This is a genomic window from Pseudomonas sp. AC229 (genome assembly GCF_979254655.1).
In genome coordinates, this window is the sequence record NZ_CEEDHK010000016.1 from 108995 (window position 1) to 164840 (window position 55846).

Below are 55846 nucleotides of genomic sequence, written 5' to 3' on the forward strand. Positions count from 1 at the left end.
GCGGTTTTCCAAATGCACCAGGCCGAGCAAGGGAAACGGAAAACTGCTGTCGGTCAGCAGCTGCATTTGCAAGGGAAACGCCAGAATGTGTGGATAAACGGGCGGCAAATGGCCGTCGTCGTTGAGGCCGCAGAGCTGGCGATACCGCCCAAGTTTCTTCGCCTCCACGTTTACGGCGCAGCGCAAACCCAGGTCCGGCAAGGTCTGCCCACGCACGCCCCGGCGCACGGCGGCACGCGCGAACAAGCCCGGCAGGGCAGGGGTGGCGGGTAGGTCGAGCCACGTGGTGGTCATAAGCATCCTCCTGATTTTCACAAAAACCGCGAATGCCAGCAGCTTAGACTGCCAACGCCGTGCCACATTGGCCGCTCGGCCCGAGCTGCCGGCAGGCCAGCCAATCGGCAAATGTGCGGCCTTGAGCCTGCGGGGCAAAACTGCCTAAGATGGCCGCGCCTCACGAACCTATAAGAATCCTAAAATGACGCGTGATCTGACCGACGATGTGGCGCTGATGCGCCCGGTGATCGACGCCCTGCGGGCCAGCGGAACCGATCCTGATCGGGTGCTGGCGCGGGTCGGGTTGCCGCCTGGTGGCTTGCCTGCCGGGCGCTTTCCCCATTCGGCGCAGGCGTTGTTCTGGAAAGCCGCCAGCGAAGAGTGTGGCGAAGAGGATGTCGGCCTGTACCTGGCCCAGCACCTGCCTGCCTTCCACGGTCTGCTGCTGGAGTACCTGTTTCTCTCCAGCGAAACCTTCGGCGACGGCCTACGCCATGCTTTGCGCTACGTGCGCTTACTCTCCGACACCCTGAACGCACGCCTGGATGTTGACGGCGACCTCGCGACGCTGGAGCTGGGTATGCCGGCCGGCGTGCCCCGGCACTTCCCCGAAATGCTTGCCGGCGCGGTGATTCGCTTATTTGCCGCGCTGACCGAAGACAAATTCAAGCCGCGTCTGGTGCAACTTATCCACAGCGAAGGCGCCGCGCCCACTCGTTACCTCGAGGTGTACGGTTGCCCGGCGCAATTGGGCGCCGACCGCTACGCGCTCCAATTCGACGCCGATGTGCTTGATCACGCTTCGCGCCACGCCGCGCCTGAGCTGCTGCGCATGCACGAGTCGCTGGCGCGCCGGCAGTTGGCCGAAGTGGAACGGCTGGACCTGGTCCGCCAGGTGCGCGAATTGATCGGCGAGTTGCTGGTCGACAGCGGCGCCACGCTCGAACAAGTGGCGGGCCGCCTGAATATGCCGCCCCGGCGCCTGCGCGAGCGCCTGGCCATGGCCGGCGTGCGCTTCAACGACCTGGTGACCGACTACCGCTGCCGGCTGGCGAAAGAGCTGCTGCTCAAGACTGACGAGCGCATCGAAGTGATCGTCGAACGCACCGGTTTTTCCGAACCCAGCACCTTCTACCGCGCCTTCAAACGCTGGGTTGGCGAAACCCCCGTTGAGTTCAGAAAGCGCGGCAAGTCCTGATCCTGCCAGGTTACGCGCCGAGCAAACTCTGCCCGCACACGCGCAGCACCTGGCCACTCACGCCGCCGCTGGTGGGCTGGGCAAACCAGGCCACGGCCTCGGCGACATCCTGCGGCAAGCCGCCTTGGCCCATCGAGTTCATACGCCGCCCGGCTTCACGAATGGTCAGCGGAATGGCGGCGGTCATTTGCGTTTCGATAAAGCCCGGCGCCACGGCGTTGATGCTGATGCCGCGCTTGGCCAGGGCCGGCGCCCAGGCCGCCGCCAGGCCGATCAAGCCCGCCTTGCTCACTGCATAGTTACTCTGGCCCATGTTGCCGGCGATGCCGCTGATGGAGGCGAGCAGCACGACGCGGCCGTTGTCGTTGAGCTTGCCGCCGTCGAGCAAGGCTTTGGTGAGAATTTCCGGGGCGCGCAAGTTGACGTCGATGACCGAATCCCAGAACGCTTCGCTCATTTTTGCCAAGGTTTTATCGCGGGTAATGCCGGCGTTGTGCACCACGATATCGACGCCATCTGGCAAGGCGGCGAGCAATTGTTCGGCGGCGTCCGGCGCGCAGATATCCAGCGCCACGCTGCGTCCGCCCAGGCGGGCGGCGAGGGCGTCGAGCGCTTCTTTCATGGCGGGAACATCCAGCAGCACCACGCTGGCGCCGTCGCGGGCCAGGGTTTCGGCGATGGAGGCGCCAATGCCACGGCTGGCGCCGGTCACCAGTGCCGTTTTGCCGCCGAGCGGGCGGCTCCAGTCGTTCACCTGAGCGCTGTTGGCATTCAAACGCACCACTTGCCCGGAGACGTACGCGCTTTTAGGCGACAGGAAAAACCGCAGCGCGCCTTCCAATTGGTCTTCGGCGCCCTTGCTTACGTACAGCAACTGCACGCTGCCGCCACGGCGGATTTCCTTGCCGAGGGAGCGGGTGAACCCCTCCAGTGAGCGCTGGGCGCTGGCGGCGAACGGATCTTTCAGCGACTCCGGTGCACGGCCCAACACCACCACGCGCGGACACAGATCAAGCCCTTTGAGCGCCGGCTGGAAAAACGCACGCAGCTGTTTCAGTTCATCGGCCGAGGTGATGGCGCTGGCGTCGAAAACCAGCGCTTTGAGCTTGGGGCCGTGTTCGGCAGTCCAGCGGCTAAGGCCGAACAGGCTGTCTTCGCTGGCAAAAGCCTGATCGGTGAGGCGGTTGAGAAACGTGCTGGCGGCTTCTGCCAACACGCCGCCATTGATCAGCAGCGCCCCGTCGACTGGCCGCATGCGCCCGGCCGTCCAGCGCTCCAGGCGCACCGGCGAGGGCAGGCCGAGTGCGCCGACCAGGCGGCGACCGGTGGGGGAGTTGGCGAAGTTCAGGTAACGATCAGACATGGCAGAAGGCTCCAGCAGGAGAATCAAATGTAGGCTCACTCTACGCAGACCGACAGCGCGCGCAATTGACCGCGCCGCTTGCGGCACTGGCAAGGCGGCCAATGCGACAACGTCCGGGCAAGCTAGTCTTGGCGTAGCTTGTGACCAGGTTTTTCTCAAGGAGTCTCACATGACCCAGCTGCGCCGGGTCGCCATTGTCGGCGGCAACCGTATTCCCTTCGCCCGTTCCAATACCGTGTACGCCACCACCAGCAACCAGGAAATGCTCACCGCTGCCCTGGAAGGTTTGATCGAGCGTTACAAACTGCACGGCGAGATCATCGGTGAGGTGGTGGCTGGCGCGGTGCTCAAGCATTCGCGCGACTTCAACCTGACCCGCGAGTGCGTGCTGGGCTCGCGCCTGGCGCCTGAAACCCCGGCCTATGACATTCAGCAGGCCTGCGGCACCGGACTGGAAGCGGCGATTCTGGTGGCCAACAAAATCGCCTTGGGACAAATCGACAGCGCCATTGCCGGCGGCGTGGACACCACCTCCGATGCGCCGATCGGCGTGAACGAAGGCCTGCGCAAAATTCTGCTGCAAGCCAACCGCGCCAAGAGCACGGGCGACAAAGTCAAAGCGCTGCTGCAGATTCGCCCGCATCACCTGGCGCCGCATATTCCGCGCAATGGTGAGCCGCGCACGGGGCTGTCGATGGGCGAACATTGCGAACTGATGGCGCAAACCTGGTCGATCCCGCGCGACGAACAAGACCAGCTCGCCGTCGCCAGTCACCAAAAATTGGCCGCCGCCTACGCAGAGGGCTGGCAAGACGATTTGCTTACGCCGTACCTGGGCCTGACCCGCGACCAGAACCTGCGCGCCGACATCAGTCTGGAAAAACTCTCGACCCTGAAACCGGTATTCGAGAAAGGCCCGCGCGGCACCCTGACCGCCGCCAACTCGACACCACTCACCGACGGCGCCTCGGTTGTGCTGCTGGCCAGCGAGGAGTGGGCCAAGGCGCGCGGGTTGCCGATTCTTGCCTACTTCCGTGACGGCGAAGCGGCGGCGGTGGATTTCGTCGACGGCAAAGAAGGGCTGCTGATGGCGCCGGTGTACGCCGTGCCACGCCTGCTCAAACGCAACGGCCTGACCTTGCAGGACTTCGATTACTACGAAATTCACGAAGCGTTCGCCGCGCAGGTGCTGTGCACGCTCAAAGCCTGGGAAGACGCCGACTACTGCAAAACCCGCCTCGGCCTGGACGCGCCGTTGGGCTCGATTGATCGCAGCAAAATGAATGTGAAGGGCAGCTCGTTGGCGGCCGGCCATCCGTTCGCGGCCACGGGTGGGCGCATCGTCGCGAACTTGGCGAAGCTGCTTTCGGTGGCTGAAAGCGGGCGCGGCTTGATTTCCATTTGTGCCGCTGGCGGGCAGGGTGTGACTGCAATCATCGAGAAGTGATCTAACCCCTGCTCGCGCAATTCAGCGCGCGGGCAGGATGTAGCAACTCCGTGATTCTCTTCCCCGTAAGAGCAGCGGCATCGCCTTGGCGGTGCCGCTTTTTTTTTGCCCGCCGCTAAACGGCGGACATGAAAAAGGCGCCTGTCGAGGCGCCTTTTTTCGTGTTGCGGTGGTCAGAACTTGTAGCCGAGACCCACCATGTAAACCCATGGATCGACGTCTACATCAACCTTCACTTTGTCGCCAGCCAGGTAGGTGGTGCCTGTGGTGTCGATGTCGATGTAGCGAACCTGGGCGTTGAGCATGATCTTGTCGGTCAGCATGTAGTCCATACCGACTTGGCCTGCCAGGCCCCACGAATCTTTCATGTCCAGACTACTGAAGCCTTTGCTTTCGGCTTCGCTGCTGAGTTTGTCGTCGAAGAACCAGGTGTAGTTGATGCCGGCGCCAACGTAGGGTTGGAATGCCGATTTGCTCTCCATCGGGTAGTACACAAGGCTCAGGGTCGGCGGCAGGTGCTTCAGACTACCGAGCTTGCCGTTCAGACCTGCGAAGGCGCCGGGCATGCCTTTCACGCCGACGTCGTGGCTGAACGGAGTGGCGGCGAGCAATTCGATGCCGAGCTGAGGGGTAACCATGTACGCAAAGTTCAGGCCCAGCTGCGTGTTGCTATCGAGGGTGGCCTTGCTGCCGTCGACCTTGCCGAGCACTGAGTGATCGATACGGCCGCTGTTTTCGTGCGGGTCAACGGTAATGGCGCCAGCGCGCAGAATGATGTCGCCGGCCTCGTAGGCATGAGCTACCGGGGAGATCAGCGCCACCGCCAGCAGAGAGGCGGCGAACAGGGCCTTGGACATGGGGAGTACTCCTTCGTGACTAACGTTTGAATGGCGTCAGTATCGAAGGATGCGTAGCTGGCTATCTTGATTTGGGACAATGAATTGATGCACGCCTTGTCGGGTGCGTTTTGAGACGAGGCCTACTCAGCTATCGGGTGTTTCATACGGATAGATTTTGCTCGCGTCCATCTGGTAACCCGCGTCGGCCAGCTCGCTGGTGCTGTTCTTCACTTGCAAGGGGCCTTCGACCCAAAACGGCTGATACAGCGCGTCCATCAGCACGCCCAGCTCGCTGGTCACGTGCACGATCTGGTTGGAAGGCGGTGGCGGCACATGGATGCAGGCGCCGAAATAGGGCACCAACAGAAACTCGGTCACGCGGCCTTCTTCGCTGACTTCCAGAGGCACGATATAGCCCGGCAATTTCACCTGCTGACCATCCAGCGCTGGCACCACCGGCGCGTCGGGCGATTGCTGTTTGGCCGCCGGTGCCTGCTCAGCGGCCAGCGCATCGGCGAGCTGAGACAAGTCGTGCATGGGCGCGGCCGGCTGGGTGGCAACCGGGGCGTCGGGCGGCACCATTTCCGACCAGGTGAGTTCGCGCACATCGGCGGCCCAGGCGCTGAGCGTCAGCAGCGGCGCCAACAGCAGGGCGGTGAAGAACGGGCGCAACATGGTCGGAATCCTTAAACGGTTACAAGGGTTGAGCTACACGCGGATGGACAGGCCATCTGCCAGCGATTGTCGGTACGCACGCCAGGCCGGAATCGCGCCCATCAGCAGCGCGGCGCCGAGAATGCCACCCAGCAGCGTCCATTCATACGCACTCGGCAGGGCCAGTGGCAGGAAGATGCCGTAGTTGGCCTGCACGTAGCCTTGCGCGGCGCCGATGCCAACGTACAGCAACAGCGTGCCGAGCACGACGCCGGAGCATGCCAGAGCGAAGGCTTCGAGCACCAGCAAACTGGCGATATGCCAAGGCCGCGCGCCGACTGAACGGAGAATCGCCATCTCCCGACGGCGCTCGTTCAGACTGGTAAGAATGGCCGTGAGCATGCCGATCAGGCCGGTAATCACCACGAACAGCGACACCACAAATAACGCTTTTTCAGCCGTACCCATCAAGCTCCACAACTCTTGCAGCGCCACGCCCGGCAGGATCGCCAGCAGCGGCTCGCCACGAAATTCATTGATTTCACGCTGCATGCTGAACGTAGCAATCTTGTTGTTCAGGCCGAGCATAAAGGCGGTGATCGCTTGCGGTGTGAGGTCCATGTTGCGCGCCTGGTCGGCGCTGATGCGCCCGGCACCGCGCGCGGGCACGCCGTTTTTCCAGTCGATGTGCAGCGCTTCCATGCCGCCGAGGCTGATGTGCAAGGTGCGGTCTACCGGCGTGCCGGTGCGCTGCAAAATGCCGACGACGGTGAACGGTTTGTCGTCGTGTTTGACCAGGCTGATGCTGGCCACGCCGTGGGCCAGCACGATTTTTTCACCGAGTTTGTACTTCAGCGCATCTGCCACTTCGGCACCGAGTACCACCTCGAACGGGTCGGTGTCGAACGCGCGGCCGCTGCCCAGCTGCAGCGCCTGGCCGCGGCCATAGTGGTAATGCTCAAAGTACGCGCCGGTGGTGCCCATCACGCGGTAGCCACGGTGCGAGTCGCCAAGCGACATGGGGATGGCCCACTTCACCTGTTTGCTGTTGGCGAAGTGTTCGAAGCTGTCCCAGCGAATATTGTTGGTGGCGTTGCCGATGCGAAACACCGAATACAGCAGCAAGTTGATCGAGCCGGAGCGCGCGCCCACGACCAGGTCGGTGCCGCTGATGGTGCTGGCGAAACTGGCGCGCGCTTCGGTGCGCACGCGCTCAACGGCCAGCAGCAAGCACACCGACAGGGCGATGGCGAATACGGTGAGCAGGGCGGTAAAGCGGCGGTTGGCCAGGCTGGCCATGGCGAGGCGGAACAAATACATCTCAAACCTCCGCAGCGGACGAAACCGCGCGATTGAGTTCGGCCAAAGACAGGTGGCGGTCAAACAGCGGCGCCAGGCTTTGGTCGTGGCTAACAAAAAGCAGGCTGGAACCGGCTGCGCGGCATTCGGCGAACAGCAACTGCAAGAACCCCTCGCGGGCGTCGGCATCCAGTGCCGAAGTCGGTTCGTCGGCAATTACCAGTTCCGGTTGGCCGATCAAGGCACGCGCTGCCGCCACCCGTTGTTGCTGCCCGATGGACAGCGAATCGGCGCGCCGCTCAAGCAGTTCATCCTTCAACCCCAAATGCGCCAAGAGCGCGCCGGCGGCCTGGTGCACGCTGCCGTGGCGCTGCTTGGCGCGCTGAGTGCGCAGTTTGGAAAAGTGGCACGGCAATTCAACGTTTTCGCGTACCGACAGAAACGGCAGCAGGTTGAATTGCTGAAAGATGTAGCCGGTGTGGTCGACGCGGAAATGATCGCGGGCACCGGCCGACAGTTCGGCCAGCTCCTGCCCCAATAACGTGATGCTGCCGCGACTGGGTTTCTGCACACCGCCGAGCAAACCCAGCAGCGTGGTTTTGCCGCTGCCGCTGGGGCCTTTGAGGAACAAAGTTTCACCGGGGGCGAGGTGAAAGGCCGGAATATCGAGTAATTCTGCTTGGCCAGGCCAGGCGAAACCAAGGTCACGGAGGAGCAGAAGGGGCGCTGTCATGGGCGGGCATCTTTAAGGACGTGGGGCGAAATCGAAGCCGCCCGCCCTCATGTGCATGGGGGCGGGCGGCTGCCGCTGGCTGTTAGAGCGCGGCCGAATCAGAAGTTCAGGCGTGGGCTTTTTTCGCTGAGTTCCGCGCCTTGCTGGCCGTTCGGGCCGATCAATTGTGCTTGAACCTGATGCAGCGAGGGGAAGCGTTTGAACAGCGGCGCAAGGTCGAGGCTGGTCAGGGCTTGCGGGGCGGCGCAGTTCAGTTGATAGCTGGCGTGGATCTCGCTGTGGTGATGTTCGTGCTCATGTTCATCGCCATCACCGGCGGCATGCTCGTCGTGGTCGTGGTCGTGGTCGTGGTCGTGGTCTTCGTCATCGGCGTCTGGCTTGTCGCCGAATAACGGGCTGTGCAGCTTCACGGAGGTCACGCTGCACTTTGCCGCAGCCGGCAGGCCGAACAGGCTCAGGGGTTTTTCCAGATCCGCCCGCGCGGCGGCGACGGTGGCTTGGTCCACGGCCACTTTGGCAACGTGCTCGAACCCCACAAGGTTCATCGACGGGTTTTCCAGCTCCAACTCCAGCGTGTTGCCATCCAGCGCCGCGTTCAAGCGGCCGACACCGTGTTCGTGGGTGCCGAGGCTGGCGTGCTCTTCAACATGGTCATCGTGACTGTCAGCGGCTTGAGCAATAGCCAGCGGCAACAGGGCAAACGGCAGAGCGAGCAGCAAACGGCGCATGAAGGGAAACTCCGGCAAAACGGCTGAATTGAGATGTTATGTTATAACTCAAATTGCCGCTTGCCTAGCCTGCTTGGAGAACGACTGCACCCGTGGGAGCATGGCCGCACTTTTGTCGGAGGGCGTGGAATGGTGCGTATCAAAGGAACAATCGGCGCGTGGCCGGTCGATCTGACCCTGGAGCTGGATCCGCAAGACTGGGCGCAACTCGCCGCCCATTTGCCCGTTCAGCCGGTGGCCGAGCAAGCCAAACCCGCCGCGACGGCAGCGGCCCACTCGCCAGACGACAAACAATGGTTGGTGGTGCAGGAGTTGGTGCGCAGCGCCGGCAGTATCGATGGGCCCACGTTGCTGGGCGAGTTGCAGGCGCTAACCGGCAATGCCAGCGCCGCCAAGCGTTTGCTGGTGCGCTTGCGGCATTCGGCGCTGGTAGACGTGGAAGCCGGCGCAGATGCGCCGGTGTATCGCTGGCTCGGTTAAGGCGCGACGGTTAATACAGCGCTTGATACAGCTTGCGGCGGAACAGCGTAACCAACGGGTTGTCGTTGCCCAGCAAGTCGAACACCTGCAACAAGGTTTTGTGCGGCACGCCATCGCCATAGGTGCGATTACGCACGAACAGCTTCATCAGCGCGTCGAGCGCCGGCTCGTATTGCTGACGGGCCAGTTGCTGAATCGCCAGTTGATAAATCGCCTCATCATCTTCGGCGTTCTGGGCCAAGCGCGCTTTTAGCGCGGCGGCGTCTGGCAGGTCGGCAGCCTGACGCAAGAACGTCAGCTGCGCACGGGCGCTGGCCAGGTCTTGCTTGTGGCTGTCGCCCTTCACCGCATCCAGCACGGTTTGCGCTTCGCTCAATTCGCCACGCTCCGCCAGGCAGCGGGCATACAGAATCAGCGCGGCTGGCTTTTCGCTGTCAGCGGCAAGAATTTCGCGCAGCAGATTTTCCGCATCGCCAATGCGCCCTTCGGCGAACAGCGCTTGTGCGGTTTCAAACGGGTCAGCGGCCAGCGGCGCCGGTTCCGCCACGTGGGGCTGGAGAATGGCGCGAATCGCCGATTCCGGCTGCGCACCCTGAAAGCCATCAACCGGCTGACCATTCTTGAACAGCACCACCGTCGGCAGGCTGCGGATGCCGAAGCGGGCGACCACGTCGGGCTCCAGGTCGCAGTTCACCTTGGCCAGCAGCAGCTCGCCGCGATAGCCCTCGGCAATTTGCGCCAGCATTGGCATCAAGGCTTTGCACGGCGCGCACCACTCGGCCCAGAAGTCCACCAACACCGGCTTGTGGAACGAATTCTGGATCACCAGCTGGTCGAAGTTGGCCGTGCTGACGTCGAAAATATAGGGCGTGTCCTGGCTCATGCTTAGTCTCGAAACGCGAAAATGGGTAATGCTGGAATCGCTTCCCGCATCGGGCGTCAACTATAGGTGGGGACGCCCCTCGCTGAAAACCAGGGGCGCTCAGGTTGATTCGTTGCAATCAACGCATCAGGCGTTCACCGCCTCACGGCCAAGCCCGCGCGGCGTCAGGCTGGCGGCCAGTTGAGCGGCCGTCACGCCGTTGGCTACGCGCAGAATGTCGGCCATGACAGCCAGGGCGATTTCCGCCGGCGTCTTGCTGCCCAGATGCAGACCAATAGGCGCATGCACCCGTTGCAGGGCCGGGTCGGTCAATCCGCCGACGCGCGCCAGCCGCTCGCGACGCTTGCCGCTGGTGCGCTGTGAGCCCATGGCGCCGATATAAAACGCCTCGGTGCGCACCGCTTCCATGAGCGTAAGGTCGTCCAGGCGCGGGTCGTGAGTGAGGGCCACCACGGCGGTGGCGCGATGGCAGCCACCCTCGGCGATATACAGCGCGGGCAGCATCTCGACTACCTCAACGCCCGGCAGCGACACGCCTACCAGCACCTCGGCGCGCGGCTCGCACAGCACCACTTCGAAGCCCAGCGCCAGGGCAAAACTGGCGCAGTACTCCGCCACCGGCGACCAACCCGCCAGCAGCAAACGCTGCACCGCGCCCACTCGGATATGCACCTGAACCCCGAGTTGTTGCACCCGAGGCTGGCCCATGTTGCCCGAGGCCAAATAACGCTGCTGGCCGCCCAGCGTGACCACCCGTGTGAGCAGTTCGCCGCCCTCCAGCGCGCCTTCCAGCGCCGCCAGGTGTTCATCGGCCTGGGCATCGGCGGGCAGGTGTTCGAGCAGAATATCCAGCACGCCGCCGCAGGGCAGGGCGCGTGTCGGCGCCAGGCCGCCGTCGCCATAGCGCACCACTTGGTTCCGCGCATCGAAGCCGCCCGCGCACAATCGGGCGAGAAAGTCTTCTTCCACGCAGCCGCCAGAAAGCGAGCCTTTCAGCTCGCCGGAACTCAGCGCGACCAACATTGCGCCCGGCCCACGTGGCGCCGAGCCAAAGGTATTTAGCACCGTGCATAACCAAACGCCTCGCCCTTGGGCTAACCACGCGCGCGCCTGGCGGCATACCTGAATGTCCAGCGATTGCATGCTCGTGCCCTTGAAAGTGCTCTCGAAGTTATGAGCAGTTTGGGTCGGATCGGTTCGATCTAAACGCTCGCCGCCAGCGGCCATCCGCAGCGCGCTGCGATATGCTCGGTGCCATCGCAACCGTGGTGTGCCTCGAATGAAACCGTCGAACGTTGTCGGGCTGATGCTCGCCGCCGGCCAGTCAAAACGCTTCGGCGCCGATAAGCGCCAGGCCGTGTTGCCCTGCGGCCAGACGCTATTGGCCGCGAGCGTCAACGCCGCTGCCGAACAACTGACGGAGCTGTGGCTGGTCCTGCGCGCAGATGACGACGCGTCGCGGCTGCAACTGCCACCCGACATCAAGACAGTTTTCAGCGCAGCATCGATTGGCGGCATGGGCCACAGCTTGGCCGACGGCGTCACGGCCCTGATGCAAACCAGCGATGCCGACGCCGTCGCTATTCTGCTGGGCGACATGCCATGGATTCATCCCAGCACGTTCCGTCACCTGCTGGCGCAGGCCGATCCGCAACGGATCATCGTGCCGACGTTTAACGGGGAGCCCGGCCACCCGGTTATTTTCGGCCGCGCGTTCTGGCCGCAGCTGGTGCAGTTGAGCGGCGACAGCGGTGCGAAAGCGGTGCTGCAAGCCAATGCCAAGGTGCTTCGTCGGGTTGCCGTGGAAGATGCCGGCATCCTGCGTGACGTCGATACGCCTCAAGCCTTGATGACGCCTTAACACGTTCTTCACATTCGTCTTCTTAGACTGCGAGTCATCTGCGCAGACGCTCGGTTTTTCCGGCATCCAGGCGCCTTGTTTTGGACCTCCCGGCATGCTTGCCACGACACGTCGCGTTTTCAATTTTGTTGGCCTGGGAAAGGCTGCGGTGCTACTGGCGGCGGGTGTCGTCGTGGCAGGCGCGCTTTACGCCGATGCCGCCGGGCTGTTTTGGCGCAACTCCGCCATTGGTGATGGCGGGCTCGCTGGCGTGCTGGCGGCGGTGCTGGGCCTTGCCGCCTGGCGGGCATGGCGAGGGTCTGCGGCGCTGGCCATGGCGGTCGGGCTAGCGCTCGCGCTGGATGCGCTGGCGCTGCTGGGTTTTTTCGCGTTGTTCGAAGTGAATGCGGGCCCGTCCGCGTATGCCGTCGCGCTCGCCGTGGTCGGCGGTTCCTGGTTCGCCAAGCAACGCCTGTTCGCGCTGATCGTAGCGGCGTTGAACGGCCGCCAGCCCGACAGCCCGCTGTCGTTGTCGCGCCTGGCTAATTGCAGCGCTGTCGAGCTGCTGCAGCGCTGGCGCTACGGCGCGTTGGCGGCGCTACTGATCGCCGGCACGCTGGGAGCGGGGCCGCTTTCTGCTACCGAAGCCGGCGCCTTAGTTGCGGGCTTGCTCACCGCTACGGTTTCCACCTTGTGTATCGCCCCCGCCATCTGGCTCACGCTGCAACAACGGCACATGCCCACCGTGGTGCCAACCCGTTACCGCGCCGCGCTCAACAGCACGCCGTTTCTCGCGGCGCTGCTGGTGCTGCTGATGCTCGGCGTGAGTGGTTGGTTGTGGCTGCCGGCGCACGGGGCCGACAGCCTGGCGCCGCAGTTTGCCAGCCACGCCCGCTAACGGGCGGCGTGGTACAGGCTCACATAGCGAAATTCTTCCGGCTCGGCCAGATCCGGCCAGGTGCAGGCCTCGAGAATATCCAGGCGCCGGTACAGCGGGTGGTTGAAATCGCGCACCCGTGAGTCCGCGACCAAGGCTTCGCGGCCGCGACTGAGAAAGTGATCAAGCAAGGGCAGGTTGGCGCGGTCGTAAAGCACGTCGGCGACGATGATCAAATCGAAGCGGTCCGGTTCGGCAAAGAAGTCTGCCGAATACGTCAGCGACACGCCGTTGAGTTCAGCATTGGCGCGGCACGCGGCCAGCGCCACCGGATCGAGATCGCACGCCACCACCTCCACCGCGCCGGCCTTGGCCGCCGCGATGGCGGCAACGCCCGAACCGGCTCCGAAATCCAATACCCGTTTACCGGCGACCCACTCGGGGTGGTCGGCGAAAAAGCGCGCCAGGACCAATCCGCTGGCCCAGCAAAAGCACCAGTAGGGCGGGTCTTCGAGAATGCGGCGGGTTTCTTCTGGGCTGAAGGCGCGGTCCATGTTGTTGGCGTCAATCAGCCATAAACGCAGGTCGGTGCCGGGCAAGGTTTCGGCCACCAACTGCGCATCGCCAAGCAGTTCGCTCAGCGTTGCTTGCAGGTCAAACGGTGGCGTCATGGCGCGGTTTCGAAGCGCAGATTGCCGACCTGTTGGGTGCTGGGCGAGGTGATGCGCAACGGGTTTAGACGCAGGATCAACTGCGCCGACTGGGTCACGCGGCCATGCAGTTCAACGCGGGCATCGGCGGGGAAAGAGTCGGGGTTGAAGGGCAGGTGAAACGGCAACAAACGCCCGGTGCCCTGCACGCTGATGTTGCCCAGCAGTTGCTGCGGGCGGTCGCGTTCGTCGATTACCAGCAAGGCCAGTTCAACGTTGGCGCCGGCGGGCACGTCCAGCAAATTGCCGGTCAGTTCGCGCAGGTTGGCAGGCAGCGGCGCCGGCTCGGGCGCCGGTGCGGCGGTGGGTTTGCTGGCGGCGGGCGCAACGACGGGCGTCGGGGCTTCGCTGGCGCAGGCGGCGAGCAGCGAGAAGGCACAAAGCAGAACGAATGGGCGAAACATAGAGAATTCCATCAGCCGTGGCGCGAATGTGAGGCGGGCGCTTGTATACCGCAAAGTAGCTGGGTTGTCTTGCCAGTGGGATGCGCTACCATGGCCCCTCCTTCATTTTGTTGCCATTTATTTTATGCACTGTCCCTTCTGCGGCGCCAACGACACCAAGGTTATCGATTCGCGATTGGTCGCCGAGGGCGAACAGGTTCGCCGCCGCCGGGAATGCCTGGCCTGCGAAGAGCGTTTCACCACCTTTGAAACCGCCGAACTGGTGATGCCGCGCCTGATCAAGCAGGACGGCAGCCGGCAACCATTCGATGAAGAAAAGCTACGCGCCGGCATGCAACGCGCGCTGGAAAAACGCCCGGTCAGCATCGAGCGACTCGAAGCCGCCATCGCCCATATCAAACACAAGATGCGCGCCACGGGCGAGCGCGAAATCAAGTCGCGGGTGCTGGGGGAATTGGTCATGACCGAGCTGCAAAAGCTCGATGAAGTTGCCTATATCCGCTTCGCTTCCGTGTACCGCCGCTTCCAGGATCTCAACGAATTCCGCGAGGAAATTGACCGCCTGTCCCGCGAACCGGCGCAAGACTGAATGCCGACTTCCGAACAGGCCGTAGCCGACCCGCAATTCATGGCCCGCGCGCTGGAACTGGCGCGCAAAGGCATCTACTCCACCCATCCCAACCCGCGTGTCGGCTGCGTCATCGTCGCCAACGGCAAAATTGTCGGCGAAGGCTGGCACGCCCGCGCCGGTGAGCCCCACGCCGAAGTGCACGCCTTGCGCCAGGCCGGCGCCAAGGCGCAGGGCGCTACGGCTTACGTGACCCTTGAACCGTGCAGCCACCATGGCCGCACGCCGCCGTGTGCCGATGCGTTGGTGAATGCCGGCGTCGGCCGCGTGGTGGCGGCCATGCAAGACCCCAATCCCGAGGTGTCCGGGCGCGGTTTGCTGCGGTTGATGCAAGCTGGCATCACCGTGCACAGCGGCGTGATGGAAGCCGAAGCCCGTGCCTTGAACGCCGGCTTTATCAAGCGCATGGAAAAGGGCCTGCCGTTCGTGCGGGTGAAATTGGCCATGAGTCTGGACGGGCGCACGGCCATGGCCAGCGGCGAAAGCCAGTGGATTACCGGCCCGGCAGCGCGCGCCGCCGTGCAGCGCTTGCGCGCCCAGGCCAGCGTGGTGCTGACCGGCGCCGACACGGTGTTAGCCGATGGCGCGCGGCTGACCGTGCGCCCGGATGAACTGGGCCTGAACGCTGAACTCACCGCGCTGGCCATGACCCGTCCGCCATTGCGTGTGTTGGTCGACGGCCGCTTGCGCGTTCCGCTGAGCGCGCCGTTCTACCAGGCCGGCGCCGCGCTGGTCGCCACCTGCGCGGCGGCGTCTGCCCGCGACCGTTTCCTGGAAGAAGGCCACACGCTGCTGGCCATCCCCGGCAGCAATGGGCATGTCGACTTGCGCAAGCTGCTCGCCGAGCTGGCAGGCCAGGGCGTTAACGAAGTGTTGGTGGAGGCAGGTCCGCGCCTGGCGGGCGCCTTCGCGCGCTTGGGCCTGGTGGATGAATTCCAGCTGTTTGTGGCCGCCAAATTCCTCGGCTCCAGTGCTCGCCCCTTGCTGGACATGCCGCTGGCACGCATGGCCGAAGCCGCGCCGTTGAAGATTATCGAGATGCGCGCCGTGGGCGACGACTGGCGAATCATCGCCGTGCCGGATAAACCCAGCTGATCGGCTACGCAGCCATCTGAATGCCCCTACATAGATGCAATCAAACGGCGAGTTGTGGTAAAAACGCAGCCCAGCCATGCAGATGGCTGAACGTTCTCAGGGCGGGGTGCGATTCCCCACCGGCGGTAATGGCGCGCAATGCGCTTAGCCCGCGAGCGCTTGCGGCAGCCGACAACGGCAGCGGCAAGGTCAGCAGACTCGGTGTGATTCCGAGGCCGACGGTCATAGTCCGGATAAAGAGAGAACGGGATTGCCTGCCAGGGCCCACGCGTGCGTGCGCCCGTTTGAGACATCCCTTTCGATCCAACACGCCCTGTTTTTTATTAAACAGGAGTTCGATCCATGCTTAATCGTGCTGTTTTTCCGGCACCTCTTACTGAGGAGGCCGCATGTTCACCGGAATAATCGAAGCCCTCGGCACCATTCGCGCCCTGACCCCCAAAGGCGGCGACGTACGCGTGTACGTGGAAACCGGCAAGCTCGATCTGGCCGACGTCAAGCTCGGCGACAGCATTGCCGTGAACGGCGTGTGCCTGACCGCCGTGCAGTTGCCGGGCGATGGGTTCTGGGCTGACGTCAGCCGCGAAACCCTGGCCTGCAGCGCCTTCAACGACTTGAAAGCCGGCAGCAAGGTCAACCTGGAAAAGGCCCTGACGCCCAGCAGCCGCCTGGGTGGCCACTTGGTTAGCGGCCACGTCGACGGCGTCGGCGAAGTGATCGCCCGCGAAGACAACGCCCGCGCTGTGCAATTTCGCATCCGCGCCCCACGCGAGCTGGCCAAGTACATCGCCTTGAAAGGCTCGATCACCGTCGATGGCACCAGCCTCACGGTCAACGGCGTCAATGGCGCTGAATTCGAGCTGACCATCGTGCCGCACACCCTCGGCGAAACCATCATGGCCGACTACCGGCCGGGCCGCCGCGTGAACCTTGAGGTCGACCTGCTGGCGCGTTACCTGGAGCGCTTGCTGCTCGGTGACAAAGCCGCCGAGGCCACTGCGGCTGCGCACGGTTCGTCCGGCCTGACCGAAACTTTCCTGGCCGAACACGGCTACCGCTAATTACGACGTAAGGCATGCCCCATGGCTCTTAACAGCATCGAAGAATTGGTTGCCGATATTCGCGCCGGCAAAATGGTCATCCTCATGGATGACGAAGACCGCGAGAACGAAGGCGACCTCATCATCGCCTCCGAATGCGTCACCGCTGAACACATCAACTTCATGGCCAAGCACGCCCGCGGGCTGATCTGCATGCCCATGAGCCGCGAGCGTTGCGAAACCCTCAAGCTGCCGTTGATGGCCCCGCGCAATGGCTCGGGCTTTGGCACCAAGTTCACCGTTTCCATCGAAGCGGCCACCGGCGTGACCACCGGCATTTCTGCCGCCGACCGCGCCCGCACCGTGCAAGCCGCTGCCGCGAAAGATGCCAAGGCGGACGACATCGTCAGCCCCGGCCACATCTTTCCGCTGATGGCCCAACCGGGCGGCGTGCTAGCCCGTGCAGGCCACACTGAAGCCGCGTGCGACCTGGCGCGCCTGGGCGGTTTCGAGCCGAGCGGGGTGATCTGCGAAATCATGAACGACGACGGCACCATGTCGCGCCGCGCCGAGCTGGAAGCGTTTGCCGAGCTGCATGACATCAAGATCGGCACCATTGCCGACCTGATTCACTACCGCCTGATTCACGAACACACGGTAGAGCGCATCTCCGAGCAATCGCTGGACAGCGAACTGGGCCACTTCAACCTGGTGACTTACCGCGACTCGGTCGAAGGCGACATTCACATGGCGTTGACCCTCGGCAAAATCTGTCCGGAAGAACCCACGCTGGTGCGCGTGCACAGCATGGAACCGCTGCGTGATTTGCTCATGGTCAAACAACCGGGCCGTTGGAGCCTACGCGCGGCCATGACCAAAGTGGCCGAGGCCGGCAGCGGCGTGGTGCTGTTGTTGGGCAACCAGTTGACCGGCTCCGACTTGCTCGCGCACCTGGAGCAACAGTTGGGCGGCGAGCAGAAAGCCAGCGCCACCACCTACAGCACCGTGGGCGCCGGCTCGCAGATTCTGCGTGACTTGGGCGTGCGCAAAATGCGCCTGCTGAGTTCACCGGTGAAGTTCAACGCGATATCGGGCTTTGATCTGGAAGTTGTAGAATACCTGCCCTCCGAATAACCCGAGGTACCTGCTGCGCTCGGTCATGCGGCGTTAAAAACGTGTTCGATACCCGTTTTTGCCTTGCCTGACCTGCGCTCGCGACGGTCCTGAATTTTTAAATAGCCGGGGGATTGGGCAAACGCCCGCCCAGGCTCTTAACTCTAAATTGCTCTTTCAAGACGAGAACGCCATGACCCTGAAGACCATCGAAGGTACTTTCATCGCCCCCAAAGGCAGCTATGCGCTGGTGGTAGGCCGCTTCAACAGCTTCGTGGTCGAAAGCCTGGTGAGCGGTGCCGTAGACGCCCTGGTGCGTCACGGCGTGAGCGAAAGCGACATCACCATCATCCGCGCGCCGGGTGCGTTTGAAATTCCGTTGGTTGCCCAGAAAGTTGCTCAGCGCAGCGAGTACTCGGCCATCATCGCCCTGGGCGCGGTGATTCGTGGCGGCACCCCGCACTTCGAATACGTAGCCGGCGAATGCACCAAGGGCCTGGCCCAGGTGTCCATGGAGTTCGGCGTGCCGGTTGCTTTCGGCGTGCTGACCGTCGATTCCATCGAGCAAGCCATCGAACGTTCCGGCACCAAAGCCGGCAACAAAGGCGCTGAAGCGGCCCTTTCCGCCCTGGAAATGGTCAGCCTGCTGGCGCAGTTGGAGGCCAAGTGATTAACGACGAAGACGACAGCTTCAACCCCCCGGCAGAGAAAAGCCCGAACGCGCCCACCGGCAAGATCGCGGCCCGCCGTCAGGCGCGCAGCCTGGCCATGCAGGCGTTGTATCAGTGGCACCTGGCAGGCCAGTCGGTGAATGAAATCGAAGCGCAGTTTCGCGTCGACAACGATTTCACCAGCGTAGACGGCGCCTACTTCCGTGAAATTCTGCACGGCGTACCGGCGCACAAAACTGAAATCGACGAGGCGTTCGCGCCTTGCCTGGACCGCGCTCAGGACGAGCTCGACCCGGTTGAGCTGGCCATCCTGCGCTTGTCCACGTTTGAAATGCTCAAGCGTATCGACGTGCCGTATCGCGTGGTTATCAACGAAGGTATCGAGCTGGCCAAAGTGTTCGGCGCCACCGACGGGCACAAGTTCGTCAACGGTGTGTTGGACAAATTGGCACCGCGTTTACGCGCTGCTGAAGTCAACGCCAACAAGCGTTGACCGGAGCCGTGGGTGAGTTCGAGCTGATCCGTCGCTACTTCGCCGCTGCGCCCTGTGCGCAGTCCGGCGAGGCCGTGGTGCAGGGCATTGGCGACGATTGCGCGCTGCTGGCCCTGGACGCTGGCGAACAGCTGGCGGTTTCCACCGACACGCTCGTGGTCGGCGTGCATTTTCCTGAATTTTGCGATCCATTCCTGCTTGGCCAGCGCGCGCTGGCGGTGTCTACCAGTGATCTGGCGGCCATGGGTGCTGCGCCCATTGGTTTTACCCTCGCCCTAACCCTGCCGCAGGCCGATGCCGATTGGCTGCAAGGCTTCGCGGCCGGGCTCAACGAAATGGCGCAGGCCTGTTCGATGCGCCTGATTGGTGGCGACACCACGCGCGGGCCGCTGACCCTGACCCTCACCGTATTTGGCCGCCTGCCGGCCGGCCAGGCGCTGACCCGTGCGGGCGCCGAGGTGGGCGATTTGCTCTGTGTGGGCGGTGCGTTGGGCGATGCGGCGGCGGCGTTGCCGTTGGTGCTCGGGCAGCGCACGGCAGCGGCTGAAATAGCCGAGCCGCTGCTGGCGCGCTATTGGTCACCGCAGCCGCAATTGGCGCTGGGTCAGGCGCTGCGCGGCAAGGCCACGGCAGCGCTGGATATTTCCGATGGCTTGCTTGCCGATTGCGGCCATATCGCCTTGGCCTCGGGCGTGGCCTTGCACATCGAGCGTGAGCGGTTGCCGTTGTCGCCGGCAGTGTCGGCCTGGCTGGACCGCGACGCCGCCTGGCAGTGCGCTGCCAGCGGTGGCGATGATTACGTGCTGGCCTTTACCTTACCGCCCAGGCACCTCGCCTCGCTTCAGCAAAACGGCTGGCCCGTGACGGTCATCGGTCGAGTGGAGAGCGGAAAAGGGGTGCACTTCCTGGATTCATCCGGTCATAGCCTTGCGCCTTCTTCGCGCGGCTTTTTACATTTTGGGGGCTCGGGTGACGCAACCTAGCAAGAAAACGGTTCCTGACGCTCCGCCTTCGGTGTGGCGCAATCCGTGGCATTTCCTGGCCTTCGGGTTTGGCTCGGGCACGTTGCCCAAAGCACCGGGCACCTGGGGTTCGTTGGTGGCGCTGCCCTTTATTCCGCTGTGGCAAATGCTGCCCGACTGGGGCTACTGGCTGATGCTCGGCGTGACCATGCTGTTCGGCTTCTGGCTGTGCGGCAAAGTGGCCGATGATTTGCGTGTGCATGACCACGAAGGCATCGTCTGGGACGAAATGGTCGGCATGTGGATCACCCTCTGGCTGGTGCCGGAAGGCTGGGGCTGGTTGCTGCTAGGCTTTGTGATGTTCCGCATTTTCGACATCCTCAAGCCGTGGCCGATCCGCTGGATCGACCGGCATGTGCACGGCGGCGTCGGCATCATGCTCGACGACCTGCTGGCCGGGGTGTTCGCCTGGCTGGCCATGCAACTGGTGGTGTGGGGCTGGGCCCAATACTGGGTGCACTCAGTGGCAAGCTAAGTGGCACGGCGGCGTTTAAGGGAACGAGCTATGCGTGGCAGGTGGTTATCAGGCAAGTGGTTCGCTCGGCTCATGGCGGTGGCGCTGCTTGTGGCGGCTGGCGGACCGATGGCGCTAGCCGCCACGCCCACGCAAATCCGCCTGGCCAGTGAGGTGTGGGTTGACCACACCAACGCCGACGGCAGCGGCATGGCCTGGGATATTCTTCGCGCCGTGTTCGAACCCGCCGGCATTCGCCTGAACATTCACAGCGTTCCTTACACCCGCTCGGTCGGCCTGGTGCAGCGCGGCGGCGCCGACGCGTTCGTGGGCTCGTATATGAACGAGATCCAGGACGGCGTGTTTTACCCCCGCTGGCACTACGACGCCGACCGCATCAGCGCCCTGGGCTTGGCCGATGCGCCGGCCATCAACCTGCAAAACGTCGGCACCTTTCGCCTGGCCTGGGTGCGCGGTTATGCCTACGAAAAATATCTGCCGCATTTGAACCACTACCAAGAAGTTTATCGGCGCGACGGTATCCTCTCGATGCTCGAACTCAAGCACGTCGATTTCTACCTCGACGCCCGCACCGAAGTGCAAGAAGTGCTCGAGGAGGCCGACGACGCCACGCGCTTTCGCGCCACCGAGCTGACTGACTTGCCGCTGTACCTGGGTTTTGCCGATACCGCTGATGGTCACGCGCTGGCCCAGGTATACGACGCGCGCATGGAGCTGCTGGTGAGAGACGGCAGCCTGCGGCCCATTTTCGAGCGCTGGCAGCAACCCTATCCCTTTTGAATAACCACCACGCAACAGGCATCGACGCTATGACAAAGCACAGGAAGTACGCGCTGGCTGCCGGGCTGATGAGCCTGCTTTCATTCGGCGTGGCCATGGCGGCCGAACAGGTCATGGTGGTCGGCCTGTTTCCAGGCGCGGCGGTGATCAACGTCGATGGCGAGCGCAAGCTGGTGAAGGTCGGCAAAACCGGCCCCGGCGGCGTGGTGGTGGTCAGCGCGGACGGCAGAGGCGCGGTGCTGCGCGTGGATGGCGTGGAACGTCTGTATCCGCTGGAACGCGAATACAGCCAGGGCTTTGCCATTCCCACCAAAACCCAGGTGAGCATCGCCAAAGGCTTGGGCGGGCATTACTGGATTGCCGGTTCGGCCAACGGCCAGCCGGTGCAATTTCTGGTCGACACCGGCGCCACCACCGTCGCCATGAACGACTCGCAAGCCCGGCAGTTGGGCATCGATTACCGCGCCGTGGGCAAACCCACTGTCGTCAGCACAGCCAGCGGCACCGCCAACGCCTGGCGCGTTTCGCTGGACCGAGTGAAAGTCGGCGCCCTGGAATTGCTCGGCGTGGAAGCCACCGTACTCGACGGCCCGGCGCCCACCGAAGCGCTGCTCGGTATGAGCTTTCTCAACCGCGTGCGCTGGCGCGAAGAGCAGGGCGTGTTGATTTTGGAATCGAAAAACTAGGCCTATGACGCTTCTCTTAAAACGCCGCACCTTTCTCTTCGCCGCCGCTGCATTGCCGCTGTTGCCCGCCTGGGCCGTTGAGTCGAGCGATGCGGTGCAACGCCTCAAACAACTGGAAACCACCTTCGCCGGCCGCCTTGGCGTGGTGGCGCTGAACACCGGCAATGGCGAGGTGCTCAGTTACCGGGGCGACGAACCTTTCCCCTTGTGCAGCACCTTCAAGGCCATGCTCGCCGGCGCCATTTTGCAGCGCAGCGTGTTAACGCCTGGGCTGTTGGACGAGCGAATCACCTTCCGCAAAAGTGACTTGGTCTCGTACTCGCCGGTCAGCGAAAAGCACGTGCAAGACGGCATGACTGTCGCCGAGCTGTGCGCCGCCACCGTGCAGTACAGCGACAACAGCGCCGCCAACCTGCTGATGAAATTGCTCGACGGCCCGGAAGGGCTGACCACCTTCGCTCGCTCCATCGGCGATCACCACTTCCGCCTGGAACGTTGGGAAACCGAATTGAACAGCGCCATTCCTGGCGACCTGCGCGACACCACCACACCGCTGGCCATGGCCCATAGTCTGCAACGTCTTGTTGTCGGTGACGCCTTGCCGGATTCGCAGCGCCAGCAACTGCAAACCTGGCTGCGGGGCAACACCACGGGGGCCACGCGTATCCGCGCTGGCGTACCGGCGAATTGGCAGGTTGGCGATAAAACCGGCACTGGCGATTACGGCACCACCAACGATGTGGCTGTGCTCTGGCCGCCGGGCAAAGCGCCGGTTGTGTTGACGCTGTACCTGACGCAAACCACCAAGGACGCAAGCCCGCGTAACGAAACGCTGGCGGCGGCCACGCGCGTGGTGGTCGATTGGTTGCAATGAGGCTATATCGATCAACCACTTTGATCTTTATAGCCAGCAATTCAGGCTGACCGACGCGCAAAGCCTGCTGCTACAATGCCGCCCCCGTGCGAAATTTCCGCCATTTCCTTATTAGGAGCTTACGGTGTCTGTCGTCTTCGTCGCCGCCTCCCAACTGCCCACTCCCTTTGCCGTCTTCACCATGCATGGCTTTCTTGAAGAAGGCACCGGCCGTGAACACGTCGCGCTGACTCTCGGCGATGTGGCCGACGGCGCGCCCGTGCTGGGCCGTTTGCACTCCGAATGCCTCACCGGTGATGCCCTGTTCAGCCTGCGCTGCGACTGCGGTTTTCAACTGGAAGCGGCGTTGGCTGCCATCGCCAAAGAAGGCCGCGGCGTGCTGCTGTACCTGCGTCAGGAAGGCCGTGGCATTGGGTTGATGAACAAAATTCGCGCCTATGAACTGCAAGACGGCGGCGCCGATACCGTCGAAGCCAACGAGCGTCTGGGCTTCGGCGCTGACCAGCGCGACTACTCGATTTGCCTGCCGATGCTCAATCACTTAGGCATCACCTCGCTGAAACTGATGACCAACAACCCGCGCAAACTCAAAGCGCTGGCCGACATGGGCATTCCGGTGGCCGAGCGCAAGCCGCTGCAAATCGAACACAACCCGCACAACAAGTACTACCTCGCGACCAAGGCCGGCAAACTCGGCCACCTGTTGGGCAACCAACACCAGGGCGAGGCCGAGGAAAGCCTGTGACCCGCAACGAGGTGCGCAAGCGGCTCGACCTGCTGTGGTGGCGGCAACTGGCGCTCACCTTGGCACCGGTGTTTATCGTCAACCTGCTGTTCGGCGCCGGTAAAACCGTGTCGGTGCTGGCCATGCCGCTGTTCATCGGTGGCCTGGCTTCCTTGTTCGTCAGCCTGCCGTTATTCAGCGCCTACAAGCGCGGCCTGATCGCCACCGAACAAGCCCTCGACACCCCGGAAGAGCCCGCCGCCTGGCTGGACCTCGCCGCTCGCCGTCGTCTGGCCTTCCTCGGCGCAGGCCTGCCCGCCTGGATCGCCGCCATCGCCGTGTTTACCGGCCTGGAAGCCATTCCGCTGATTCTCCTCGCGCTGGCCAGCGTTGTGCTGCTGGCGCTCTACCGTATCCCTCGCCAACTCGGCTGATGCGCCTGTTACTCGTCTGCCTGCTGTGGGCGCTGGCCTGGCCGGCAGCGGCGCAATTGCGGGTGGTGAGCCTGGCGCCATCGCTTAGCGAAATCATGCTCGAACTGGATGCCGCCGACTTGCTGGTTGGCGTACTCGACGGTGGTGAACGCCCGGCTGCCCTGGCCGCGTTGCCTTCGGTGGGCCGCTACGGCCAGCTGGAAATGGAAAGCCTGCTGGCCCTGAAACCCGACGTGCTGCTGCTTTGGCCCGACAGCATTAGCGCGGCGCAACGCCACCAATTGCTCGGGTTTGGTATTCCGCTGTTCGAGGCTCAGCCGCGCACCTTGCTGGAGCTGGCCGAGCAGTTTCAGGCGATTGGCGAGCGGGTGGGGCGCGCTGAAAACGGCCGCGAGCGCGCCGAGGCATTTCGCCAGCGCCTGGCATCGCTGCAACAGCGCTACCGGCGTGAGGTGCCGCTGCCGGTGTTTTATCAGGTATGGAATTCGCCGCTGTACACCGTGGGCGGGGAGCAAATCATCAGCGATGCGCTGAGCGTATGCGGGGCGAAAAACGTATTTGCCGACGTTGCCCTGCCAGCGCCGCAGGTGAGCGTGGAAGCGGTGCTGCAGCGCGATCCTCATGTGATTGTTGGTGGCGATCAGGCGCAATTGGACAGCTGGGCGCGCTGGCCGCAGCTTAAAGCGGTGCAGCGTGGGCAATTGCTGGTGCTGCCGGATAAAGGCATTGAGCGGCCGAGCTTGCAGATGCTTGGGGCGACTGAGCGGCTTTGTGAGGCGTTGGCGGGGATGCGTTGAGCGTTGTGGCTGAGCGGAAATGCTGCCCAGCCGCTCTTACAGCAACCGGATTTTATAGCGCGCCCGGCTCGAAATTCTGGATCCCCGCGTGCGCGAGGATGACGGAGGTTTATGTCATTTCCCCCGTCATCCTCGCGCATGCGGGGATCCAGAATTGTGGTCTTTACGCAACTCTTTGGCCGTTTATGCAAAAAAGCATCGCGGCTAAAGCCGCTCCCACAGGGGACGCGCGCGCGGTTTATAAAACTGTAGCAGCGGCTTCAGCCGCGATTCCTGCAACCGCCTAAATCGCCGGCGTCCACACAAACCCAACTGTCGCCGTGCGCCCATCCTCCCGATACCCGTGGTACTCGCCATCATGGTTGTACAGCGCCCGGCTGTAGTCTTTATCCAGCACGTTATCGACACTGAAATTCAGCGCCAGCTCGCCGGTCGCCTGCCAACTGCTGCGCAGTCCCAGCAGTCCATATCCGGCCAATTCCCGCGTATTACCCACGTCGTCGTAGCTGCCGCTCACGGCTTGCCAATTGGCGCCGACGCTCAGTGCGCCAAAGCGGCGATCAAGGTCCAGGTTCAAGGTGCGCTTGGCCCGGCGCGGCAAGGCGTGGCCGGTTTCGCGGTCGCGGGCGTCGAGCCAGGTGGCGTTGGCGGAGGCTTGCCAGCCGAGCACGTCACGCTCCAGCGTCAGCTCCACGCCTTGTAAGCGCGCGGTGTTGAGGTTCACCGCGCAGTACAAAAACGTCGTTGGGTCGCAGAGCACGGTGCTGATCAGGTCGCGCACGTCGTTGCGGTACGCGGCCAGGCTCCAGCGCGTGGCCAGGTGCTCGCCGCGCACTTGCAGCTCGTAGGTTTTCGAGTGCTCGGGCGACAAACCGGGGTTGCCGATATAGCCGTTGCCGTCATCCGGCCAGTACAGCTCGTTGTAAGTCGGTGCGCGGAAGCCTTCGCTGTAGGAGGCGATCACCGAAGTGCTGTCGCCCACCGGCACGGTCAGCGCGCCGTTCCAGGTGTTCTCGCTGCCGAACTGTTCGTTCTTGTCGTGGCGCACGCCCAGCTCGGTGGCGAACCAGTCGCCTTGAAAACGGTGCTGCGCAAACGCCGCCTGGTTCCAGCGCGTTTGCTGGTCGTATTGGGTGCTGCTGTGCAACTCGTCTTGGTAAAAATCTACCCCGGCGAGCACGGTGTTTTGCTCGTCCAGTTGCAGGGTGTTCAGCCACGAAGCCGAGTCGCGGTAGGTGTTGAACACGCTGACTTCGTCGCTGAGTTTGTCTTGGCTTTTCTGCCGGCTTTCGCTGTGGCCGACTTCCCAGCGGCTGCTCCAGAGGTCGTTGAACTGCGCGTCGAGAAAAGCGCTGGCGCTGCTCAGGCTGAAGTCGGTGTAAGGCTGCTGCGGATAGCTGAGAAAGGTGCTCATGTCGAAGCGACCGAACGGGTTGTCGTATTCGTTGCGCCCGCGTTGGTCGAGCACGCTGACGCCACCTTCGACGCGCTCGTTGAATGCGTGGCTCAGGTTGAAGCTCAGGGCCTTGTTGCGGTACGCGTCGTGGTCGCTGTCGGCGGCATAGGACGGCCCCGTGCGGTCGCTGCCGGCGGTTTCGTCGAGGCTGCCGTTGAGGCTGAAGCGCGTGTATTCATCGCCGCCGCTCAAGCCCAGGCTGCGCTGCCAACTTTGATGGCTACCTGCGCTGACAGCCAGACGCGGTTGCAAGCCGCTGTCGCCTCGGCGAGTGAAAATTTGCACCACGCCGCCAATCGCATCGCTGCCGTACAAGGCTGAGCGCGAGCCGCGTACCACCTCAATGCGTTCGATTTGTTCGAGGCTCAGAAACTGCAAACTGGCGCCGCCATCGGAAGCCGAGCCGACGCGTTGACCGTCCACCAGAATCAGGCTCTGGGTGTTGCTGCTGCCACGAATGAATAGCGAGGTGTTGCTGCCGCGCCCGCCGTTCTGCACCAGTTGCACGCCGGGCACGCGGGTGAGCAGATCGGTGATAGAGCGCGGCTGTAGGCGTTCGATGTCAGCGCGGGTGAACACCGTGGCAGCAGCGGTGGCCTGCGCTAACGGCTCGGCGTTGCGGCCGGAGGTGATGACCATTTCTTGCAGCTTCAGCGCGTGGTCAGTGCTTTGCGCCTGCACCACAACGGGCAGCAGCAGCGCGGGCAGGGCGAGATGTCGGTACTTCATGGAGTATTCCTCAAAAGATTTTTGAGGAGGGCATGGGCAAGCGTGGCGCGTGAACGCGCCTGCGCTTGATGGTGCTGCCCTCCGCAACACCAGTCGATTCCATGCAGGCCGGTCTCCGGGCTCTCGACTGAAAGGGCATCCTTTCCTGCCGCGATCACCTTCCCAGGTACAACCCAGTGGTGTGTCGATCGGGCATGCAGCGTGGCTGCGGTCGATTACCGTTGCGGGGGCAGCGCCGGGATGGCTCCTATGGAGCGCACCGGCTTCCCGTTTAACGCCGGGCTCGTGTGAGCCGGACGCACCTGCGTGGATAAACGCCGCGCACCGTAGCGGTGGCGGCGGGGTGGGTCAAGAGGGGGCAGCGTTGCAGCAAACGCGGTTTACGCGCTTGGCTCTGCCTGCCCAAGCCGGCTGGCGGCTTTGTGCAGGTCGAGCACCAACCGCTCCAGGGCGCGGGCGGCGAGCTGGGTCTGGTTCGCGGCCTCGGCGCTTTGGCCCGCGCCTGAACTGATGGTTTGCGCTTGCAGATTGGCGGCTTGAGCCTGGTCGCGCTGCGATTGCATGGCGCGGCTGATTTCGCCGATCTGCATTTGCATACCGGCCACTTCCTCGTGAATGCGCTGCAGGGCCTGGTTCGCCTGGGTGGCTTGCTCGACGCTGGTGCCGACGCTGGTTTGGCATTGCTGCATTGAGCCAACCGCCTGCACGGCTTGCTGGCGCATGCTGTCCAGGCTCTGCGCGATGGCTTGCGTCGCCTCGGCCGTGCGCTGTGCCAGGTTGCGCACTTCCTCGGCAACCACCGCGAAACCACGTCCCGACTCGCCGGCGCGCGCCGCTTCGATGGCGGCATTGAGCGCCAGCAGGTTGGTCTGCTCGGCGATGCCGCGAATGGTTTCGCTGATGCTCTGCACCGCCACCGTGTGTTGGCTCAGGCCTTCGATGGTGCGGGTGGCATCGCTGACCAGGCTGGCCAGGCGGCTGATTTGTTCGGTGGTTTGCTGGACCACGCAGGCACCTTCCTTGGCCAGTAGCAGCGCTTGTTGCGAGGCATGTTCGCTGCCCAGGATGTGCTCAGTCATGGCGCTGATGCTGTGACTGACCCCTTGGGTGGCTTCGGCGGTCGCTTGGGCGGCGCTGTTCTGTTGGTTCGCACACAGGCTGACGGTGCTGGAGGTCTGGTTGAGTGCAGCGCTGGTGTGGTGCAGCGCACTGCCGGCAGAGACGATGCTCTGCATGGTGTCGTCCATTTTGTCGACGAAACTGTTCACCCAGCCCGCCAGCGAACCGGTTTCATCGGCTTGCAAATGGTTGGCGCTGAAGCGATTGCTCAGCGGCGCGCCGCACTCGGCGGTGTCCAGAAAGAAGTCGCACAGCGCCTGCAATTTCTGGCTGCGCGGACGCAGGCTGAAGTACCAGAAGCTGAACAACGCCAGCGCGCTTACGCCCGCCAACGTCCAGGACAAGTGTTCACCGTGCCAACCCAGGCCCGCCTGCGCGCCATAGAGCAGCGCGGCAGCGGCGCCGACATTCAGCAGCAGCGCTTTGAGCAAGGTGTAACTGAGGCTGCGCGGGCGATACACCTCTTCCAGATCGCCCTCGCACATCATCCCCCAGGTATCGGGCGAGCCGGGCAGGTTGAGGGTCAGACCGGCGCCCACTACCGGCACGCGGCGGTAGTCCGGGTAGCCGGGATAGAGCACAAACAGGTTGCTGCCGCAGCGCATGGTTTCGCGCACGCCGGGGTGTAACTCCTGGGTGGCGGGGTCGGTAAAGCGCAGTTCGAATTCGGTGTGCTGGGTGACGCGCACGGTGCCGAACGGGGTGTGCACGCCATCCTTGAGGTTCTCGCCGGCGCTGAAGGTGCTGTCTTCAAAGCGTGAGCGCGACAGCGCGGTGCCGGGCGCGATGGCCGGGTCATACACCGACTTGATCATGAATAAGTAGTTGTCGCCGGAGTCGCGGTACACATGGCCGGCTTCGCGCTGGATCAGGTCGCTCATTACGTCGTTGGGAACGCGCGCGCACAGGCAGGCAACGGTTTTGCCTGCGACGATCAGCGGCTGGTGAAACATCAGCGTCACGGCGTCATGGAAGCGCGAGGTGGTGGCGCCGAGCGTGGCGGTGACTTCATCTTTATAAGGCCCGAGCAGAAACGGCGCGCGCAGACCGGCGGCCAGCGCCTTGGCGTCGTGGCGTTGCCCCACTCGCGGCGCGTGGCTGGAGGCGAGCACCGCGCCCTCAGCGCTGACCACAAACAGCTCCGACACCTCGCGCATCGGCTCGGCAATGCGCTGCAACTGGGCGGCATCCACGCGCGGCCATTGCTCGCTCAGCGTTGCCGCTACCTGATGCAGTTGCTGCCAATGTTGCTGCGTCCAGCCGAGCAACAACTGCGCGCGCGTGTTGGCCATGCCGGTAAAGGTTTTTTCCAGTCGCGCCGCCTGGTTGCGGTTGATCAGGCTGGCCCAGCGCAAGGCCCATTTGTTGTGCGTGCCCCACCAGGGCAGCCAACGCTTCTCGCGGCCGCTGAGGGCCATCTCGTGACTTTTAAGGTGCATGTCGGTGCTCGCAAATGACAAAGGGCAGTGCTTTGTCTAGCGTGCGCTTATTGCAATAACAGGACCGAAAGGCGCCGCTACTGGCCGATTGATGGCGCAATGACGCATTTCGCCAGATGAATGTCGCTTTTCCAGATGGGACGTACGTACTTTCCTCTGAATGACGTTGCCTCGAACCGGCCGTAGCGCTGTGCATGCGCTGAATTGGTGCATGTCACGCGTCGGCTCTCCTGTAGGGATTTTCCGTCGGGTTGCGTCAAGTCAAGATCCGCTTTGTCGCAGCTTCCTAGACTGGCCGCCCACGCACTGCACCGGACCGCCGCCATGCTCGACGCCATTCATTGGGATGCTGACCTGATTCGCCGTTACGACCGCCCCGGTCCTCGCTACACCTCATACCCCACCGCGTTGCAATTCAACGAAAACGTCGCCGGCAGCGCCTTGGTGCATGCCCTGAGCGAAAGCCGCGCGGCGTTGCGGCCGTTGTCGGTGTATGTGCACGTGCCGTTCTGCGCCAACATTTGCTACTACTGCGGCTGTAACAAAGTGATCACCAAAGACCGTGGCCGCGCGGTGCCGTATTTGCAGCGCCTGCATGAAGAAATCAGCCGCGTCGCCAGTCAGCTCGACCGTCGCCAGGTAGTCGAGCAACTGCATTTTGGCGGCGGCACGCCGACCTTTCTTGGCCACACCGAGCTGCGCGAATTGATGCAGCACCTGCGTGAAAACTTCACCCTGCTCGACGGTGACAGCGGCGACTACGGCATTGAGATCGACCCGCGCGAAGCCGACTGGTCGACCATGGGCTTGCTCCGCGAACTGGGCTTCAACCGCGTCAGCCTGGGCGTTCAAGACCTCGACCCGCAGGTGCAACAAGCCGTCAACCGCCTGCAAAGCTTCGAGCAGACCCGCGCTATTGTTGAAGCGGCCTGGACCCTGCAATTTCGCTCGGTGAATATCGACCTGATCTACGGCCTGCCCAAGCAAACGCCCGATCGTTTTGCCCGCACGGTGGACAAGGTGATCGAGCTGCAGCCCGATCGTTTGTCGCTGTTTAACTACGCCCACTTGCCCGAGCGTTTTATGCCGCAACGGCGTATCAGCGCGGATGACCTGCCAAGCCCGGCGGCCAAGCTGGAAATGCTCCAGCGCAGCATCGAACAGCTGACAGCGGCGGGCTATGTGTACATCGGCATGGACCATTTCGCCCTGCCGGACGACGAGCTGGCGGTGGCGCAGGAAGATGGCATGTTGCGGCGCAACTTCCAGGGCTACACCACCCATGGGCATTGCGACCTGGTGGGGCTGGGCGTGTCGGCCATCAGCCAGCTGGGCGATGTGTACTGCCAGAACAGCAGCGACCTGCCGCGTTATATGGCCGCCATCGACGAAGGCCATTCAGCCGTGGTGCGTGGGCTGTTGTGCAACGATGACGACCGCATTCGCCGTGCCGTCATCCAGCAACTGATCTGCGCTTTTAAACTCGATTTCAGCCTGATCGAAAGTGCGTTCAACATCGAGTTTCGCGGTTACTTCAGCGAGGTGTGGCCACAGCTGCAGCAGTTTGCGCGGGACGGGCTGATCACCTTGAGCGACACCGCCATTCAGGTGCTGCCCGCCGGGCGTCTGTTGGTGCGCTCGGTGTGCATGTTGTTTGACCACTATTTAAGCGAGCAGAACAGCGAGCGATTCTCGCGGGTGATTTAAACAAAAAGGCCGGTCAATAGACCGGCCTTTTCCATGGCGAAGCGTTTACGCCGTGAGGGTGGGCGGCAAGCCCGCCGGTTCGAGCAACGCCAAGCGCTCGCGAACCGCCGCCTCGATGCCAGCAGCGTCCAGCCCACATTCAGCCAGCATGGTTTGCGGCTTGGCATGTTCCACGTAGATGTCGGGCAAGCCCAGATGCAGCACGGGCTTGAGCAGATTCTCGCGCGCCAGGAACTCACTGACCGCAGCGCCGGCGCCGCCCATAACGGCGTTTTCTTCCACCGTCACCAGCAAGTTGTGCTCAGCTGCCAGTTGGCGAACCAAGGCTTCGTCCAGCGGTTTGACGAAGCGCATGTCCACCACCGTGGCATCCAGCTTATCGCCCACCAGCAGCGCATCGGCCAGTTGCACGCCGAACACCAACAGCGCAACGCCCTGACCCTTGCGGCGGACCACGCCTTTGCCGATTTCCAATGGCACCAACGCGGGGTCGATCGCCGCATTGGGACCCGAGCCGCGCGGGTAACGCACCGCCGCCGGGCCGTTGAACAGGTAACCGGTGGTCAGCATACGGCGCAGCTCGTTTTCGTCGCTTGGCGTCATCACCAGAATGCCGGGGATGCAGCGCAGGTAAGACAAATCGAAACTGCCGGCGTGGGTCGGGCCGTCTTCGCCCACCAGGCCCGCGCGGTCAATGGCGAACAGCACATCCAGGTGCTGCACCGCCACGTCGTGAATCAACTGGTCGTAACCGCGCTGCAAGAATGTCGAATAAATCGCCACCACCGGCTTCGCGCCTTCGCAGGCCATGCCGGCGGCGAGGGTGACGGCGTGCTGCTCGGCAATCGCCACGTCGAAATAACGCTGCGGAAAACGCTCGCTGAAGGCGACCAGATCCGAACCTTCTTTCATCGCCGGGGTGATGCCCGTCAGGCGCGCATCGGCCTCGGCCATGTCGCACAGCCACTGGCCAAACACCGCTGAATACTTCGGCCCGCTGGGCTTTTTCGGCACGGCTGGGGCGTTGACCGGCTCCAGCTTGGTGATGGCGTGGTAACCAATCGGGTCCAGCTCGGCCGGGGCGAAGCCTTTGCCTTTTTTGGTGATCACATGCAGGAACTGCGGGCCTTCCAGCTCGCGCATATTGCGCAAGGTGGTAATCAGCGTCGGCAGGTCGTGACCGTCGATAGGGCCGATATAGTTCCAGCCCAGCTCTTCGAACAAGGTGCCCGACACCAGCATGCCCTTGGCGTGCTCTTCGGTTTTACGCGCGATTTCCCAGGCCCCCGGCAGGCGTGACAGCACTTTTTTGCTGCCCTCGCGCATGTTGGCGTAGGTGCGGCTGGAGAGAATTTTCGCCAGGTGATTGGACAGACCGCCGACGTTTTTCGAAATCGACATGTCGTTGTCGTTGAGCACCACGAGCATATTGGCCTTCACGTCGGACGCATGGTTCAACGCCTCGAACGCCATGCCCGCCGTCAGCGCGCCATCACCAATGACCGCCACCGACTTGCGCTTGCTGCCCTGCAACTGAGCGGCGATCGCCATGCCCAGCGCGGCGCTGATGGAGGTGCTGGAATGGCCGACGCCAAAGGTGTCGTACTCGCTTTCACTGCGACGCGGGAAGGCGGCGATGCCGTCTTTCTGCCGCAGCGTGTGCATCAGCTCGCGGCGCCCGGTGAGGATTTTATGCGGATACGCCTGATGGCCTACGTCCCACACCAGCCGGTCGTCCGGGGTGTCGAACACATAGTGCAGCGCGATGGTGAGCTCGATGACACCCAGGCCGGCACCGAAGTGTCCGCCGGTTTTGCCAACGGTATACAGCAGCTCCTGGCGCAGCTCATCAGCGAGGATTTCCAGCTCGGCTTCGCCCAGACGACGCAGACCAACAGGCGTCTCTGCACGGTCAAGCAGCGGCGTAGCGGGGCGTTCGCGGGGGAACTCGTGAAACGTCGTCGGCATCAGGCAAATCGTTATAGGTATAAAAGATGGCGCAGTTTACCTGATGCGGTAGGGCTTTTCGTAGGGTGGGTGTGAAGGGCGGAAGGAAATACCGATGTCCGGGGAGTTCCGGGGATGTCCCTGGCCGTTGGCAACCCACCGTCATCCCCGCGCAGGCGGTGGTCCAGTTCGTAGGTTGGGTTGAGCCATGGCGAAGCCCAACGTTGCACGGTCTGACTGAAAACCTCGGTCATCCTCGCGCACGCGGGGATCCAGAGTCTCGGGTCGAGCGAGGTACATGTCGTGGAGGTATTCATTACCGCGTGAGCTGAACGTTTTGGTTTCGCGCCTTACGCGCGAGTCACTTTTAGCATTGCCCTAAAAGTAACCAAAAGGTCTAGCCCCTACCTTGGGTCTGCGCTGCGCTCCGACTACCCTCGTTCCGCCGCCGCTCCGGGGGCACGTCACAACGGGCCATCCATGGCCCGATGTTCCTTTCGCGGCTCCCGGCCGCTCAACCCCCTCCACGTCGACTCCACTCGGCCTGCGATGAACGGGGCGGGTAGATCACAAGCGAGATCACAAGCGGTAGATCACAAGCCAGATCACAAGCGGTCGATCAAAACCCGCGGCTGAAGCCGCTCCCACAGGTTGATGAGCTTTCTGTAGGAGCGGTTGGGCGGCATTCCGATTAGCCGCGAGCTTTTGATTTTTTGCCCAATGGCCATCACGCCGCATAATGCCGCCCCAAAAACTCCAGCAAAATCCCGTTCACCCGCTCTGCCTGTTCGTTCTGTATCCAGTGCCCGCAGTCTTTGAGTATGTGCTGTTCCAGTCGCGGCACCAGCTCGCCCATTTTCTTGATGGTGTACGCCTCCAACTTGCCGACGGGGTCGTCTTCGCCCAGCAAAAACACGGTCGGTTGCAGCACCTGCCGTCCGGCGAGGAATTCGGTGCTTTCCCAGTTGGTGCGGAAGTTGCGGTACCAGTTCAGCGGGCCATGGAAGCCGTGTTTGCTCAGGGTGTCGCGGTACACGGCGAAGTCGGTTTCGTTGCACCAGTCGGGAAAGGTGGTCGGCGTGGGTACGCCTTCCAGTAAGCGGGCGTCGGCGGGTTTGGGTTGCAGGAACACCTCGCCGGTGCCGCCGATCAGCAGGCGCATGCTGCGTTCGATGTCGGCGTTCAGTTCGGCTTCGGCAACGCCCGGTTCCTGGAAGTAGACGATGTAGTTGAATCGCCCGGCGTTGGCCTCGCGCATGATGTCGATGGCGGGGCGTTTCGGGCGGCCGCCGAAGGGCACGGACATGGCGCCCAGCACGCTGACTCGCTGTGGTTCCAGCAGGCCCAGGTGCCAGGCCACCGGCGCGCCCCAGTCGTGGCCGATGACGCAGGCGTCGGTGTGGCCAAGCAGGTCCATGGCGCCCTGGATGTCGGCGCACAGGGTCAGAATCTGATACGCCTCGATTTCCTCAGGCGCGCTGCTGTCACCGTAGCCGCGCATTTCCGGGGCATACACGCGGTAGCCGGCATCGGCCAACGCGGTGATCTGGCTGCGCCAGGAGTACCAGCATTCCGGAAAACCGTGCAGCAGCCACACCGGCCGCCCACTTTCCGGGCCGGCGCTGTACACGCTAAGGGTGATGCCGTTTACGTCGAGGCATTGCTGTTCGAACTGATTCATAGCGGTCACCAGGTGTCCACGAAGGAGCGTTTTTTGCCGTCACGTTTGGCCGGGCGCGGGGCGGCGTTGAGGCCACGTACCAGCCAGCTGCGGGTTTCCACGGGGTCGATGACGGCGTCGATTTCCAGGTAGCTGGCCATGTTGATGCCTTTGCCGGCCTGGTAGGCCTTGGCCACTAATTTGTCGAACAGTTTTTGCCGTTGCGCCGGATCTTCCAGCGCTGCCAGCTCTTTGGAGAAGCCAAGCCGCACGGCGCCCTCAAGCCCCATGGCGCCAAACTCAGCGCTGGGCCAGGCGATGGTGAACAGCGGCGAGTGGAAACTGCCAGCGGCCATCGCCTGCGCGCCAAGGCCGTAGCCTTTGCGCAAGACCACGGTGAAGAACGGCACGCTGAGGCTGGCGGCGGTGACGAACATGCGCGACACATGGCGCACGGTGGCCTGCTTTTCGGCATCCGGGCCGACCATAAAACCAGGCGTGTCGCACAGCGATACCAGTGGAATATCAAAGGCGTCGCACAGCTGCATAAAGCGTGCGGCTTTATCGCCGGCCACCGCGTCGATGGCGCCGCCCAGGTGCGCAGGGTTGTTGGCGATCAGGCCGAACGGCCGGCCCTCGATACGAATAAACGCGGTGATCAAACCGGGCGCGAACTGGCGGCGCAGCTCCAGCACCGAGTCATGGTCGGCGAGCGTCGCGATGACTTGGCGAATGTCGTACACCCGCAGCCGATTTTCCGGAATTGCTTGGCGCAGCTCGCGCTGGTCGGCGCACTGCCAGTCACTGAGCGGGCCCTGGAAATACGACAAGTATTGCTTGGCGGCGCGCACCGCCTCGGCTTCGTCGGCGACGGCGATGTCGACTACTCCGTTCGGCCCCTGCACGCTCACCGGCCCAACCTGCTCGGGGGTAAACGTGCCCAACCCGCCGCCTTCGATCATTGCCGGACCGGCCATGCCGATGCTGGCGTTAGCGGTGGCGATGATGACGTCGCAGCAGCCGAGCAGTGCCGCGTTACCGGCGAAGCAACGCCCTGACACCACGCCCACCAGCGGCACCAAGCCGGACAGTTTGGCCATGCCGATAAAGGTGTGGCAGTCCAGGCCCGCCACGCCGACGAAATCGGTGTCGCCGGGCCGTCCGCCGCCCCCTTCGGCAAACAGCACCACGGGCAATTGCCACTGCTCGGCGAGCTGCAACATGCGGTCGGTTTTCTTGTGGTTCATCACGCCCTGGGTGCCGGCGAACACGGTGTAGTCGTAGGCGATGGCCATGCAGCGGCTGTGCTCGGCGCCGAACTGCGCGGCGTTGACGGTGCCGATGCCGCTGACCAAGCCGTCGGCCGGGCTTTGTGCGATCAGGTCGTCCACCGAGTTGCGGCGCCGCCGTGCGGCCAGGGCGAGGGCGCCGTATTCGATAAAGCTGTCGGCATCGAGCAAATCATCGAGGTTTTCGCGGGTGGTGCGCTGCCCGGTTTTACGGCGCTTGGCCACGGCCTGCGGACGGCGCTCGTCGCGGGTCAAAGCGTTGCGTTCAAGCACTTCGGCGAGGTCGGCGCGGATGTGGTCGAGGTCGATGCTTTCTTCGGTGTGGTGCTGTTGCTGCGCGACGTCGGCCGGCTGAATGAACACCAGCGGCTGGTTGGCGAACAGGTTGTCGCCAGGCGCGACGGCCAGGCTGTGGACGATGCCGCTGTGGGCGGCTTTGACCACGAACTCCATCTTCATCGCCTCCAGCACGGCGATGCTCTGGCCCACCGCCACTTCATCGCCGACCTGCACATCCAGGCTGACCACCACACCAGCGCTTGGCGCGTCGAGTGCGATGCAGCCAATGGGCGTATCGGCGGTTTGCAGTGGCTGAGCGGCGCCCGAGGCTTGGGGGAAAAACAGGTGACGGTGCGCCTGTTCCTGCGGCGCCAGCAAGTCGCTGATCTGCGTTTCCACGAAGCGGGTCGTCACTTCATTGTTCTGCACCTGGGGATGGCGCAGCAGGTTTTGCAAAAAGTGGATATTGCTCGCCACACCTTCCAGACGGAACTCGCACAACGCCCGGTAGGCGCGGCGCAGCACGGCGGGGTAGGCGTCGTTGGCGTGCACGATGAGTTTGGCCAGCAGTGAGTCATAGCTGCTGCTGGTGGCATAGCCGCTGTAGCCGCAGCCGTCGACACGAACCCCGGCGCCGCTTGGCGGCTCGTAGGCGCTCAACAGGCCGGCGGCGGGTTGCACGCTGCCGTCGGCGTTCATGCTTTCCAGGTTGACCCGCACCTGCACGGCAAACCCGCGTGGCGCCGGAATGTGCGCTTGTTGCAAGCCCAGTTCAGCCAGGCTCGCGCCACCGGCCACGCGCAGTTGCGCTTGCACCAGGTCGATGCCGGTGACCGCTTCGGTGACGGTGTGCTCCACCTGCAAGCGCGGGTTGGCTTCCATAAACACGAAGTCGCCGTTGTCGGCGTCGAGCAGAAATTCAAAGGTGCCGAGGGTTTTGTAATTCACGGCGCGGGCGAGTTTAAGCGCGGCTTCGAGCATCGCCTCGCGCACGGCGGTGTCGAGGGTTGGGCTGGGGGCGATTTCCACCAGCTTCTGATTGCGCCGCTGCAACGTGCAGTCGCGCTCCCACAGATGCACCACCTCTTCACCGTCGCCCAGCACTTGCACTTCGATATGCCGCGCATTGCGAATCAGCCGCTCGACATACAGGTCACCATTGCCAAACGCCGCCTTGGCTTCCGATTGGCAGCGGGCGTAGGCCTCGGCCACCTCATCACTGCTGTGCACCGCACGCATACCGCGCCCGCCGCCGCCGGCCAGGGCTTTGATCATCATCGCGCCGCCGTTCAGTTCGGCCATAAACGACTGGGCGCGGGCCAGGCTGGTGGGCTGATTGGTGCCGCTGGCCAATGGCACGCCGCAGCGAATGGCCAAGGTGCGGGCTTGGGTTTTGTCGCCGAATTGCTCCAGTACCGCAGCCTCCGGGCCGACGAAAATAAGCCCGGCCGCTTTGCACAGCCGCGCGAACTCGGCGTTCTCAGCGAGAAAGCCATAACCGGGGTGCACCGCATCGCAGCCTTGGGCCTGAGCGATGGCGATGATCTGCTGCATGTCCAGATACGCACTCACGCCCCGACCACTGAGGCCCACCGCCACATCGGCCTTGCGCGTATGCAGCGCCGCCGCTTCGTCCTCGGCATAAATCGCCACGCTGCGGATATCCAGCTCGGCGGCGGCACGGGCAATGCGAATGGCGATCTCGCCACGGTTGGCGATCAGCAGATTACGAATGGGCATGGCTGCTCCCTGGTTTTTATTGGCAGTCGTTCAGGGCGTAGAGCTTAGGCGCCGGCCAGCCTGCAGCGAAAGCTTGCTGGCTGGGGCGAATGGCGGGGCAGTGGCGGGGGTGATAGTGGACCGGTTCAGCTTGGCGCGAAGGTGCCGGCCATTCCCCTCTCCCGATGCGCGAGAAGGTGCCCGAAAGGGCGAGTGAGGGGCGCTTTTAGCTGCGTCGCTCAACGATATACCGCGCCAGATCGCGCAACGGCTCAGCCGCTTCACCAAACGGGCGCAGGGCGTGCAAAGCGAGGTCGCGCAGTTCCAGCGCGTACGATTTGGCCGCGTCCAAGCCGAGCAAGGCCGGGTAGGTGGGTTTGTGGTTGGCTTCGTCTTTGCCCTGGGTTTTGCCCAGGGTGGCGGTGTCGCTTTCGACGTCGAGAATGTCGTCCTGCACCTGAAAGGCCAGGCCCACGGCTTGCGCATACTCTTGCAGTGCGCGTAGCGACAGGGCGTCGGCTTCACCGCTGGCCAGGGCGCCGAGGCGCACGCTGGCTTCTATAAGCGCGCCGGTTTTGTGCCGGTGCATCACTTCCAATGCGTGCTGGTCGAGCCATTGGCCAACAGAGCCAAGGTCGATGGCCTGGCCGCCGACCATGCCGGCCGGGCCCGCCGCTTTGCTCAGGCTGCTGATCATGTCCAGGCGCACCTCGGCGTCCAGGGGGTTGCGCTGGGCGTCGGCAAGTACATCGAAGGCCAGCGTCTGCAAACCGTCGCCAGCCAGGATCGCGCTGGCTTCATCGAAGGCTTTGTGGGTGGTGGGCTGGCCGCGACGTAGGTCGTCGTCGTCCATGGCGGGCAAGTCGTCGTGCACCAGGGAATAAGCGTGAATCAACTCGACCGCGCAGGCCGCCGCATCGGCCCGTTCGGGCTTACCGCCCAGCGCTTCGCATGCGGCATACACCAACAGCGGACGCACGCGCTTGCCGCCGTTGATGACGCTGTAGCGCATGGCTTGGTAAATGGTCGAGAGCTCGGGGCGGGGTGCGTGGAACAGCTCATCGAGCTTGGCATCCACACGGGTCTGACAGGTTTTCTGGTATGCCGCGATCATGCTTGCTCGTCCGCGTCGAAGGGAGCTTCCTCCAGCTCGCCGTCGCGCTCCAAGAGGATTTGCACCTTCTGTTCCGCCTGCGCCAACGCGCCTTGGCATTCACGCGTCAGGCGGATGCCTTGTTCAAACGCGGTGAGCGAATCCTCGAGCGACAACTCGCCGTTTTCCAAGCGCTCGACCAGGGTCTGCAACTCGGCAAGGGATTGTTCGAAATCGACGGCGGCTTTTTTGCGGGCCATGGGCAGGGGTCTCGGCAGGCTGGAACGGGCGGGAGGCTAGCAGAGCAGGGCAGGTGGGGCAAACCGCATGCAGTTGTCTCGGGCTGCCTTCCCTTGCAGACTGGTTGCCCGCGCGAGGGCTGAAGCCTATGAACATCGATACCCGCATCAAATTCCGCCATCTGGTGTGTTTCCTCGAAGTTGCCCGTCAGGGCACCTTGGCGCGCGCGGCAGATAAGCTGGCGGTGAGCCAGCCGGCCATTTCCAAAACGCTGAAAGAACTGGAAGAACTGCTCGGCGCCACGCTGTTTGAGCGCAGCAAGGCCGGCGTGGCGCTCACCGAGGCGGGCGTGGCGTTTATGCGCTATGCCGGCCCGTGCGTGCAGGCGCTGCGCGATGGGGTGAACAGTTTGCGCAGCGGTGAGTACGAGTCCGGCACGGTGCGCCTCGGTGTGCTGTCGACGGTGGAAAGCCTGCTGATTCCCGAGGTGGTGCGCCGACTTCACGAGCGGCACCCGGCGCTGGTGGCCAGCGTCGTCACCGGGCCGAGCGCGTATTTGTTGTCGCAGTTGCATGTGGGTGAGTTGGATTTGGTGGTCGGGCGCATGACCGATAGCCCACAAATTCAGGGCCTGACGTTTGAGCATCTGTACAGCGAGTCGATGACCCTGGTGGTGCGCGCCGGCCACCCATTGTTAGGCGAGGCCCAGGCCCAGCAGCTTTTGCACGATTACCCGCTGGTGCTGCCGCTGGCCGGCACCACCATTCGCAAATACGCCGACGCGCTGTTTGTGCAGTGCGGCATCGCCCCGCCGCGCCAACGGCTGGAGACCTTGTCGTTGAGTTTGAGTCGCCGTTATGTGCAAAGCAGCGATGCGGTGTGGATTGCGCCCTACGACGCGGTGCAGCTGGATCTGGCCAATGGCGATCTGGCCGAGTTGCAGCTAGGCATCAAGGAGCCGGGCGGTTCGGTGGGCATTTGCAGCAATGCGGCGTTGCCGTTGTCGTTGGCGGCGCACTGGAGCGTGGAGGTGCTGCGCGAGGTGGGGCAGGCGTATCGGGAAAAGCGGTTTCCATAACCATTTGGTTATGGATGGCCGTTTAACTTTCATTTTCCCGCGTCGCTTTGTCGCAGCAGACTAGCCATCTTGTTTGTCCGATAAATCTAACAAAGGAGAAGGACATGTCTGATGCAGACAGCAGTCGCTTCGTCATCCGTGACCGCAATTGGCACCCCAAAGCCCTGACGCCTGACTACAAAACCTCCGTGCCCCGTTCGCCGCGCCAAGCGTTGGTGAGCATTCCGCAATCTGTTTCCGAAACCACCGGCCCTGACTTTTCCCATTTGAAGATGGGCGAGCACGATAACGATCTGCTCCTCAACTTCAACAACGGCGGTTTGCCGGTGGGCGAGCGCATCATCGTGGCCGGTCGGGTGTGCGACCAATACGGCAAGCCAATTCCCCATACGTTGGTGGAGATGTGGCAGGCCAATGCCGGTGGCCGCTATCGCCATAAGAACGACCGTTACCTGGCGCCGCTGGACCCGAACTTCGGTGGCGTGGGCCGTGCCCTCACCGACCGCGACGGCTATTACAGCTTCCGCACCATCAAGCCCGGCCCGTACCCGTGGCGCAACGGCCCGAACGACTGGCGCCCGGCGCATATTCACTTCTCCATCAGCGGCCCGTCGATCGCCACGCGCTTGATTACGCAGCTGTATTTCGAAGGCGATCCGCTGATTCCGATGTGCCCGATTGTGAAGTCGATTGCCAACCCCGAGGCGGTACAAAGCCTGATCGCCAAGCTCGATATGAGCGCGGCCAATCCCATGGATTGCCTGGCGTATCGCTTCGATATCGTGTTGCGCGGACAGCGCAAGACCCACTTCGAAAACATTTAAGGAGGGTGAGTCCATGCCTATTCAATTGCTCAACGAAACCCCCTCGCAAACCGCCGGCCCGTATGTGCATATCGGCCTGGCTCTGAGCGCGGCCGGCAACCCGCCGCGTGAGCAGGAAATCTGGAACGAGATGGCCAAGCCCGATGCGCCCGGCGAGCACATTGTGTTGCTGGGCAACGTGTACGACGGCAACGGTCACCTGGTGCGCGACTCGTTTCTGGAGTTCTGGCAAGCCAACCACGAAGGCCAGTACGACGCCGATTACAACCTGGAAAAACCGTTCAATAGCTTCGGCCGTACCGCCACCACCTTCGATGCCGGTGAGTGGACGCTGCATACCATCAAACCCGGCGTGGTGAAAAACGCGGCGGGTGTGCCGATGGCGCCGCATATCAACGTGTCGCTGTTTGCCCGGGGCATCAATATTCACCTGCACACGCGCTTGTATTTCGATGACGAGGCTCAAGCCAATGCGCAGTGCCCGGTGCTCAATCTGATCGAGCAGCCGCAGCGCCGCGAAACCCTGATCGCCACGCGCTGCGAGGTTGACGGCAAGCTGGCTTACCGCTTCGATATCCGTATTCAGGGCGAAGGTGAGACGGTTTTCTTTGATTTCTAAGGGTGGGTTTTGACGTCCGATAACACCGAGCCCGTTGGCCTGCGCATTCAGCGGCGTTTCAGCGATGCGCTGGAAGCCCGGGGTTACCGGGCCGACAGCGCGCAACAGGCGGCCATCGACACCCTCGCCAGCTGGCTAGACGCCTGGCTGGCGGGGCGTCGTGGTTGGTTGCGCAAGCCCGTTGCCGGCATTTATCTGTGGGGCGGCGTGGGGCGCGGCAAGAGTTTTGTGATGGACACCTTCTTCGCCGCCGCGCCCGTGCAAGCCAAGCGCCGCGTGCATTTCCATGCGTTTTTGCAGGAGGTGCAGCAGCGCATGGGCGCCTTTACCGGGCAGAGCGAGCCGCTGGTGCGCGTCGCCCGTGAGGTGGCGCAGGAGGCGCGTTTACTGTGCTTCGACGAATTCCATGTGCATGACATCGCCGATGCCATGCTGCTGGGGCGCCTGCTCAAGGTGCTGGTGGATGAAGGCGTGGGGCTGGTCTGCACCTCGAATTACGCGCCGATCAACCTGTGCCCGAATCCGCTGTACCGCGACCGTTTCAAACCTGCCATCGACCTGCTGGAGTCGCGTTTCACCGTGCTTAATCTGGATGCCGGCGAAGACTACCGCGAACGTGCCGGGGCCCAGGAAGCGTGGGGGCATTACGCGTGGCCGTTGTGCCCGGCACTGAGCGATTGGTTGGAGCAGCAGTTGGAGTTCAGCGCGGCGGTTGAGCGCGACGCGGTGCTGGCGGTCAATCACCATCCGCTGCGTGTGCAGGCTTACGAGGGCAACCGCGCGTTGCTGGATTTCGATGAGCTGTGCCGCCATCCTCATTCAAGTTCGGACTTTCTTTGGCTGTGCCAACGCTTCCGGCGTATCGCCATTTACGGCGTGCCGCCGCTGGATGGTGAAGGCATCGACGTGCAGCAACGCATCCTCAACTTCGTCGACATCGCCTACGACAGCGGCGTGAATTTGCTGCTTGGCTGTGAAGCCGAATTGGACGAGGTGTGCCGGCCCGGCTCGCACCTGGACTTTGTGCGCACTCGCAGCCGCTTGCGTCAGCTCACCGCGCAGACCTTCTAAACCGTTGCAGGGAAATTGAGCCGGCCTGCCGACGCGCGGGTAGCGCGGCGGTGGCAGGGCTCGGACAGAGAAGGGAAACACCGAGGTATTTCCAAGGCCCGCGCCTTGTGAGCCGAGCCTGTGCCGCCACCGATGTGGGCGCAGCGGCGTCACGGTAGGCGCCGTGCCCGAGCGGGTCAATTGCGATAATCGAACTTCGGTTCGATAATCGGCCACACTTCATCCAGAGCGTTTCTGGCCAGGCTACGAGATCAATAACAACATGACTGACGAAGCCCGCATCACCCTGCCACCCTTGGCGCCGCCGATTATTGCCTCGCCGGCCAAACGCATCGAAGCCTTCACCGGCGACCCCAATTTCATGACCTCGCTGGCGCGCGGGTTGGCGGTGATTCATGCCTTCCAAGAGCGCAAACGCCACCTGACCATCGCGCAGATCAGCCACCGCACGGAAATTCCCCGTGCCGCCGTGCGCCGTTGCCTGCACACGTTGATGAGCCTGGGTTACGTGACCACCGACGGGCGCACGTACTCGCTGCTGCCCAAAGTGCTGACCTTAGGCCACGCCTATTTGTCGTCGACACCGCTGGCCGTTACGGCCCAGCCGATTCTCGACCGCCTCAGCGAACAGCTGCACGAGGCCTGCTCCATGGCCACGCTGGAAGGTGACGAAATTCTCTACATCGCCCGCTCGGCGACACCGCAGCGTTTGATCTCGGTGGACCTCAGCGTCGGCAGTCGTTTACCGGCGTACTGCACCTCGATGGGCCGCATTTTGCTCGCCGCGCTGGATGACGCCGCGCTGGACGATTACATCGACCATGCCGAGATGCAGATCAAAACCAGCCGCACCGTGCACACGCCGGATGCTCTGCGCGCCAGTGTGGCCGAGATCCGTCAGCAGGGCTGGGTCATCATCGACCAAGAGCTGGAAGTGGGGCTGCGCTCGATTGCCGTACCGCTGAAAGATTCAGCCGGCCAGGTGCTGGCGGCTCTGAATGTGGGCACCCATGCGGGGCGGGTGTCGCGGCAGGAATTGGAGACGCGGTTTTTGCCGGTGTTGTTGGAGGCGAGTAAGGAGTTGAGTACGCGGTTGTTTCATTAAGGCGTGTTTGGCGCGGCCCTCTCCCCCCGCCCTCTCCCGCAAACGGGCGAGGGGGCCTGACCGAGCTCGGCGGGCGATCGCCGTACCGTTCCCCTCGCCCGCTTGCGGGAGAGGGGCTAGGGGAGAGGGCAGCAGGCGCCGCAACCCTCCACAAGTGTTCGATAAACGCCCAATTAGTCGATTATCGGATTGAATCGCCCCCATCCCGCTGCGTACTGTTGGCCCTCGGTCGTTCTGTGCGACCACGCTTTGCTTCCAATAAAAACAAATGAGAGCCAGCCATGGATTTGCGTTCACCGCAGCGCACCCGCGCTTCGCTGATGTTCGCTGCGCAGCGCCTGTCCAGCCCGTCCCTCATTCCTGTTCCATTCGCCTGCAGTGCCATGGCGAAGAAAAACTCACAGGAATTGCTCGCATGACCAGCCCTGCTCACGTGCCCACTACCGGCACGCTCGATGTTCAAACCTTTATCAACGCCCAGCCGCTTTCCCGTTATCAGTGGAAGATCGTGCTGCTGTGTTTCCTCATCGTTTTCCTCGATGGCCTCGACACCGCTGCCATGGGCTTTATCGCCCCCGCGCTCACGCAGGACTGGGGCGTGGATCGCGCCAGTCTCGGTCCGGTGATGAGCGCCGCGCTGATCGGCATGGTCTTCGGCGCCCTCGGCTCCGGGCCGCTGGCTGACCGCTTCGGGCGTAAGGTCGTGCTGGTCGTGGCGGTCGGCTTGTTTGGTTTCTTCAGCCTGATTTCCGCGTTCAGCACCAGCCTCGATCAATTGCTGGTGCTGCGTCTGCTCACCGGCTTGGGCCTGGGCGCGGCGATGCCGAATGCCACCACGTTGCTGTCCGAGTACACCCCGGAGCGTTTGAAGTCGCTGCTGGTGACCAGCATGTTTTGCGGCTTCAACCTGGGCATGGCCGGCGGCGGGTTTATCTCGGCGAAGATGATTCCAGCGTTCGGCTGGCACAGCTTGCTGCTGCTCGGCGGCATTCTGCCGTTGATTTTGGCGGTGGTATTGCTGGTGTGGCTGCCGGAGTCGGCGCGTTTTCTGGTTGTGCGCAATCGCGGCGCCGACAAGGTGCGCAAGGTGCTGGCGCCCATTGCGCCGGCTGAAGTGGGCCTGGCTAATGACTTCAGCGTGCCGGAGCAGAAAACCGTGCAGAGCCGCAACGTGCTGAAGGTGGTGTTTTCCGGCACTTACAGCGCCGGCACGTTGTTGCTGTGGCTGACCTATTTCATGGGCTTGGTCATCGTTTACCTGCTCACCAGTTGGTTGCCGACCTTGATGCGCGACAGCGGCGCGAGCATGGAGCAGGCGGCGTTTATCGGTGCGTTGTTCCAGTTCGGTGGCGTGCTCAGCGCGGTCGGCGTGGGCTGGGCGATGGATAAATTCAACCCGCACAAAGTCATCGGCGTGTTTTACCTGCTGGCCGGCGTGTTCGCCTATTTCGTCGGGCAGAGCCTGGGCAAGGTCACGTTGTTGGCGACGTTGGTGCTGCTGGCCGGTATGTGCATCAACGGTGCGCAGTCGGCGATGCCGTCGCTAGCGGCCCGTTTCTACCCAACCCAGGGCCGCGCCACTGGCGTGTCATGGATGCTCGGCATTGGTCGCTTCGGCGCCATTCTCGGCGCGTGGATCGGCGCCACACTGCTGGGCCTGGGCTGGAATTTCGAGCAGGTGCTTACTGCGCTGGTGCTGCCGGCTGCCGTGGCCAGCGTTGCCGTGGTGATCAAAGGCCTGGTCAGCCACGCCGACGCCACCTAAGCGGCTAAAAGCCGCTCTCGCGCATCAACACCGCCGCCACATGGGTCGCGCCGTCGGCCAACAGGCTGCGCCGCTGGCCCTCGATCTTCACGTGCCCACGGGTTTCGTGCAGCGAGGGCGGCGGTAGGTCCAGCTGAATCAACACCTGAAACAACGCATCGGTTGGCACCAGCGCGCCCCCGTGTGTGGTGGTCGGCACCGGGCCGCCGAAGCGCGAGGCGAGCATGCGGTGGTTGAGCTGGTTGGTGCGCGTGCTGCCAATGTTCAGCACGTGACCGGGTACGGCAATCGGGTGGCCGTCAGGGTAGAACCGCACGGCATCGCCGATGCGCAAGCGGTGCACCTGGTCTTGCTCGATATAGGCGTCGACTTGCCAACTGCTGGGGTCGACCAGTATTCCCAACGCTTCCTGCACCCCCAGCCATTGGCCGGGCTGGCGTCGTGGGTCGAAATTGGCCGCAGACGTCGTAAGCGTTCCGCGTATCGAACAGCGGACACGCTCAAAATCTAGGGCGAACTTGGTCTGCGCTAAAGAAGATATTTTTCAAACCAAGATGTGGCGATAACTATCGCCGCGCCATTAGCTGTTTCCTGCGAACTGAACGGGCCGTATGCCTCGCCTGCCACGATGTCGAATCCAGCGCCCTGCTCACGCTCGACAAGTGCTTGCACCTTCACGATGACTGGATGAGGAACATAGCCCCAGGTGTATCTAACTAGGGCTTTTCGGTTCGACGAGGTAACCACAAAGCTTTCGTTAAAATCGGAAGCATTTCTTGCTGGACGCTTATCGACATTGCGGAGCGAGTATTGATTGTTAGAGAGGGGCGGTTTACTAAAAGGAAAGAGTAGCGAGTAGATTATTCGCTTCACTGGGTGCGGGCGGGGCGCGTCTGTGAAATCTCTGAAGACCTTCAAAACCGCATCAGCTCCCCGCTCGACGTCCTTTAGGCTTCGCCCGTTCTTGTCCATTTCACGGATTACAAGGAGGGCTAGCTTCTTTTCAGTTTCAGAAAGCTCACGCATTTTTTCACCATTCAGAGGGGCGGTTTTGAATAACGCTAGCAGGTGAGAGAACCTTCCGCATTTAACGCTAGGTTAGACCGCGGGAGTTGAGGCCATCAGCCGAAAAATCCGAAACGCTAACCAGCTTTTTCCGTTTCGACGCGTCTAGGAAGCTACTCTTAGCTAGTTCAGTAATGCGCGAATTATTCGGCATGAACATGAACATGAACATGAACATGAACATGAACATGAACATGAACATGAAGCGTGAAGCACCAATCTATTTAACTGCTGTTGAGATCGAAAGATATTCGTCTAACAGCGCTACCGTTTGAAGCAAGCTTGTCCGAAGCACTGGCAGCGAAAGGGCGACGATTACCTCTTGACGTTGGGCCAAATGCAAAAACATTTGTAAGACCTTTTCGGAACGGGCGGCCAGCATGATGAGGTGATACCCACTCGGACCATGCGTTCCTGCTAACCAATTTTTTGCCGTTCGCTCATTGGCATCAGTCCACTTTTGCAAGGTCTTCAAAGCGCAGCGAGTCTGCCCGAGTTCGGTTCGTAATGCCGCTGCGATGGCGTTCGCGTACAAGACGCTGCCTACGCCGTTTGGAAATTCATTGCCCATTTTAGTAATCATTTTTCCGAGACCTTCTTCTATGGTCATGAATGTGCATTCTTAACGACTTTGAACGTGCAGCAATAACATCCGACAAGCGGGAGTCTCTGAGCCATCCTCATGCCTCGAAGAAAATCTCAGTCTGAATATTTAATACCTGAAGCGCGTCCGAGATATGCGGCAGCTTATGTGCGGATGTCCACTGAACATCAGCAATATTCGACGGAAAACCAGCTCGATATAATAAAGTTATATGCCGAGCAAAACGGCTACGAGATAACTAAGGTTTATACCGATGCGGGAAAGAGCGGCCTGACTTTGAACGGGCGAAAAGCTTTGCAGCAGTTATTTAACGACGTCGCTAGTTGTAGTTTCGAATATCAAATCGTCTTGGTCTACGACGTAAGCAGGTGGGGGCGTTTTCAAGATCCTGATGAAAGCGCGACGTATGAGGTTCGGTGTCGTCAAGCTGGAGTTGCAGTCGAATATTGCGCCGAGCAGTTCAAGAATGATGGTTCGCCTATCTCAAGTATTTTGAAAAGTGTTAAGCGAATGATGGCTGGAGAGTACAGCCGAGAACTGTCCGTAAAAGTCTTTGCAGGGCAGGCACGTCTAATTAGCCTTGGTTACAAGCAAGGTGGTCAGCCGGGATACGGATACCGACGCCAGCTAATCGATCAATGCGGTCATCCAAAAGCCATTCTGAGCAAAGGAGAGATGAAGAGCATTCAAACAGATCGAGTAGTTCTTATCCCTGGTCCAGAGAAAGAGCAGAAGGTTGTGCGTGAGATTTTTAGACTTTTCATTGAGGAGAAATTAAAGGTTGGAGCGATAGCGCGCTTATTAAACGAGCAGGGCGTTACGTGGTGTAAGCCTACTCCTTGGAATTCTGGTCGCGTGGATTCAGTCCTAAAGAATGAGCGATATATAGGAAATAATTTGTGGAATAAAACATCTGCAAAGTTAAAACAGTTTAAGCGAGTGAATCCGGAGAATGAATGGATTAGGGCCAAAAAGGCGTTCTGTCCCATAATTAATGATGAAACTTTCTTCGCTGCTCGCGAGATTATTAGCCGTAGATCAACTGTTCTGTCTGATGAGCAGTTAATCGACGATCTTAAAGCGCTTCTTGCTCGCCATGGTTATTTATCGGCTGTTCTAATTAATGCCGATAAATTAACTTCATCTCGCTCGTTATACATTTCCCGATTCGGAACCTTACGGCGGGCTTTTGACTTGGCGGGATACAGGTCTACGAGAGACTATTCCTATTTCGATGCGGACAAACGTCTTAAAGGCAGAGTTGCGATCTGTGTCGAGAGAGTCGCAGGAGTTATCAGAAGTTCGGGCGCAAGCGTTTCGGTAAACAATGATAATAGTTTATTGGTGATAAATGATGAGATTTTAATGTCGGTTGTGGTAATTAGATATAAGCCATCTCGCTTTCTGAAGTATCAATGGCAGGCGAGACTGGCTCTTGAGCTAAATCCTGACTTAAATCTCGTGGTGCGCATGTATCCAGGAGAGGAAACGGTAAAAGATTATTTGGTTATACCTACGGGAGCACTGGATCGTGCTGTGCTGAACATGAAAGACGAAGATTTGCGAGAGTTGGAGCAATACAGGTTTGATAATTTGGATGTCATAGGTGCTCTCAGTAGGAGAGTAACGATAGTCGGAGGAAGAAATGAAGAGCCTAAATTCAAATGAATGCGCGGCGCTGCATATTGGTAATGCTGAGCCAATACAGAACGTGCCCTTGGAGAAGATTAGGGTCCTTAATCCGCGAAGCCGCAATCAACAAGTATTTGCGCGGCTCGTGGAAAATATTTCTACCGTAGGCTTGAAAAGACCAATTACCGTAACGCCGAATGGCGATTCTTTCGATTTGATATGCGGCCAAGGCCGATTTGAAGCTTTTTTGGCGCTAGGTGAAACGACAATTCCGTGTGTACAGGTTTCTGCAGTAGAAGCAGACAGATATTTGATAAGCTTAATTGAGAATCTAGCGCGCCGGCGCCATTCTAATAGGGATCTTCTGGCGGCTATAAATGAGCTCTCTCAGCGAGGTTATACGCCCAAGGAAATTTCAAATAAAACCGGGCTTCAGTCTACTTATGTAGCATGCATATTGATCCTGCTAAATCAGGGGGAAGATCGGCTAATTTCCGCCGTCGAAAAAGGATGGCTTCCACTCTCGATAGCAACAAAGGTTGCGAAGTCAAATGACGGTGAAACTCAAGCCGCTATGCTAGAAGCCTATGAGACCGGTGTGCTTCGAGGAGATCAGCTACTTAAGGTCAGAAGGCTACTGGAGAAGCGCAAGGCGCTTGGGAAAAAGTTTTCAACGTCAAGGGCTACAACCGAGCGCATCACAACACCCGCGCAATTGTTAAAGACCTATCAACAAGAGGTTGGGCGTCAGCATTTAATTATTAAAAAATCTGAAATTAACCAACAGCGTCTTCTGTTTATCATTACAGCCCTTAGGAAGTTGCTTTCCGAGGATTACTTTCAAGCCTTGCTGCAAAACGAGGGGTTGAGTGATATGCCTGAGGTCTTATCCCAGCGTGTATATGCGGAGGTAGCAGCATGAAAAATGTCAAGCATGCTTTCGAGTCCAATATTTGCGCGGTGCCGATTTCCCATATCATGCCCACTCATAAGGTGAGCAAGGACGTGCTCGGCTCTATTAAGTACAAAACAGTTTTGGCTTCTATCGAAGAGATAGGGGTCGTCGAGCCTATAGCCATATACCCTGGTGGTGGAAGCGGGAGCGCCTCAAAAACATATATTTTGCTCGATGGACATCTACGGCTTGAAGCATTGCGCGAGTTAGGGGCTGTTGAGGCTCTATGTCTGATCGCGACCGAAGACGAGGGTTTTACTTACAATCGTCAAATTAACAGGCTAACTGCAGTGCAAGAACACAAGATGATTCTAGAAGCGATAGGCAAGGGCGTGACTGCAGATAGAATAGCAAAAAGCCTGAATATGAATATTGGTCGAGTGCGTGAAAGCCAAAATCTACTTGTAGGCATTACTCCTGAAGTAATTAGTCTTCTGAAAACAAAAGTAGTTCCGCGTGCTGTTTTTGCAGTCCTAAAAAATATGAAGCCTATGCGTCAAATAGAAACCGCAGAAATGATGATGGCTGCCGATTGCTACACGGTTAGATATGCGAAAATGATGTTCGCAATGACCCCTTCTGACCAGCTTAGCGAGAAAAGGAGAAGAAAGTCTGCGCCGCATTTTCCCGCTCAGGATATTACCCGGATGGAGCGCGAGATGGAAAAGCTATATCAAAATTATCACTCCATTGAAGACGGTCTCGGAGAGACGATGCTGGTTTTGGTCGTAGCCAAAGGATATATTTCCCGTCTCCTAAAGAATGATGCAGTCGCTGCGTATATTAAGCGGTTCCAACCAGAAGTAGGGGAGGAGTTAATGGGCGTCGTTGACGCTGTCACTGCTGATGCCAGAGTGCAGCAGCGAGAGTAGAGTCGCACATAAAAAATAAGCCTGGTTAGTTTTGGAAGAGTAGATCCATTTATAAAGACTAGTGTGCCCGATGGCCAGTGTTCTCATATGTACTCGACGTATGTTGAAGTTTTTCTTAGTTCTATAGATCGCCCTTCCAATTCCATACTTTTTATAAGCAACGGTCTTCAAGTCTTGAGCATGGTTGACTTATAGTCTGACCAGTTTGTAAGGGTATTCCTACATACCCAATGTGCTCGTTCTTACGATGCTTGCGGCTCTTTCGCCATAGGCATCTTCCGATGAAAACCTTCTCGTTTCCTCCAGTTCGTGTAGTCCTTTTCAGTGCATGCGTTGTGTTCCTCACCAGCGGCGTTGCGGCGGCGAGTACTGCGCCATTCCCTGTATTGACCGATCTGGGCCTGTTGCCCGCCGGCATCGGCAGCCGCGCCAATGCCGTGAGCGCCAACGGCAAGGTGGTCGTTGGGCAGGGCTGGGATGCCGCCTACACGCCCTGGATTTTTCGTTGGACTGACGAAGCCGGCATGGTCGGCCTCAACGGCGTTGCCATCCAAGGTTCGGCAAATGCGCTGAATTTCGACGGTAGCGTGATCGTCGGTGGCATCGGTTCGAACGCGGCGCAGCAGGCGTTTCGTTGGGATGCACTCAGTGGTGTGCAATCACTCGGTGACTTGGGCGGTACGCACAGCATTGCCTGGGGCGTTAGCGCCGATGGCAGCGTGGTGGTTGGGGAGGCGAACGACGCAGCTGCATTGCGTCGCGCCTTTCGATGGACGGCAGCACTGGGCATGCAAGACCTCGGCAGCCTGAGCGTCGGTGGCTCCAGTGTGGCCTCGGCCATTAGCAGCGACGGCGCCGTGATCGTCGGCAGCGCCGCAGCCACGGCCGGCACCCGCGCGTTTCGCTGGGAAGGCGGCACCATGGTCGACTTGGGCACGCTGCCGGGCAGTACGTCAAGCGGTGCATTTGCGGTGAACGCCGACGGCAACGTGGTGGTGGGCAGCAGCAACCTCGCGGCGTTTCGCTGGACGGCCGCCAGCGGCATGCAGGACCTCGGCTCGCTGGGCGGCATCATGAGTTCGGCTAACGGCGTGAGCGCTGATGGTTCGGTGGTCGTGGGCACGTCCACCTTGGTCGACGATTCGTCCCGCGCCTATCGCTGGACCGCCGCTACCGGCATGACCAGCCTTGGCCTGTTGACTGGCGGCAGTTTCAGCGAAGCCACGGGCGTGAGTGCCGACGGCAACGTGGTCGTCGGCACGGCTGACAACAGCCAGGGCGAGCGGGCGTTTATCTGGAAGCGTTCGGCCGGGGGATTGGCGCCCATTCAAGACCTCGGCAACCTGCAAACCTCCGTCATCCGCAGCGCCCACACCAGCACCGATCTGCTCGCCATGCAGGCCCGCCGCGCGCGCTTGTTGGTGGAGCAACACTGCCTGCCGGGTGCGGCGCAACGCTATTGCCTGAGCGCCGACGGTGCAGTGAGCACGGGCGAGTCAGTGGCAGACGGCCGCCAGCGAATCGGTCAGTTGGGAGCGGGGCGGCGGGTGGATGCCCAGGTTTCCATGGGGCTGAACGTGGCCTGGGCCGAGACGGATGGGCGGCACGGTGATGGCCATGAGGACCGCGCCCATGGCCTTGGGCTGTGGGCCGCCTACCAGCAGCACGCCGACACCGGCACCGGCTGGCTGGCCGACCTCGGTGCGTCCCTGAGTACAGGCGAAAGCCGCTTCCAGCGGGGCGAGCACGACACCGACGTACAAATCGCCTCGTCGCAGGTGGCGATCAAAGCCACGGCGCAGCGATTGGCGGTGGGCTATGGCGTGGCGGTCGGCGATTCACGGCTGGTGCCGGAGTTGGCGCTTACCCATGTGCAAGGGGCACACCGTGGCTTTGAAGAGCGCAACGTCGCCCTGCCGTTGAACATTGAGAGCGCGCGCAGTGAGCAAACCTACGCCACCGCCACGCTGCGCGGCAGCCTGCCGGTCGACCCGCAACTCACGCTGACAGCGGCGCTAGCCATGGATGTACTGCTCAACGAAGACGCCCCGGTGTTCCAGGGGCAGTCCGATATTCCAGGGTTGGATCAGTTCGAAGTGCGCAGCCCGTTGCGTCAGCGACAACTGGTGCCCAGCGCAACCGCCGGCAGCCGTTACGCGCTGAGTCCGGCCAGCAGCGTGGCCGCTCAGGTGCACGCGCGGGCCTCAACCTTCCATGAACAGCGCCCGGTGCTCGGCGTTCAGGTGCAGTACCGCTACGCCTTCTGAAAGCGCCGCCCTGGCGCTCACACGTAAATGCTGATGCCGGCTTTGCTTTGCAGCCAGTCGCGGTAAGTCTCCAGCGACTCGGTTTGTTTGTCCCCGTTAAAGCCGGCCACTGCCACCGAATCACTCAAGCCTTTGTCGATCAGCTTCTGCACCTGCGGCAGCAAGCTGGCGGCGTCGTCACGGTTCATGCTCGCCACGTCGGGCAGTTGAATCGCGCTCTGGCTGTTGGCTCCGTTGAAGCCGGCCGACGCGGCAGGGCTGGTCTGCTCGCCACCGGCCAGCGCGGTGAACAGGCCACCGCGTGACTGCGCGACGATGGCGGCCGCGTATTTGCGCAGTTCACCAATCGGGTCTTTCGGCTCCTCAGCCGCCGTGTCCGTTGCTGAACCGGTGCCGGTGCCCGTGGCGGGTTTGGTGCTGTCGCTCGCGTCCGATTTGGAAATCGAGTTTATAAAGCTCAGCAGCGAAAGGTTGCTCGATACGCTGGTCATGGGTGTGTGCCGTTAGCGAGTAGGTGCAGCCGGGATTGCACATCACGGGCCAACTTGTCCGATGGCTCTAGAACAGGTGTTTCGGCGCGTCTTGGCGCGAGGCAGGCGGCGCGAGCTTGCCAGCAGCGGCAAGCGTTTGCCGCCCGGTTTTCCGGGACGATTCAGGCAATAACCCACGGTTGGCTGCGTAGCGACGGATGGTGTGAACGTGGGTGTTGGGCAAGGCTGCTGAGCGTTGTCGCCGAGCGAATTGGCGATGTTTGCTGGCTAACCCAAGGACTTTCCATGCAGATGTACCTGCTCTCATTTCCCCTGTGGACATTATTTTTGGTGCTGGTGGTCGGCAGCGGCGTGCTGGTCGCCGGTGCCTCGTTGCTGGTCAACCGCTACTGCCCGCAACCGAGCGACGACAACGGCGTGGGGCTGTCGATCTTCCAAACGGTGGGCGCCGTGTTCGGCATTACGTTGGCGTTCACTATTTCCGCGGTGTACGCCGAGTTTGACGTAGCGGCCGGCAATGTCTCGCACGAGTCCAACGCCCTCGGTCGCTTATACCGCCTGGCCCAACAACTGCCGCTGCCCCACCAAACCGACCTGCAAACGGCGCTCGACACATACGCCGACCACGTCATCAACACCGAATGGCGAACCATGGAACAGGGGCGTAGCAGCATTGAAGTGGTGATTGCGCTGAACCAGTTGTGGCATGTGCACCGTCAGCTCGAACAAAGCGAACCCTCTCAGCACACCCGCAGCGAGCATTTCTACCAGCACGTCGTGGCCCTCACTGACCATCGGCGCAATCGCCTGCGCGACAGCCATTCGCAGCTGCCGCCGCTGATGTGGGGCCTGTTGTTGGGCGGAGGCTTCATCACCGTGGCCTTTGCCGTGGCATTGCGCACCGGGCATAACCGCAGCCAGGCCTGCATGACCGGCTGCCTCGCGGCGGTGATCGGCTTTGGCCTGTTGCTGGTAATGGCCATGGACTGCCCCTATAGCGGCAGCGTGCGGGTAAGCCCCGATGCACTTATCGACACGCTGCAGCTGTACAACCGACCGCCCTACGGCCCGATGTAATCAGCCCTCCAACCCCAAGCGCTGATGCCACTGGGCAATCGATTCTTTCGGGAAACCCTCGAACGTTTTGTCGCCCTTGCGCTTGTCGACCTCCACCCAGCTGGCCTTTGAGTCGAGCAGCAAATGGGTGTGCTCCGGCGGCACCGGCAACTCGCTGTCGATGGCGCTGGCGAAGGGGTGAATCAAGTCTGGCCATTGCGGGCTGAACAGCCACAAGGCGCTGCCGCACTGGTTGCAGAAATGTCGCTCGGCGCTGCTGATGCGGGCGCGCCCGGCGCCGGTGGGTTTGATTTTCGCGTGGTAAATGCTGATGTGTTTGCGCCCGCGTACTTTCATGCTGCGTGCGTCGCCACTGAGGTTGATGGCGTAACCGCCGCCGCCCTGCGTCTTGCGGCAAATCGAGCAGTAACAGCGTTGATACGGGTACGGATGCTGGCTGGTGAGGCTGAAGGCGACGGCGCCGCAATGGCAGGAACCTTTGAGCTGCATGGGCAAATCTCCGTGGGAAGGCCGGGTTGCTTTCGGTTTTCTAGACCCCCGTAACGTTGGTTTTGGCCATGACGTCTGTCGGATTAGGCAGCAGCTGTTGGCCGCAGCGCAGGAAAAACAAGCGGCTGTCTGTATATCGATACAGTAGAATCGTTCGTTCTTCCTGACCCGGCGACTCGGCACCTTCATGACGGCGCAACCCCTACAGCGCGGCTTTCTGCTTTCGCGGCACTGGCGTGACACCCCGGCGGGCACGCAGGTGAGCTTCTGGGTGGCCACAGACGACGGCCCGCGACTGCTGCGTTTGCCGGTGCAAACCTCGGTCGCGTTTGTGCCAGCCGAGCAGCGTTTGCGGGTTGAAGGCATGTTGGGCAAAGAGAAAGACGTCGAGCTGCGCGAACTGCAATTGCAGGACTTTCATCACCGTCCGGTGCTTGGCGTTTACACCCGTCAGCATCGGCAATTGATGAACATCGACAAGCTGCTGCGCAGTGTCGGCGTCGATGTGTACGAAGCCGACATTCGCCCGCCCGAGCGCTACCTGATGGAGCGCTTTATCACTGCGCCGGTGCTGTTTTCCGGCACGCCGGACGGGCAGGGCGGTTTCGATGATGCGCAACTCAAGCCCGCCCCCGACTACCGTCCGCAGCTGAAACTGGCCTCGCTCGACATCGAAACCACCCGTCACGGCG

At 61.7% G+C, this 55846-nt stretch carries 55 protein-coding genes, 1 pseudogene and 2 riboswitches (2 of these 58 cut by a window edge); of the genes and pseudogenes, 33 read left to right on the plus strand and 23 right to left on the minus strand.

Going from position 1 to position 55846, the window contains the following annotated elements:
* Positions 1-294, minus strand: partial view of a MaoC family dehydratase gene (locus AC0IW7_RS21145; protein WP_471820628.1) — the start only. 558 nt of this gene lie to the left of the window's left edge; only the first 294 of its 852 coding nucleotides appear in the window; the start codon lies at positions 292-294; its stop codon lies off the left edge, out of view.
* A gap of 184 nt (positions 295-478) precedes the next feature.
* On the opposite strand from AC0IW7_RS21145, the gene AC0IW7_RS21150 reads away from it, so the two are divergent.
* On the plus strand, positions 479-1474 hold the full coding sequence (locus AC0IW7_RS21150; protein ID WP_471820630.1) for an AraC family transcriptional regulator: 996 nt from the start codon (positions 479-481) through the stop codon (positions 1472-1474).
* 10 nt (positions 1475-1484) lie between these two features.
* On the opposite strand, the gene AC0IW7_RS21155 is transcribed toward AC0IW7_RS21150, so the two are convergent.
* The gene (locus AC0IW7_RS21155) at positions 1485-2837 is read right to left on the minus strand and encodes a 3-oxoacyl-ACP reductase (protein WP_471820632.1); all 1353 of its coding nucleotides are present in this window, start codon (positions 2835-2837) and stop codon (positions 1485-1487) included.
* 169 nt (positions 2838-3006) lie between these two features.
* Between AC0IW7_RS21155 and AC0IW7_RS21160 the strand changes: the two genes are divergently transcribed.
* Positions 3007-4284, plus strand: coding sequence for an acetyl-CoA C-acetyltransferase (locus AC0IW7_RS21160; RefSeq protein ID WP_463551321.1), 1278 nt, complete (start codon positions 3007-3009; stop codon positions 4282-4284).
* Between the two features lie 173 nt (positions 4285-4457).
* Here AC0IW7_RS21160 and AC0IW7_RS21165 read toward each other — a convergent pair whose 3' ends face one another.
* The 5 genes from AC0IW7_RS21165 to AC0IW7_RS21185 form a co-directional block, all read right to left on the minus strand.
* Positions 4458-5141: an OmpW/AlkL family protein gene (locus tag AC0IW7_RS21165; RefSeq protein ID WP_471820633.1), complete on the minus strand. Its 684-nt coding sequence runs from the start codon at positions 5139-5141 to the stop codon at positions 4458-4460.
* A 126-nt stretch (positions 5142-5267) separates the two neighbouring features.
* Complete coding sequence (locus AC0IW7_RS21170) at positions 5268-5798, minus strand: DUF3299 domain-containing protein (protein ID WP_471820635.1); 531 nt, start codon at positions 5796-5798, stop codon at positions 5268-5270.
* A 33-nt stretch (positions 5799-5831) separates the two neighbouring features.
* The gene (locus AC0IW7_RS21175; protein ID WP_471820637.1) at positions 5832-7097 is read right to left on the minus strand and encodes an ABC transporter permease; all 1266 of its coding nucleotides are present in this window, start codon (positions 7095-7097) and stop codon (positions 5832-5834) included.
* Position 7098: 1 nt separating this feature from the next.
* Complete coding sequence (locus tag AC0IW7_RS21180) at positions 7099-7809, minus strand: ABC transporter ATP-binding protein (RefSeq protein ID WP_471820638.1); 711 nt, start codon at positions 7807-7809, stop codon at positions 7099-7101.
* Positions 7810-7907: 98 nt separating this feature from the next.
* Positions 7908-8537 (minus strand): DUF2796 domain-containing protein, encoded by a 630-nt coding sequence (locus tag AC0IW7_RS21185; protein ID WP_471820640.1) that lies wholly within the window; start codon positions 8535-8537, stop codon positions 7908-7910.
* Between the two features lie 129 nt (positions 8538-8666).
* Between AC0IW7_RS21185 and AC0IW7_RS21190 the strand changes: the two genes are divergently transcribed.
* Positions 8667-9017, plus strand: coding sequence for a hypothetical protein (locus AC0IW7_RS21190; RefSeq protein ID WP_471820641.1), 351 nt, complete (start codon positions 8667-8669; stop codon positions 9015-9017).
* A 10-nt stretch (positions 9018-9027) separates the two neighbouring features.
* Here AC0IW7_RS21190 and trxA read toward each other — a convergent pair whose 3' ends face one another.
* Positions 9028-9900, minus strand: coding sequence for a thioredoxin (gene trxA, locus AC0IW7_RS21195; RefSeq protein WP_471820643.1), 873 nt, complete (start codon positions 9898-9900; stop codon positions 9028-9030).
* Positions 9901-10026: 126 nt separating this feature from the next.
* Positions 10027-11043 (minus strand): XdhC family protein, encoded by a 1017-nt coding sequence (locus AC0IW7_RS21200; RefSeq protein ID WP_471820645.1) that lies wholly within the window; start codon positions 11041-11043, stop codon positions 10027-10029.
* A gap of 136 nt (positions 11044-11179) precedes the next feature.
* Between AC0IW7_RS21200 and AC0IW7_RS21205 the strand changes: the two genes are divergently transcribed.
* Both AC0IW7_RS21205 and AC0IW7_RS21210 read left to right on the plus strand, forming a co-directional pair.
* On the plus strand, positions 11180-11761 hold the full coding sequence (locus tag AC0IW7_RS21205) for a nucleotidyltransferase family protein (protein WP_471820647.1): 582 nt from the start codon (positions 11180-11182) through the stop codon (positions 11759-11761).
* Positions 11762-11855: 94 nt separating this feature from the next.
* Positions 11856-12638 (plus strand): hypothetical protein, encoded by a 783-nt coding sequence (locus AC0IW7_RS21210; protein ID WP_471820649.1) that lies wholly within the window; start codon positions 11856-11858, stop codon positions 12636-12638.
* On the opposite strand, the gene AC0IW7_RS21215 is transcribed toward AC0IW7_RS21210, so the two are convergent.
* Both AC0IW7_RS21215 and AC0IW7_RS21220 read right to left on the minus strand, forming a co-directional pair.
* Positions 12635-13288, minus strand: a complete 654-nt coding sequence (locus AC0IW7_RS21215; protein WP_471820651.1) for a class I SAM-dependent methyltransferase — start codon at positions 13286-13288, stop codon at positions 12635-12637. The two genes, AC0IW7_RS21210 and AC0IW7_RS21215, sit on opposite strands and share 4 nt — an antisense overlap.
* Positions 13285-13731, minus strand: a complete 447-nt coding sequence (locus AC0IW7_RS21220; protein ID WP_471820653.1) for a YbaY family lipoprotein — start codon at positions 13729-13731, stop codon at positions 13285-13287. Before AC0IW7_RS21220 ends, AC0IW7_RS21215 begins: the two co-directional genes overlap by 4 nt.
* 124 nt (positions 13732-13855) lie before the next feature.
* On the opposite strand from AC0IW7_RS21220, the gene nrdR reads away from it, so the two are divergent.
* From nrdR to AC0IW7_RS21290, 14 genes are all read left to right on the plus strand, one after another.
* The gene (gene nrdR / locus AC0IW7_RS21225; protein ID WP_162998791.1) at positions 13856-14320 is read left to right on the plus strand and encodes a transcriptional regulator NrdR; all 465 of its coding nucleotides are present in this window, start codon (positions 13856-13858) and stop codon (positions 14318-14320) included.
* Entirely contained in the window at positions 14321-15454 is a 1134-nt protein-coding gene (ribD, locus tag AC0IW7_RS21230) for a bifunctional diaminohydroxyphosphoribosylaminopyrimidine deaminase/5-amino-6-(5-phosphoribosylamino)uracil reductase RibD (RefSeq protein ID WP_471820654.1), read from the plus strand.
* Between the two features lie 88 nt (positions 15455-15542).
* A riboswitch (FMN riboswitch) is annotated at positions 15543-15704 on the plus strand.
* Between the two features lie 139 nt (positions 15705-15843).
* On the plus strand, positions 15844-16515 hold the full coding sequence (locus AC0IW7_RS21235; RefSeq protein ID WP_122493442.1) for a riboflavin synthase: 672 nt from the start codon (positions 15844-15846) through the stop codon (positions 16513-16515).
* A gap of 21 nt (positions 16516-16536) precedes the next feature.
* Positions 16537-17628, plus strand: a complete 1092-nt coding sequence (gene ribBA / locus AC0IW7_RS21240) for a bifunctional 3,4-dihydroxy-2-butanone-4-phosphate synthase/GTP cyclohydrolase II (RefSeq protein WP_122453958.1) — start codon at positions 16537-16539, stop codon at positions 17626-17628.
* A gap of 172 nt (positions 17629-17800) precedes the next feature.
* Positions 17801-18277 carry a 6,7-dimethyl-8-ribityllumazine synthase gene (gene ribH / locus AC0IW7_RS21245; RefSeq protein WP_110617310.1) on the plus strand — a complete coding sequence of 159 codons (477 nt, stop codon included), beginning with the start codon at positions 17801-17803 and terminating at the stop codon, positions 18275-18277.
* On the plus strand, positions 18274-18771 hold the full coding sequence (nusB, locus tag AC0IW7_RS21250; RefSeq protein WP_463551331.1) for a transcription antitermination factor NusB: 498 nt from the start codon (positions 18274-18276) through the stop codon (positions 18769-18771). Before ribH ends, nusB begins: the two co-directional genes overlap by 4 nt.
* 8 nt (positions 18772-18779) lie before the next feature.
* Positions 18780-19754: a thiamine-phosphate kinase gene (gene thiL / locus AC0IW7_RS21255; RefSeq protein ID WP_471820656.1), complete on the plus strand. Its 975-nt coding sequence runs from the start codon at positions 18780-18782 to the stop codon at positions 19752-19754.
* Positions 19741-20268: a phosphatidylglycerophosphatase A family protein gene (locus AC0IW7_RS21260; RefSeq protein ID WP_122493439.1), complete on the plus strand. Its 528-nt coding sequence runs from the start codon at positions 19741-19743 to the stop codon at positions 20266-20268. Before thiL ends, AC0IW7_RS21260 begins: the two co-directional genes overlap by 14 nt.
* Before the next feature lie 30 nt (positions 20269-20298).
* Complete coding sequence (locus AC0IW7_RS21265; RefSeq protein WP_471820658.1) at positions 20299-21048, plus strand: substrate-binding periplasmic protein; 750 nt, start codon at positions 20299-20301, stop codon at positions 21046-21048.
* Between the two features lie 68 nt (positions 21049-21116).
* Positions 21117-21734 (plus strand): retropepsin-like aspartic protease family protein, encoded by a 618-nt coding sequence (locus AC0IW7_RS21270; protein ID WP_471820701.1) that lies wholly within the window; start codon positions 21117-21119, stop codon positions 21732-21734.
* A 4-nt stretch (positions 21735-21738) separates the two neighbouring features.
* The gene (bla, locus tag AC0IW7_RS21275) at positions 21739-22608 is read left to right on the plus strand and encodes a class A beta-lactamase (RefSeq protein WP_471820660.1); all 870 of its coding nucleotides are present in this window, start codon (positions 21739-21741) and stop codon (positions 22606-22608) included.
* 124 nt (positions 22609-22732) lie between these two features.
* Positions 22733-23353 carry a GTP cyclohydrolase II gene (gene ribA / locus AC0IW7_RS21280; protein WP_122493436.1) on the plus strand — a complete coding sequence of 207 codons (621 nt, stop codon included), beginning with the start codon at positions 22733-22735 and terminating at the stop codon, positions 23351-23353.
* Positions 23350-23766: an MFS transporter gene (locus tag AC0IW7_RS21285; protein WP_471820662.1), complete on the plus strand. Its 417-nt coding sequence runs from the start codon at positions 23350-23352 to the stop codon at positions 23764-23766. Before ribA ends, AC0IW7_RS21285 begins: the two co-directional genes overlap by 4 nt.
* Entirely contained in the window at positions 23766-24563 is a 798-nt protein-coding gene (locus tag AC0IW7_RS21290; protein ID WP_471820664.1) for a cobalamin-binding protein, read from the plus strand. The genes AC0IW7_RS21285 and AC0IW7_RS21290 overlap by 1 nt, the downstream gene beginning before the upstream one ends.
* Positions 24564-24846: 283 nt before the next feature.
* On the opposite strand, the gene AC0IW7_RS21295 is transcribed toward AC0IW7_RS21290, so the two are convergent.
* Positions 24847-26748: a TonB-dependent receptor domain-containing protein gene (locus AC0IW7_RS21295; protein ID WP_471820665.1), complete on the minus strand. Its 1902-nt coding sequence runs from the start codon at positions 26746-26748 to the stop codon at positions 24847-24849.
* An 89-nt stretch (positions 26749-26837) separates the two neighbouring features.
* A riboswitch (cobalamin riboswitch) is annotated at positions 26838-27069 on the minus strand.
* A 59-nt stretch (positions 27070-27128) separates the two neighbouring features.
* Positions 27129-29306 (minus strand): methyl-accepting chemotaxis protein, encoded by a 2178-nt coding sequence (locus tag AC0IW7_RS21300; protein WP_471820666.1) that lies wholly within the window; start codon positions 29304-29306, stop codon positions 27129-27131.
* A gap of 324 nt (positions 29307-29630) precedes the next feature.
* On the opposite strand from AC0IW7_RS21300, the gene hemN reads away from it, so the two are divergent.
* Positions 29631-31013, plus strand: coding sequence for an oxygen-independent coproporphyrinogen III oxidase (hemN, locus tag AC0IW7_RS21305; RefSeq protein WP_471820668.1), 1383 nt, complete (start codon positions 29631-29633; stop codon positions 31011-31013).
* Between the two features lie 45 nt (positions 31014-31058).
* Here the strand turns inward: hemN and dxs are convergent, their stop codons facing one another.
* The 5 genes from dxs to AC0IW7_RS21330 form a co-directional block, all read right to left on the minus strand.
* On the minus strand, positions 31059-32981 hold the full coding sequence (dxs, locus tag AC0IW7_RS21310) for a 1-deoxy-D-xylulose-5-phosphate synthase (RefSeq protein WP_471820670.1): 1923 nt from the start codon (positions 32979-32981) through the stop codon (positions 31059-31061).
* A 706-nt stretch (positions 32982-33687) separates the two neighbouring features.
* A complete protein-coding gene (locus tag AC0IW7_RS21315) occupies positions 33688-34641 on the minus strand; it encodes an alpha/beta fold hydrolase (RefSeq protein WP_471820672.1) in 954 nt (317 codons plus the stop codon).
* A 5-nt stretch (positions 34642-34646) separates the two neighbouring features.
* Positions 34647-37928, minus strand: a complete 3282-nt coding sequence (locus AC0IW7_RS21320; RefSeq protein WP_471820674.1) for a carboxyl transferase domain-containing protein — start codon at positions 37926-37928, stop codon at positions 34647-34649.
* Positions 37929-38133: 205 nt separating this feature from the next.
* The gene (gene ispA / locus AC0IW7_RS21325) at positions 38134-39021 is read right to left on the minus strand and encodes a (2E,6E)-farnesyl diphosphate synthase (RefSeq protein ID WP_471820676.1); all 888 of its coding nucleotides are present in this window, start codon (positions 39019-39021) and stop codon (positions 38134-38136) included.
* Positions 39018-39260, minus strand: a complete 243-nt coding sequence (locus AC0IW7_RS21330) for an exodeoxyribonuclease VII small subunit (RefSeq protein WP_122453977.1) — start codon at positions 39258-39260, stop codon at positions 39018-39020. The genes ispA and AC0IW7_RS21330 overlap by 4 nt, the downstream gene beginning before the upstream one ends.
* A 128-nt stretch (positions 39261-39388) precedes the next feature.
* On the opposite strand from AC0IW7_RS21330, the gene pcaQ reads away from it, so the two are divergent.
* The 7 genes and pseudogenes from pcaQ (at position 39389) to pcaK (ending at position 45702) form a co-directional block, all read left to right on the plus strand.
* Positions 39389-40318: a pca operon transcription factor PcaQ gene (pcaQ, locus tag AC0IW7_RS21335; protein ID WP_471820678.1), complete on the plus strand. Its 930-nt coding sequence runs from the start codon at positions 39389-39391 to the stop codon at positions 40316-40318.
* Between the two features lie 104 nt (positions 40319-40422).
* The gene (gene pcaH, locus AC0IW7_RS21340) at positions 40423-41142 is read left to right on the plus strand and encodes a protocatechuate 3,4-dioxygenase subunit beta (RefSeq protein ID WP_463541019.1); all 720 of its coding nucleotides are present in this window, start codon (positions 40423-40425) and stop codon (positions 41140-41142) included.
* A gap of 13 nt (positions 41143-41155) precedes the next feature.
* Entirely contained in the window at positions 41156-41761 is a 606-nt protein-coding gene (gene pcaG, locus AC0IW7_RS21345; RefSeq protein ID WP_463551345.1) for a protocatechuate 3,4-dioxygenase subunit alpha, read from the plus strand.
* A 9-nt stretch (positions 41762-41770) separates the two neighbouring features.
* Positions 41771-42832, plus strand: coding sequence for a cell division protein ZapE (zapE, locus tag AC0IW7_RS21350; RefSeq protein ID WP_471820681.1), 1062 nt, complete (start codon positions 41771-41773; stop codon positions 42830-42832).
* Positions 42833-43108: 276 nt separating this feature from the next.
* Positions 43109-43937, plus strand: a pseudogene (locus AC0IW7_RS21355) (IclR family transcriptional regulator domain-containing protein); the annotation flags it as partial.
* A 281-nt stretch (positions 43938-44218) separates the two neighbouring features.
* The gene (locus AC0IW7_RS21360) at positions 44219-44356 is read left to right on the plus strand and encodes a hypothetical protein (RefSeq protein WP_163016563.1); all 138 of its coding nucleotides are present in this window, start codon (positions 44219-44221) and stop codon (positions 44354-44356) included.
* A complete protein-coding gene (pcaK, locus tag AC0IW7_RS21365; protein ID WP_471820683.1) occupies positions 44353-45702 on the plus strand; it encodes a 4-hydroxybenzoate transporter PcaK in 1350 nt (449 codons plus the stop codon). Before AC0IW7_RS21360 ends, pcaK begins: the two co-directional genes overlap by 4 nt.
* Before the next feature lie 4 nt (positions 45703-45706).
* Here pcaK and AC0IW7_RS21370 read toward each other — a convergent pair whose 3' ends face one another.
* The 3 genes from AC0IW7_RS21370 to AC0IW7_RS21380 form a co-directional block, all read right to left on the minus strand.
* On the minus strand, positions 45707-46105 hold the full coding sequence (locus AC0IW7_RS21370; protein ID WP_471820685.1) for a hypothetical protein: 399 nt from the start codon (positions 46103-46105) through the stop codon (positions 45707-45709).
* Positions 46106-46230: 125 nt separating this feature from the next.
* Positions 46231-46728: a hypothetical protein gene (locus AC0IW7_RS21375; RefSeq protein WP_463381638.1), complete on the minus strand. Its 498-nt coding sequence runs from the start codon at positions 46726-46728 to the stop codon at positions 46231-46233.
* Positions 46729-46987: 259 nt separating this feature from the next.
* Positions 46988-47377, minus strand: a complete 390-nt coding sequence (locus tag AC0IW7_RS21380; protein ID WP_463381639.1) for a hypothetical protein — start codon at positions 47375-47377, stop codon at positions 46988-46990.
* 72 nt (positions 47378-47449) lie between these two features.
* Here AC0IW7_RS21380 and AC0IW7_RS21385 point away from each other — a divergent pair, with 72 nt between their 5' ends.
* From AC0IW7_RS21385 to AC0IW7_RS21400, 4 genes are all read left to right on the plus strand, one after another.
* Positions 47450-49039: a recombinase family protein gene (locus tag AC0IW7_RS21385; RefSeq protein WP_471820687.1), complete on the plus strand. Its 1590-nt coding sequence runs from the start codon at positions 47450-47452 to the stop codon at positions 49037-49039.
* Positions 49017-49925, plus strand: a complete 909-nt coding sequence (locus AC0IW7_RS21390; protein WP_463381641.1) for a ParB/RepB/Spo0J family partition protein — start codon at positions 49017-49019, stop codon at positions 49923-49925. Before AC0IW7_RS21385 ends, AC0IW7_RS21390 begins: the two co-directional genes overlap by 23 nt.
* Positions 49922-50830, plus strand: a complete 909-nt coding sequence (locus AC0IW7_RS21395; protein WP_463381642.1) for a plasmid partitioning protein RepB C-terminal domain-containing protein — start codon at positions 49922-49924, stop codon at positions 50828-50830. The genes AC0IW7_RS21390 and AC0IW7_RS21395 overlap by 4 nt, the downstream gene beginning before the upstream one ends.
* A gap of 335 nt (positions 50831-51165) precedes the next feature.
* The gene (locus tag AC0IW7_RS21400; protein WP_471820689.1) at positions 51166-53097 is read left to right on the plus strand and encodes a hypothetical protein; all 1932 of its coding nucleotides are present in this window, start codon (positions 51166-51168) and stop codon (positions 53095-53097) included.
* A gap of 17 nt (positions 53098-53114) precedes the next feature.
* On the opposite strand, the gene AC0IW7_RS21405 is transcribed toward AC0IW7_RS21400, so the two are convergent.
* Entirely contained in the window at positions 53115-53588 is a 474-nt protein-coding gene (locus AC0IW7_RS21405; protein ID WP_471820691.1) for a hypothetical protein, read from the minus strand.
* A 285-nt stretch (positions 53589-53873) separates the two neighbouring features.
* Here AC0IW7_RS21405 and AC0IW7_RS21410 point away from each other — a divergent pair, with 285 nt between their 5' ends.
* A complete protein-coding gene (locus tag AC0IW7_RS21410) occupies positions 53874-54665 on the plus strand; it encodes a bestrophin-like domain (protein WP_471820693.1) in 792 nt (263 codons plus the stop codon).
* Here AC0IW7_RS21410 and AC0IW7_RS21415 read toward each other — a convergent pair whose 3' ends face one another.
* Complete coding sequence (locus AC0IW7_RS21415; RefSeq protein ID WP_471820695.1) at positions 54666-55154, minus strand: GFA family protein; 489 nt, start codon at positions 55152-55154, stop codon at positions 54666-54668.
* A gap of 187 nt (positions 55155-55341) precedes the next feature.
* Between AC0IW7_RS21415 and AC0IW7_RS21420 the strand changes: the two genes are divergently transcribed.
* Positions 55342-55846, plus strand: the beginning of a protein-coding gene (locus tag AC0IW7_RS21420) for a DNA polymerase II (protein ID WP_471820696.1). It continues 1853 nt past the right edge of the window; the window shows 505 of its 2358 coding nt (coding positions 1-505); its start codon is at positions 55342-55344; the stop codon falls past the right edge of the window.

What these genes read in the sequence shown, in the direction of transcription:
- trxA (WP_471820643.1), bottom strand. Translation starts at nt 9,900, where the DNA reads ATGAGCCAGGACACGCCCTATATTTTCGACGTCAGCACGGCCAACTTC.
- AC0IW7_RS21185 (WP_471820640.1), bottom strand. Translation starts at nt 8,537, where the DNA reads ATGCGCCGTTTGCTGCTCGCTCTGCCGTTTGCCCTGTTGCCGCTGGCT.
- AC0IW7_RS21395 (WP_463381642.1), top strand. Translation starts at nt 49,922, where the DNA reads ATGAAAAATGTCAAGCATGCTTTCGAGTCCAATATTTGCGCGGTGCCG.
- hemN (WP_471820668.1), top strand. Translation starts at nt 29,631, where the DNA reads ATGCTCGACGCCATTCATTGGGATGCTGACCTGATTCGCCGTTACGAC.
- AC0IW7_RS21290 (WP_471820664.1), top strand. Translation starts at nt 23,766, where the DNA reads ATGCGCCTGTTACTCGTCTGCCTGCTGTGGGCGCTGGCCTGGCCGGCA.
- AC0IW7_RS21415 (WP_471820695.1), bottom strand. Translation starts at nt 55,154, where the DNA reads ATGCAGCTCAAAGGTTCCTGCCATTGCGGCGCCGTCGCCTTCAGCCTC.
- AC0IW7_RS21315 (WP_471820672.1), bottom strand. Translation starts at nt 34,641, where the DNA reads ATGAATCAGTTCGAACAGCAATGCCTCGACGTAAACGGCATCACCCTT.
- AC0IW7_RS21410 (WP_471820693.1), top strand. Translation starts at nt 53,874, where the DNA reads ATGCAGATGTACCTGCTCTCATTTCCCCTGTGGACATTATTTTTGGTG.
- AC0IW7_RS21190 (WP_471820641.1), top strand. Translation starts at nt 8,667, where the DNA reads ATGGTGCGTATCAAAGGAACAATCGGCGCGTGGCCGGTCGATCTGACC.
- AC0IW7_RS21270 (WP_471820701.1), top strand. Translation starts at nt 21,117, where the DNA reads ATGAGCCTGCTTTCATTCGGCGTGGCCATGGCGGCCGAACAGGTCATG.
- pcaK (WP_471820683.1), top strand. Translation starts at nt 44,353, where the DNA reads ATGACCAGCCCTGCTCACGTGCCCACTACCGGCACGCTCGATGTTCAA.
- AC0IW7_RS21175 (WP_471820637.1), bottom strand. Translation starts at nt 7,097, where the DNA reads ATGTATTTGTTCCGCCTCGCCATGGCCAGCCTGGCCAACCGCCGCTTT.
- bla (WP_471820660.1), top strand. Translation starts at nt 21,739, where the DNA reads ATGACGCTTCTCTTAAAACGCCGCACCTTTCTCTTCGCCGCCGCTGCA.
- AC0IW7_RS21235 (WP_122493442.1), top strand. Translation starts at nt 15,844, where the DNA reads ATGTTCACCGGAATAATCGAAGCCCTCGGCACCATTCGCGCCCTGACC.
- AC0IW7_RS21360 (WP_163016563.1), top strand. Translation starts at nt 44,219, where the DNA reads ATGGATTTGCGTTCACCGCAGCGCACCCGCGCTTCGCTGATGTTCGCT.
- ribBA (WP_122453958.1), top strand. Translation starts at nt 16,537, where the DNA reads ATGGCTCTTAACAGCATCGAAGAATTGGTTGCCGATATTCGCGCCGGC.
- AC0IW7_RS21265 (WP_471820658.1), top strand. Translation starts at nt 20,299, where the DNA reads ATGCGTGGCAGGTGGTTATCAGGCAAGTGGTTCGCTCGGCTCATGGCG.
- AC0IW7_RS21155 (WP_471820632.1), bottom strand. Translation starts at nt 2,837, where the DNA reads ATGTCTGATCGTTACCTGAACTTCGCCAACTCCCCCACCGGTCGCCGC.
- ribD (WP_471820654.1), top strand. Translation starts at nt 14,321, where the DNA reads ATGCCGACTTCCGAACAGGCCGTAGCCGACCCGCAATTCATGGCCCGC.
- AC0IW7_RS21220 (WP_471820653.1), bottom strand. Translation starts at nt 13,731, where the DNA reads ATGTTTCGCCCATTCGTTCTGCTTTGTGCCTTCTCGCTGCTCGCCGCC.
- nrdR (WP_162998791.1), top strand. Translation starts at nt 13,856, where the DNA reads ATGCACTGTCCCTTCTGCGGCGCCAACGACACCAAGGTTATCGATTCG.
- AC0IW7_RS21165 (WP_471820633.1), bottom strand. Translation starts at nt 5,141, where the DNA reads ATGTCCAAGGCCCTGTTCGCCGCCTCTCTGCTGGCGGTGGCGCTGATC.
- pcaH (WP_463541019.1), top strand. Translation starts at nt 40,423, where the DNA reads ATGTCTGATGCAGACAGCAGTCGCTTCGTCATCCGTGACCGCAATTGG.
- dxs (WP_471820670.1), bottom strand. Translation starts at nt 32,981, where the DNA reads ATGCCGACGACGTTTCACGAGTTCCCCCGCGAACGCCCCGCTACGCCG.
- AC0IW7_RS21375 (WP_463381638.1), bottom strand. Translation starts at nt 46,728, where the DNA reads ATGCGTGAGCTTTCTGAAACTGAAAAGAAGCTAGCCCTCCTTGTAATC.
- AC0IW7_RS21320 (WP_471820674.1), bottom strand. Translation starts at nt 37,928, where the DNA reads ATGCCCATTCGTAATCTGCTGATCGCCAACCGTGGCGAGATCGCCATT.
- AC0IW7_RS21300 (WP_471820666.1), bottom strand. Translation starts at nt 29,306, where the DNA reads ATGCACCTTAAAAGTCACGAGATGGCCCTCAGCGGCCGCGAGAAGCGT.
- AC0IW7_RS21200 (WP_471820645.1), bottom strand. Translation starts at nt 11,043, where the DNA reads ATGCAATCGCTGGACATTCAGGTATGCCGCCAGGCGCGCGCGTGGTTA.
- AC0IW7_RS21385 (WP_471820687.1), top strand. Translation starts at nt 47,450, where the DNA reads ATGCCTCGAAGAAAATCTCAGTCTGAATATTTAATACCTGAAGCGCGT.
- ispA (WP_471820676.1), bottom strand. Translation starts at nt 39,021, where the DNA reads ATGATCGCGGCATACCAGAAAACCTGTCAGACCCGTGTGGATGCCAAG.
- AC0IW7_RS21210 (WP_471820649.1), top strand. Translation starts at nt 11,856, where the DNA reads ATGCTTGCCACGACACGTCGCGTTTTCAATTTTGTTGGCCTGGGAAAG.
- AC0IW7_RS21150 (WP_471820630.1), top strand. Translation starts at nt 479, where the DNA reads ATGACGCGTGATCTGACCGACGATGTGGCGCTGATGCGCCCGGTGATC.
- ribH (WP_110617310.1), top strand. Translation starts at nt 17,801, where the DNA reads ATGACCCTGAAGACCATCGAAGGTACTTTCATCGCCCCCAAAGGCAGC.
- AC0IW7_RS21405 (WP_471820691.1), bottom strand. Translation starts at nt 53,588, where the DNA reads ATGACCAGCGTATCGAGCAACCTTTCGCTGCTGAGCTTTATAAACTCG.
- AC0IW7_RS21180 (WP_471820638.1), bottom strand. Translation starts at nt 7,809, where the DNA reads ATGACAGCGCCCCTTCTGCTCCTCCGTGACCTTGGTTTCGCCTGGCCT.
- AC0IW7_RS21170 (WP_471820635.1), bottom strand. Translation starts at nt 5,798, where the DNA reads ATGTTGCGCCCGTTCTTCACCGCCCTGCTGTTGGCGCCGCTGCTGACG.
- pcaQ (WP_471820678.1), top strand. Translation starts at nt 39,389, where the DNA reads ATGAACATCGATACCCGCATCAAATTCCGCCATCTGGTGTGTTTCCTC.
- AC0IW7_RS21380 (WP_463381639.1), bottom strand. Translation starts at nt 47,377, where the DNA reads ATGACCATAGAAGAAGGTCTCGGAAAAATGATTACTAAAATGGGCAAT.
- AC0IW7_RS21295 (WP_471820665.1), bottom strand. Translation starts at nt 26,748, where the DNA reads ATGAAGTACCGACATCTCGCCCTGCCCGCGCTGCTGCTGCCCGTTGTG.
- AC0IW7_RS21330 (WP_122453977.1), bottom strand. Translation starts at nt 39,260, where the DNA reads ATGGCCCGCAAAAAAGCCGCCGTCGATTTCGAACAATCCCTTGCCGAG.
- pcaG (WP_463551345.1), top strand. Translation starts at nt 41,156, where the DNA reads ATGCCTATTCAATTGCTCAACGAAACCCCCTCGCAAACCGCCGGCCCG.
- AC0IW7_RS21390 (WP_463381641.1), top strand. Translation starts at nt 49,017, where the DNA reads ATGAAGAGCCTAAATTCAAATGAATGCGCGGCGCTGCATATTGGTAAT.
- AC0IW7_RS21215 (WP_471820651.1), bottom strand. Translation starts at nt 13,288, where the DNA reads ATGACGCCACCGTTTGACCTGCAAGCAACGCTGAGCGAACTGCTTGGC.
- AC0IW7_RS21160 (WP_463551321.1), top strand. Translation starts at nt 3,007, where the DNA reads ATGACCCAGCTGCGCCGGGTCGCCATTGTCGGCGGCAACCGTATTCCC.
- AC0IW7_RS21205 (WP_471820647.1), top strand. Translation starts at nt 11,180, where the DNA reads ATGAAACCGTCGAACGTTGTCGGGCTGATGCTCGCCGCCGGCCAGTCA.